This is a genomic window from Shewanella sp. 5_MG-2023, from assembly GCF_030547465.1.
Taxonomy (GTDB): domain Bacteria; phylum Pseudomonadota; class Gammaproteobacteria; order Enterobacterales; family Shewanellaceae; genus Shewanella.
The window spans coordinates 173,015-222,554 of record NZ_JAUORC010000002.1; the positions used below are offsets into that span (position 1 = coordinate 173,015).

Genomic DNA, 49,540 nt, shown 5'->3' on the forward strand with positions numbered 1-49,540 from the left:
GAGCCGTGGCAACGGTTTGAAAAAGTGGTGCTGGTGTACGGTGTACGGATGATTGCAGACTTGGCTTATTTACCCCAATTACAAGCGCTGCAGCAACAATATCCCGAAAAATTTGAACTGATACCTATTGTCACTCGTGAAGAATATAAAGACGGCTTATCTTGTCGTATCCCTGATGGGTTAAGTAGCGGTCTCATTGAACAAGCGGCTGGAGTTACCTTGTCGCAAGATAACTCACAAGTACTTATTTGTGGTAATCCAGGAATGATTTCTGATGCGCAAACGGTACTAATAGAAAAGGGGTTAGTGAAGAATCTACGTCGAGCACCAGGGCAAATTACCGTCGAAAAATATTGGTAGCCTGCTTTTAAATAGACTTTCGTTAGCGAGTAACTAGCGAGCTGTAGCTTGTTAGTATTTCGGCAGTAACATTGCTGTAACTCGCATTATCAATGGCTAAACTGTTTATTCGCTTGCTGCGAAAAGCGCAGAAGCTGTAATTAATGCAGTACATTTAAAAAATATATTTTAATCTTAGTTAGCTTATATCCTTAAACAATACTTGCTCCTTAGATAGTGATCTATTACTCTTATCGCAATTGATAACTGTTATCATTTCTATAAGCAGTTACTCGTTAGTATTATGAAAGTCCCTCTGTACGGGGCCATTATGCTGATAAAAAGTAACGCAACGCCAAGGAGAATTTGGAATGAAGTCGTTTAAGCGTCTGGCACTGTTAGGATTAGCAGCAGTATCGTCACTAAGTTCAATTTCAGCAACCGCTGCTGAAGATCTTACTATCTATTCTTATCGTCAAGCTTTTCTAGTAGAACCCATTTTAGCGCAATTTACCGAACAGACTGGCATCAAGGTGAATGTGGTTTTTGCCAAAGATGGCATCGCTGAGCGTATTGCTCGTGAAGGGCGCTTATCTCCTGCAGATCTAGTGTTAACCTCTGACTTTTCTCGTTTAATGGAACTCGTTGATAAAAAATTAGTTGTTGATGTGAATAGCGAGACTTTAAATCACAATATCCCGGCCCAATACCGCTCACCGAGTAACGATTGGTACGCATTAACCATGCGGGTACGTAATGTTTATTCTTCAAAAGAGCGTTTAGGTAAGCTAGATATTAATTATGAAGATTTAGCCTCTGAGCAATATAAAGGCAAAATCTGTACTCGTAGTTTCAAGCACCCTTATAACATTGCCCTGGTTGCTTCAATGATTGCCCATCACGGTGAAGCTGAAACCAAAACGTGGTTAGAAGGGCTTAAAGCCAATTTAGCTCGTAAACCACAAGGCAATGATCGCGCGCAAGTTAAAGCGGTAAACGAAGGTTTATGTGATATCGCCTTAGGTAACAGTTATTACTTTGGTAAGATGATTAAGGACCCTAAGCAAAAAAGCTGGGCTGAATCAGTGGAAATCAACTTCCCTAACCAAGATAACCGCGGTGCCCATATAAATGTTTCAGGTATGGCACTAGCTAAGTTTGCCCCAAACAAAGATAATGCTATAAAATTGATGGAATTTTTATCATCTAATGTAGCTCAAAGTCTTTACGCAGAAGTCAACATGGAATATCCGGTAAAAGCCGATGTTGCCCCTTCTGACATGGTAGCCTCTTGGGGGGACTTCAATGCAGATAGTCTTCCAATCTTTAAGCTAGCAGAAAACCATCAAGCGGCAGTGAAGCTAATTGATGAAGTAAAATTTGATCTGTAAGGATGCTTTATTTCGCCGCGTTAACCGATAACGCGGCATAGACTGGAAAGTATTTATGATCTTAGGCTTAACCAGAGGCTGGTCGTTCGCTGGTTATGCAATTGCGGTAATATTAATTTTGCCGCTTTTTGCACTTTTAGTACAAGCTACACTCCCTGATGAAGCTGTTTTTAGTCACTTAATTGACACCGTTTTACCGACCTATATTAGTAACAGCCTATTGCTGATGCTGAAGGTCTGTGTCGGTTCCTTAGTGATTGCAGTGCCAGCCGCTTGGTTGGTAGCTCGTTGTCATTTCCCTGCTAGACGTTACTTTCAATGGGCGCTGCTATTGCCACTGGCAATGCCTGCTTATATTGTCGCGTATGTGTATACCGACATGCTTGATTACGCCGGTCCTGTACAAAAGTTGCTAAGGCAAGTGTTTGGCTGGACGTCCCCGCAAGATTATTATTTCCCTGATATTCGCAGCCTAACCGGCGCAGCAATTATGCTGTCATTGGTGTTATTTCCTTATATCTATTTATTAGCCAGAACGGCTTTTATGGAGCAATCTTCCAGCCTATTGCACGCCTCTAGAATTATGGGCTGTAGCCCGTGGAAAAGCTTTTGGCGTTTAGGCCTGCCAATGGCAAGGCCGGCACTTGCAGTAGGGATGGCATTAGTGGCAATGGAAACCGCTGCCGATTTTGCTACAGTGAGTTACTTTGCGGTGCCAACCTTAACCACTGCGGTATACGACACTTGGCTGGGTTATGGCAGCTTATCGGCAGCAGCAAAATTATCAGCCATTATGTTGCTGGTGATTTTTGCCATGGTGGGTTTTGAGCGATTTGCCAGACGCAAACAAGAGTTATATCAAAAGCAGTCTAGGTTAACTGAATCAGACAGATACCAGCTAAAAGGTGTTAAAGCTTGGCTCGCCTTTGGCTATTGTAGCCTGCTGATTGGTCTCGCGTTTTTATTACCTTTTATTGTATTAAGCGGCTACGCCATCGACTACTTTGACCAGAGCTGGAACAGCCAGTTTTGGCAATACAGTTTCAACAGTTTGTATATTGCCCTCGTCGTGAGTTTTATATGTGTGCTACTGGCATTAGTGTTGATGTTTGTTAGGCGCGTAAGCCCCCGTCGGGCAGACCTATTACCTTCACGATTAAGTAGCACAGGCTATGCCATACCAGGCACAGTGCTGGCTATTGGCGTGTTGGTGCCATTAACGTATTTAGATTTTGCTATAAATGATGTCTATGACTATTTTGGTGCGCGCGGCCCAGGATTGTTATTTACCGGTAGCGTTATCGCGCTAATTTTTGCTTTTTGCGTTCGCTTTGTGGCTATATCTATTGGCAGCATTGAAAACAGCTATAAACGTATTTCGCCTTCCTTGGATATGGCCAGTATTACCATGGGGCAAAAGCCGACTAAGTTATTATGGCGAGTGCATTTACCGCTGCTACGCAAAGGCATTTTTGCAGGGGCATTATTAGTGTTTATTGAAAGCATGAAAGAGCTACCCGCAGCGCTATTGTTAAGACCCATTGGTTTTGAAAACCTCGCCACCTATGTATTCCAGTTTGTCTCCGATGAACAACTCGAACATGGCGCTTTGGCTGCTATCGTGATTGTGTTAGTTGGGTTAGTGCCATTGATTTATCTAAACCGTTCATTGGAGCAAGAGAGCTAATATGTCCACATTGACCATTCAAAATGTAAAAAGTGACTACCAAGGACAGGTGATTCTTAAAGGGCTCGATCTCACTTTAGAACAAGGTGAAATCGTTGCACTGCTTGGCCCAAGTGGTTGCGGAAAAACCACCTTATTACGTGCTATTGCAGGTTTACAGGCCATCAGCCAGGGCTGTATTTCAATTAATGGTGAGTGTTTAAGTGGTGACAACACGTTTGTTGCCAGTGAACATCGCGGCATTGGAATGATTTTCCAAGACTATGCCTTATTTCCGCACTTAACTGTCAGTGAGAATGTGTTATTTGGGGTCAATGGGCTGGATAATAGTCAACGTAAAGCCCGGCTTGAAGAGATGCTACAACTGGTCAAGCTTGAAGGGCTAGAGTCGCGTTACCCCCATGAGTTATCAGGTGGACAACAGCAACGGGTATCTATTGCTCGTGCATTAGCCTATGAGCCTGAATTATTATTACTTGATGAACCGTTTTCTAACATTGATGCCCAAGTACGAAATGAAATGATGTTAGAGATCAGGCAAATATTAAAACAGCGTAATGTCAGTGCGGTGTTTGTGACCCACAGTAAAGATGAGGCCTTTGTGTTTGCTGATAAGCTGGCATTGTTTAAAGATGGCGCCATTGTACAACACGGTTTAGCTGAAACCCTCTATGCTCACCCTAAAGAGCGTTATGTGGCTGATTTTCTTGGTGCGGGTAATTATTTATCTGTGATGGTGAAAAATCAGCAGCAAGTGTCATCTATTCTGGGATTAATTGAAAGTACCTCTGAGTTATCTCAAGCTGCTAACTATCAAGGCCAGTTGCTACTTAGACCGCAACAGATTGATCTACAACCTGCTTCTCAAGGCCATGGTGAAATTATTGAGCGTCGTTTTCTAGGTACAATTTGTCATTATTGGGTTAAGGTAGGACAACAAACGCTCGAAGTTAGAAGCCAATTAACTGAACTGACCTTAGGTCTGAAAGTCAATTTATCAATCTCGCCACATTCACTGGTTATTTTTTAGTGATGCGTATCAAAGTTGTTAAAAAATTGAGCTTGAGCACAAGGAATTAATTGCTCAATTACCTTACAATTATGCTCTCTTATATTTGATAAAGGTGATTGATTCCAAAATGGAAAATCAGAATATGCCTCGCGAACAGTTAGGGGTTTGTGCCGAAGGTAATTTGCATAGCGTCTATTTGATGTTTAATGCAAATGACGCTGTTGAAGCTCAATTACGCCCTTGTTTAGCCAATGTTGCTCAATACATCTATGAGCTCACAGATCAATATGCAGATAGTGCCTTTAATGGCTTTGTAGCTATTGGCGCTAACTATTGGGATTCACTTTATAGTGAACAACGTCCTAAACATTTGCGTCCATTCCCAGCGATGCAAGCTGAAAATCGTGATGCGCCTGCCATTGAATATGATTTATTTGTGCATATTCGTTGCGATCGTTACGACATCCTTCATCTAGTGGCCAATGAAATCAACCAAATGTTTGAAGGCTTGGTTGAGCTGATTGAAGAAGAGCGTGGCTTCCGCTTTATGGATAGCCGTGACTTAACTGGTTTTGTTGATGGCACCGAAAACCCGAAAGGCCGTAATCGTCAGCAAGTGGCTTTAGTTGATGATGAGGATGCCAGCTTTAAAGGTGGCAGTTATATTCATGTGCAAAAGTATGCCCACAACTTAAGTAAATGGAATCGTTTACCGAATAAAAAACAAGAAGATATCATTGGTCGTACCAAGCAAGATGATATTGAATACGCCTCTGAAGATAAGCCGTTAACCAGCCATATTAAGCGAGTTAATTTAAAAGATGCCCAAGGTAACTCAATGGAGATATTGCGTCAGAGCATGCCATTTGGGTCGCTTAAAGAACAAGGGTTAATGTTTATTTCAACCTGTCGCACGCCGACCAACTTTGAAGAAATGCTTCGCAGTATGGTGCATGGTGACGGCCATGGTAATCATGATCATTTGATGCAGTTTACCAAGGCATTAACCGGCTCATCATTCTTCGCGCCTTCGCTAGATTTTTTAGCCCGTTTTGCCAATGATTAAACGCAAATAACAAATTAGCCGACTGTTGCAGGTTAATTATCGATAAAAAAAGCAATGCCTCAGCATTGCTTTTTTTGGTCTGTTATCTGTTAGAGCGCGGTGCGTTTGTAACGGCGATATTCAGGTTCCCAGAAATTACTTTCAATTTGTTGTTGCAGTAATTCATCTGGACAAGGTAGGGCTAATTCTTGCTCGATAGCTTTTTTAGCCACTGCAAAAGCAATATATTTGCTCACTTGCTGAATGTCTTCCAGTCTTGGCAGTAGTTAGAACGCGGTGCGTTTGTAACGGCGATATTCAGGTTCCCAGAAATTACTTTCAATTTGTTGTTGCAGTAATTCATCTGGACAAGGTAGGGCTAATTCTTGCTCGATAGCTTTTTTAGCCACTGCAAAAGCAATATATTTGCTCACTTGCTGAATGTCTTCCAGTCTTGGCAGTAATGAGCCGGTACCATTTTGACCAAGGGGTGAACACTCTGCCAGCGCACGACTTGATGCCATCAGCATTTCATCTGATACCCGAGTTGCGCCACTTGCTAATACGCCTAAGCCAATACCGGGGAAGATAAAGCTATTGTTGCATTGAGCAATTTCAAAGGTTTCTTCTTCAATTACAACTGGTTCGAACGGGCTACCGGTAGCCACAAGTGCTTGGCCATTGGTCCAATGCAGCACATCTTTAGGCGTTGCTTCAACGCGGCTGGTTGGATTAGATAGCGGGAATACAATCGGGCGCTTGCAATGGCTATGCATGGCTTTGATTATTTCTTCGGTAAATAAACCTGGCGCACCAGATACGCCAATAAGCACAGTTGGCTTGGCATTATTAACCACATTAAGTAATGAAATGTGATCGCTAAATCCGTCCCAGTTTTCAATATTAGCGGTTTTTTGTGCCAGTTTTTGCTGGAAGCCTAACAGGGTTGGCATGTTATCAAGTAACAGTCCCCAGCGGTCGACCATAAACACTTGTGAGCGTGCTTGCTCGTCGCTAATACCTTCAGCAACCATTTGCGCCACAATGGCTTCAGCAATACCACAGCCGGCACTACCAGCGCCTAAAAAGGCGACTCTTTGCTTACATAATTGCGTGTTTGCAGCTTTACAGGCTGCTAGTAATGAACCTACAGTCACTGCTGCAGTACCTTGAATATCATCATTAAAGGTACAGAATCTATCTTTGTAGCGCTCAAGTAATGGCATGGCATTTTTCTGAGCAAAATCTTCGAATTGGATTAATGCTTCAGGCCAGCGACGACTAACCGCTTGCATAAACTCTTCAACAAACTCAGCGTATTCTTCACCGCCAATACGCTGGTGGCGCCAGCCCATATACATAGGGTCTTCTAGTAAATGAGGGTTGTCAGTGCCGACATCTAAGGTGATCGCCAAGCAGTACGCCGGACTGATCCCGCCACAACTGGTGTATAAAGATAATTTACCAATGGGGATCCCCATGCCACCAATACCTTGATCGCCTAAGCCTAAAATGCGCTCGCCATCGGTTACCACAATGACTTTTACTTTATGACGGGTCGAGTTATTGAGGATGTCATCAATACGGTCTTTATTGGAATACGAGATAAACAGACCACGGTTACGGCGATAGTTTTTAGAAAAACGCTCACACGCTAAGCCTACCGTAGGGGTATAGATGATTGGCATCATTTCACTGATGTGATTACGCACTAAACGATAAAAAAGCGTTTCGTTGGTATCTTGAATATTACGCAGGTAAATATGCTTATCGAGATCGTTAGTAAAGTTTTTATATTGATCATAAGCACGCGATGCTTGCTCATCGATAGTTTCAACCACCCAAGGGATAAGCCCTTCAAGGTTAAAGTAAATGCGTTCTTCTTCGCTAAAAGCAGTGCCTTTATTGAGCATAGGAGATTCAAGAATCGCTGGACCTGCGAAAGGAAGATAGAGAGGGCGTTTATTCTCGTCCATTGGAAACCTTATTGTCAGTGACGTATTGCAGTTATTTTTATCTACAGTTAGTTAATTTTTTATCTCAAAGATAGAATTTTGTTGTTAATCGTAGACGTATCTTGTTATCGGTGCAGGTTATCACATCTTGATTTTATTGTGGTCTGTTAAGTGAGCCTAATCACAGATTTTTATTGATGTTTTTTTAGGCATTGGCTATTTACCTTTATGGTAAAGGCTTAAAAGTCATGTGGATGTATTTACTGAGGTTTTAGATAATCCACACAATCAGCTGTGATTTTGACAAAGTTGGTTACATTTTTAGCGGCGTAATTTTATACGGTTCTGCCATGATGATTTTAGGGTGTTTTTTACATTGGGGGTGATATGGCTCTTCCTTTAATCTTGCTAGGCAGTGCAGCCATCAGTGCTATTTGGGTGGCCGACGAGCATCAAAAGCGTCAATTGCTCCATAGACAACGCTATTTAGGTCGTGCGCCAGCGGTGCCTGATGACAACAATTTCAGCCCATTACAGCCAAGTATATTGCATCATAATAAGGTCAAGGTAAGCCCAGAGCCTGGGGCCATCGTGTGCTGTTTTGTATTTGGGGTCATTGAACATACAGGCGTGTGGCTTGGGGATAATAGCTTGGTGGAGTTACATGGCAGTGGCTTAATTAGGCCTATTTCGTCGGCGCGCTTTTTAAAAAGCCGCAGTGGCAGCCGGATTTTTCAAGCTTGTAATCATCTTCATCAACCCCTTGTAGCTCCTGAGGCGCTAGAAAGGGCGCAGCAATCATTATTTCAATATCGTGAGTATGAGCTATTCAATAATAACTGTCATCGGTTTGTGTGGTCTTGCATTAGCGGTCAAGAGGTGGCGATTTCAAATTTTGACAAACTTAATCAACGCTTAGCCCAGCATTTTAAACAAGCCATTTATTGGGATGAGCTGGCATCGCCAGATAGGCCTTATTGATACAAATAAAAATGCACAGCCTAAGCTGTGCATTAAATAAGGAAGCTTAAACGCTAAGGAAAATATTACATTCCGCGATGTTTAAGTGATAAACCTTTAAGGAAGTTACGTAAAATCTGATCGCCACAGGTTTTGTAGTTTTTATGGCTAGGATTACGGAATAACGCGCCTAATTCAGACTTACCAATAGCCAAGTCAGCAGAACCAATCAGCTCAATAATGTCATCTTCACGAAGTTCTAATGCGATACGTAATTTCTTGAAGATTAAGTTGTTGGTCATATCTTTAAGCGGTGCAGGTACTTCACTACCTTCACGTAAACCACGTTTTTCGATGATAAAGCCATCTAAAAACTGACACATTAATTTGTCATTACAAGCTTTATAACCTTCTTCCTCTTCTTTCTTTAATAAGCTAATGATTTCGTCATTGCTGACTTCAACATTTGCTTGAGCGAAGATTTTAGTCATTTTGGCATTTGAGTAATCAAATACAAAACGAAGGCGGCGAAGGATGTCATTGTTAATCATAAAGGTCTCTGGGCGCGGCTGCGCTGGTAAAGTAAGTGCTTATGTTTAAAGTTACCTGAACGATATTACTATCACATCGCTTTAGGCTTAAAACACATTGAACAGTGATTATACCTGAGTTGAGGGCATTAGGTCAGATTATCTACCCACAGATCCGCTCTCTCATAATTATGATGCGGATATGCCAGTTCATGCTATGGCTTATTGTGACTGACTTATTGACATTGTAACTGGTTAAATTTGCTTTTAAAAAGCGATTATAGAATTAATTTCCAGTAAATAAATACAGCTGAGAAACCGACTAAATAGGTTAAACCAAACCAAGATAATATTTTCATTTTCAAACCATATCGATGTTCTTCAGGTAATGAATTACTGGTCATCAAGCGATAATTAAGCCAAGCAAAAATAACCGTGGTCATAAATGCTAGGGTCATAACAAACTCAAGCAGTGGTAATAGGGCGCCTTTAAAGAACCAAATTAAAGCCATTGCGAAGGCGGAAACCAGCAACATAACTCGGGTTAATCGTGCCGAGCAGTCTGGTTTATGGGTTAAAAGCTGCCAGCCAATATCTAAGGTTCTACTGTAACCATCAATCACGGTTACTGTGGTACTGAAAATACATAAAAAAGCGACAAGGGCAATCAAATAACGACTTTCTTGGCCCATAACATCGCTGTATAAATCGATCAGCTGGCTGGCAAATTTAGCCCCAGAGCTGGCAAATTGCTCACCACTACCATGCATAACCAGTGCCCCTAGGGCGAGAAACACAATCGCTAAAATAGCGGTGACAATAAAGCCTAAGTTAAAGTCAAAGATGGCTTGCTTACTGGTGACGGTTTGTGTTTTTTGCTTTTCCAATAGCCATAAAGAGTTCCAGGCACTGACTTCAATTGGCGCTGGCATCCAGCCCATCATTGCCACTAAGAAACCCACATAAGCCCATTGCCAAGGTGATTCACTGGGCACAGTTGCAACCGTTCCTGCTGAGTGATTAAAAGCTAATGTCACAGCGATTAGCGTGGTTAATGTCAGGGCTAGCATGATGACTTTAGTCAGTTTATCGAGTAACTGATAATGACCGAGGATCAATAATGCCAGCGAGCTGACTAAGACCAAAAAAGCCAGTATATCAATGGGCAGCGGCACAAACTGGGTTAGCATGGCTGCGGTTAACATACACACACCGGCAGTGCTGGCAATGGCAGCAATGGTATTTAAACAGGTAAACATCAGCAGGTAGCCACGACCTTGCTTTAAATAGCCATGGAGTAAGCTTTCGTTGGTGGCAGCGGTATAGCGAGCACCCGCAGCAAAGAAAGGGTACTTAAGAATATTGACTGCGAGAACAACCCAAGCTAATTGCCAACCAAACTCGGCGCCAGCACGGGTTGATGCCACCAAATGAGAGGCGCCAATGGCCGCTGCAGCCATTAAAATCCCCGGCCCTAGGCTGGCAAAGAGGGTGGCAAATCGGCTAGAGCGGCTTGTTGCTGGCTGAGCTGTTGTCATTATTTGTCTCGTTATTCTTCACGTCATGGGGCTGACATAAAATAGCTGCTTATTACACTATCTTATTGTTTAAATTGATAATGACTATGTCACACTTTATCAATAGTTGAATATAGCAAATTAATGGCTTACTGGTACGATTTGTTACATTTGCCTAAAAATCAATCGTTGACATCCTGTGGAAATTACTTAGGTTAGTGTATTGCGAAGTACTAATATACTGCGCGTTATTAGAAACTCAATCGAAAGAGTTCAGCTAAACCAGACTTAAAAATGATGTTGAGTCTAAACAAGTTAATATTTTAAATTAGGGATAATTATGTCACGACCTCAATTCTGGCGGAGCGCTTGCGCTACTGCCGTATCACTTATGCTCACCCCAACGTTTTTAACGCAGACCGCTTTTGCTGCCGAACCCGAAGTCGAACGCATTGAAGTTACTGGTACTCATATTAAACGGACCGATCTCGAAGGGGCTTCACCAATGACGGTGTTAAGCGCTGAAGATATTGCCCGTTCTGGCGCTCAAGATATTTCACAACTGCTCAGTAAACTCCCGGTATCGGGTAGTGGTACTTTTTCTACCCAAGGTAACAACTCAGATGACACTGCTAATGGTGGCGCAGCTGTGTCACTTCGTGGTCTTGGCGCTGATGCCACCTTGGTGTTATTAAACGGTCGCCGTATTGCGGTATCGTCGTTTGCAAAATCAATTGATACTGCCTTTGTTGATATAAATTCAATTCCGATTTCTGCAGTTAAGCGAATTGATATTGTTAAAGACGGCGCTTCTGCAACCTATGGTTCAGATGCGATTGCTGGTGTGATAAACATCATTATGAAAAAAGATTTCGAAGGCTTTGAGGTTAACGGCAAGATTGCTGAAACCGTTGAAGATGGCGGTGGTCAGCAAGCTGGCTCTATTTTGTGGGGCACGGAAGCGGCGAATGGAAAGTCTCATACCACAGTAATTTTTGATTATTTTAAAGAGCGTGAAACCTTATTTGCCGATCGTGATTATTCACGTTCAGCAGATCAAACTGCAAATGGCGGTAGCGACTTTAGATCGTCTGCGGGTAACCCTGGTTCATACATTCCTGCAACCATTGGTATGGATGGCTCAATTACCCCTAAATCAGACTTGTTTGGCTGGAGCCCTGATGTAAATTGTCCCGCTGATAGTGTTAAAGGCAGTTACTGCCGCTATGATTACGCGCCAGAAATGACCTCAGTGCCAGAGTCGAGCCGCATGGGCTTATCAGTATTTCAAAACTATGAATTTAATGATGATTTAAGTCTATTTGCTGAGCTTATGTATCAGCATAATGAAAGTGTGATTAAAGGCGCTGCCAGCCCATCTTTTGGTGAGTTTTACATGCTCAACGATAACCCACTGTTTACCAGTGGCGCAGCTATTAATCCGTTTCCTGGTGAAGACTTGACCATGCGTCGGCGTTTAACTGAAACTGGGCCGCGACAAAAATCATCAGAATCAGATAGCGCCCGTGTGGTGTTAGGCTTAAATGGTATGTTGTCTGACTGGGAATGGGAATTAGCTTACACCTATTCTTATAACCGTAACCTTGAATTTGGTGAGCAAGGCTTTGTGTGGACGCCACGTTTACAAGAGGCCATAAACTCAGGCGCGTTTAACCCGTTAGCGACGACCCAGCAAGGCACTGTGATTGACGATATCAGTGTTAATACCACCCGAAGTGGTAAATCAACCACCAATGCTTTCGACGGTAAAATCAGTGGCGACTTAATGGATATGCCTGCGGGCAGTTTAGCCATGGCGGTCGGTTTTGAGTACCGTGAAGAGTCATTGTCAGATAATCCTGATGAGCTGTTTAAGCGTGGTGAAATTTTTGGTACTGAAGCCACAGAAGCTGCAGGTGAACGCGATCAAACTTCATTATTTATTGAGTTAGCGGTACCGATTTTTGAGCGTTTAGAAGCGCAATTAGCGCTGCGTTATGAAGATTACAGCGACTTTGGTGATACCACTAACCCTAAAATAGCACTGCGTTATACCCCGCTTGATAACCTCACATTGCGCGCCAGTTGGGGCGAAGCGTTTAGAGCGCCATCACTGGTGCAATTAGGTTTAGGTCCTTCTCAGGAGTCACCTGGTTTAGTGGATACCACACGTTGTCCATTAACGGGCTTAGAAGAAGATTGTACTGCCCAAGAGCGTACGGTGATATTTTCTGGTAACCCTAATTTACAACCTGAAGAGTCGACCTCATATAACGTGGGCGGTGTTTGGGAAATCACTGATGGTTTAAGTGTCGGGGTGGATTACTGGAATTACGATCAAGATGGTTTGATCACCTCTGATACCCAATACTTAGTCGATACCCAAGGTGATAATGCCAATGTGGTTAAGCGTGAACCTTCATCGACTAATGTTCCCGGGCGCATTATTGAAATTTATGACCAATTTGGCAACTTAGGTAGTCAATCTACAGACGGTGTCGATTTTGATGTCAAATATGTATTGAATACCGTCTCTGCTGGTGAGTTTGGCTTTAGCTATAACCTGACTTGGGTCAATAGCTTTGATCAAGTACGTGAAGACGGTTCAACGCGTGAGTTAGCTGGCGAGTACCAACATCCCGAATATCGCTGGATTGGTGGTATGGATTGGGGTTATACCGACTGGCAAACCAGCGCACGCTTAAACTACATTGGTGAATACACTGATAATGTTGATGCAGGCGCCACAGGTCAAATTGATTCAATGCTTACTTTGGATTTAAATGTCACTTATATTGGCTTTGACCATTGGTCACTGACTGTGGGTGCTAATAACGTGTTTAATGAAGAACCACCATTTAGTGCTGCTGACTTCATGGGTTACGATCAAGCAACTCATTCAGCCATCGGCGCCTTATGGTACGGTAAAGTTAGCTACCAGTTTTAATTAAACTAGGCTAATGTTTACAGCATGAATACCAAGCGGCGCAAGCCGCTTTTTTATGGCAGTTATTAGCTTACTTTATTAAACAGGGACAGATTATGATTACTTTGTATGGCACGCCTCAAAGTCGTGCATTACGCGTGTCTTGGCTATTAGAAGAGCTAGGCATTGAGTGGCAGTTTTCCTTTGTGAATTTTTCAAAAGGAGATAACCGCGCTGAAGCCTATTTGGCCTTAAATCCCAGTGGTAAAATGCCCGTGATTACGGATGGTGAGCTGGTGTTAACTGAGTCAGCCGCTATTTTACAATATTTGGCTGAAAAGTACGGTAATGGCCGATTTTTACCTATGCCTGGCAGCGCAGCGTCAGCAAAACATCATCAATGGGTCAGTTTTATTATTTGTGAATTAGAGCAGCCTTTATGGAGTATGGGTAAGCACCGCTTTGCTTTACCAGATGAGCAGCGTTTAGATGCCATGTTGCCAGTGGCAAAGTTTGAGTTTAATCGTGCTGCGGCTATTGCTGAATTATGGGTACCAGAATCAGGCTATCTTTGTGGCAGCGAGTTAACCATTGCTGATATTTTATTGGCGCAAACGTTATTGTGGGCCACTATGTTTGAGCAAACCATTCCGCCTAAACTCACCGCTTATCGTGACCGTTTACAACAAAGCCCGAGCTTAGCGGCAGCACTTAAAAAGTCAGCAGCGGCCAAAGTGGCGGCCCAAAGTGAGTAACACTTGATCGCATTGATTGAGTGAGTGTGATGTCACTATCGCTACACCGATAAAACTGACACTAAAAGTCAGCAATAAAAAGGGAAGCCAGAGGCTTCCCATTTTAATGTCATAAAGTGCTCGCTTAAGGGCTTACAGCTGAGCTGCAGCCCATTTTGCGCGGCTCTCACGGCTTTCACTCATGCCCTTGTCAGCACGAAATGATTTGTAGCTTTCCACTTCTAAGGCCACTAAGCTGACTTCAACATCAAGTACGATTTGGCATTCTTTTTTGATGCGCCACGCCGCAGTATTATAAAGCTCAGTGTAAGGCAGTGAGCTTAAAAACTCAGGATTGTACTGAGTGTAAATAGCTTGAGTTGGGTAAACCACAAAGGCTAAACGGCGCTTAGGTTCAGTTTTAAATAACGCTTCGATACCGTCAGTGGTGTTAAGCACTTGCATCTCAATGGTGTCTTCAATTTCAAGCAATTTCTTTTGTGCAACCACAGGCGCTTCAGTTTCACCTGCTTCCCAAGCAATCACCGCTTCAGGAGTGGTTTTAGTTAACTCAGCAATTTGCTCAACCGTTAACCCTAAAGATAACCGTAAACACTGCATTTCAATTGCGTTTAAGTTGTTTGATTTAGCCATGATGTTTCCTAATTTTCTAATACTGTAACGGTATGGGTTTACTGTGTACGTTGATGATGTTAGCTGGTCAAACTTAGGCTATTTTCGTTTCAGCCAAATGTCTTGGATCCAGTCCCACAATGATTCCCACATAATGTCGACCATGCGACCTTTATAGAAGTGACGCACATTGCCTTCTTGGTCGATACAATAAAAGTTATCGCCTTGCTGGCAGATAGCAATATATTCTCTTGGCATGCCGATAGACCAGGCATAGCTGGTCACTTCAGGTAAATAAGTGTGTGAATACGGATCTGATGCCGTGACCATTTCAATGGAGCCATAAATGACATCACTGGCAAATAATAAGTATTCTTTTAAATCATTTGGCAGTGAAATTAAAATTTGTTCTTCCACTTCTACCAGTTGCTCGAATGTCGGTAATTCGAGTGGTACTGGTACCGTTTCACTCAAGTCTTGTAGCATTTCAATGATGTCATTCATCAGTGTATCCAGTCATCGGGCAATAATGGCGGGAGTATAGCCTGAATGGCGCTTTTAACCAATTCAGATTTTATTTTAGGCAAAAAAAAGCACCTTTTAAAAAGGTGCCAAGGGGAGGTAAATAACAAGGGGTACAGGGGCGAACGTTAAACGAGTTAGTGCTTTATTTGAGAGTTTATGCCGCTTGCAGTTCTGCCAAACTCTGACGTTTATAGCTTAACCACGCTTTGTGATACAGCTTGTGTGAAGTTTGACGCAGTTTCACAATTTGCATTAATTCAAGCTCACTGACGGGTCTATGTTGGCGTTGAGCTTGTAATTCGATGTGTTGAATTTGCTCGTAGACATGGTGCTCTGGGCCGCTTTTAATTTCAGCAATCTTATTAAGGTGTAATTGCACTTCAGCAACCATTTGGCTTTGAGGCAGTTTAACCAGCAGGTTTAAATCACGGTAACCAGATGCTTTAGGAGTGGCAAAGCGGTTCTTAACTTGTACGACTTCAGCGTGTGCGACAATGGCTTTATAAGCGCTCATCAAGCTGGCAACATCATTAGTAACAATGGTTGCTCTGGCAATATCGGTGAGGTAGCTGGCATCACCGTCAAATTTAAGGGCGATTTTTTGCTGGGCTCTTTGGTAGCTTTTTATTTTAGGAATAATCGTGTAAGCCTGATTTTGCTGGCTAATTTTAGTCACTAAATTGCTTAGCTCCGATTGTGCCTCAGGGGCACGCTCAAACAAGGCATCTAAATCATGGCTAAATTGCTGCGGCGCCGCCCCGAGAGTATTTTGTAACGCTAATAGGCTGTCGAGATCGTTACTCACAATTTGCCTAAAGTCGTAAGTGGGCTTTACGGGTTTGGTGTCCACCGTTACGGCAATGGCATTGCGGCTTGTCAGCAACAATAAAAAGATAATAAAGGTTCTAAAAATTCGACTCATTGAGTATTCACCTTAGTTCAATATCTGCGTGAAATTGATGGGGCTAGATTAGCTTTAATTAGCTGAATAACACCTGAATACCATGTCGGTTTATGGTGTGGTTAAAAGCAATGTCTTAACGCTGCGCTCAAGAGGCAATGGATTAGGAATAGGTAGATTTTGCGGGCTAATGCTTTTAAGGCGCACAGTTGTACTTTATGTCGCCAAATAATAAGGGCATCAAATGATGCCCTTATTGATTTTTTACTCAAGCTAATGACTTTAAGTTAATGATTACCAGATTTTTACTCGCTCATCAGCGGCGATAAACATCTTGTCACCTTCTTTTACGCCATAAGTCTGGTAAAACTCAGGCATATTAGACAGTGCGCCTAATGCACGGAAGTGACCTGGTGAATGCGGATCAGTAGCAACGCGGTTACGCAATGCTTCTTCTTTCATTTTTACTCGCCAAATTTGGCTAAAGCCCATAAAGAAGCGCTCATCACCCGTTAAGCCGTCAATGACCGGTGCTTCTTCACCGTTCAATGACATTTTGTAGGCTTTATAAGCGATGGTTACACCAGATAAGTCACCGATGTTCTCACCTAAAGTTAGCTCACCATTAACGTGTAAATCATCAAATACTTGATAACCATTGTACTGAGTTATTAATGCTTTACCCTTAGCGGTAAAGGCTTTTAAATCAGCTTCAGTCCACCAATCACGCATGTTACCTTCGCCATCAAATTTAGCGCCTTGATCATCAAACCCGTGGCCCATTTCGTGGCCAATGACTGCACCAATGCCGCCGTAGTTTACCGCGTCATCAGCTTCAAGGTTGAAAAATGGTGGCTGTAAAATAGCTGCAGGGAAGACAATCTCGTTCATGGTTGGATTGTAATAAGCATTAACGGTTTGCGGCGTCATGTGCCACTCGCCTTTATCAATTGGCTGACCAAGTTTTGCGATATCTTTGTTATGAGAAACAACCGCAGAACGTTTAATGTTGCCGTGTAAATTATCGGCTGCAATAGTGAGTTTGCTGTAGTCTTCCCACTTATCAGGGTAACCAATTTTAGGATTGAATTTAGCCAGCTTATCTTTAGCTGCAACTTTAGTGTCTTCGCTCATCCAATCCAATGATTCGATGCTAGTGCCGTAAGCGCCACGTAAATTTTCAACCAATTGGCTCATACGGGTTTTTGCTTCTGGTACAAAGTGACGTTTTACATACACTTTACCGACAACTTCACCCAAGGTGCCACTGACTGTGCTTACGCCGCGCTTCCAGCGAGGTTGTTGCTCTTCTTGGCCATTAAGTGTTTTTGAGAAAAACTCGAAGTTTTCATTATCAAGCGCTTCAGATAAGTGACTCGCATTATGAGTGAGTGCCATCCAGGTCATGTAGGTTTTCCAAGTATTAAGATCATTGTCTTTAATTACTTGGTTCATGCCTTCAATAAAGCTTGGTTGGTTAATGATGATGTCAGACTGCTTATCACCACCAAGGGCTGCTAAATAGCCATCCCAGTTAATGTCTGGTGCTAAGGTCGCTAAATCTTTAACTTGATAAAGATTATAAGTTTTAGTGCTGTCGCGGGTTTCAACTACATCCCAATGTTGCTCAGCGATAGCGGTTTCTAATGCTAAAACCGTTTGCGCTGCTTGCTTGCCATTTTCAAGGCCGGCAAGGTCAAACATCTTCTCGATATGCTCAAGGTATTTGCTACGAATATTAACGAAGCGCTCTTCTTCATTGAAGTAGTAATCTTTTTCAGGAAGGCTAAGACCATATTGCCAAATATGGGTGGCGTAACGGCTTGAATCTTTAGCATCAACATTGACATAAAACGCTAATGGTGTGCCGCCACCATTAACTTGGCTTTCGCCAAAATAGGCGGTTAATTCATTTTTATCTTTTAGCGCGGCAATTTGGGCAAATTCAGCTTGGATTGGGCTAATACCTAATTTATTTAAGGTTTCAACATCCATAAATGAACGGTAAAGATCGGCCACTTTTTGCTCATCAGTACCCATTTTAAGATCTGGGTTTGCACTGACATCTTCGATGATGGCTTTAACGTCGTCACGGGCATTTTCGCGCAAGTCGTAAAAGGCGCCGATATTGGTGCGGTCACCAGGGATTTCCGCGGTGTTTAACCAGCCGCCATTTACGTAGAGGTAAAAATCATCTTGTGGGCGAACTGACTTGTCCATATTGTCAAAGCTAATACCTGAGGTAAGGGCTTTTTCAACGGCAACTGCGGTTTCTGTTTTAGCGACTTCTGGTGCTGCGGATTCAGTGACTGCTTTATCTGAATTGCAGGCACTAAGGCCTGCGATAAGTGAGGCGCAAAGCCCACCGATAACTAGCTTTTTCATGTTGTTTCCCTATGCATTGAAGAGTGAAGCCTTTTTATCGGCCTTAATTTTGAGCTGTTTTTATTGTTCACTGCCTTAAGACAGTTTTATGTGACCAACATGTTAAGTCTTAACAGGGGCACTTAACAAGGGCTAAGGCTAGGCTTTTAGTGATAAATTGAGCATTTATTGACTGTGTTGTGTAACTAAAAATTACCAGAATGTTACAGTGGCCATTTATCGTTTTCTATTTGCTAGCCAACAGCTCATAATAGCGACCAATTAGTTTTCACTTGGTTTTATATATGCGTTTAGACAAATTTATCTGCGAGAGCACCGAGCTGACTCGTTCATTAGCAAAAAGAGTTATCAAGTCAGGTGAAGTGACCTGTAATGGTGACGTGGTTAAAGACGCGAGCTTTAAAGTGAAAGATGATACTGAAGTGTGTATCGAAGGTCGTCAAATTAAGATCGTGGGCGAGCGCTACATCATGATGCACAAGCCTGTTGATACCATTTGCTCAACCATTGATGAAGAATATCAATCGGTGTTGGGATTAATGGATATTGAAAAAGTCGATACCCTGCATATTGCTGGGCGTTTAGATGTGGACACCACAGGTTTGGTGCTGATCACCAGCGATGGCCAGTGGTCACATAAAATCACCTCACCTAAAAAAGATTGCGGTAAACGTTACCTTATCGAAGCTGCTGCATCACTTGATCCTGCATTGGTGGAAACCTTTGCCGAAGGGATCCAATTAAAAAGTGAAGACGGCTTAACTAAACCGGCGCTGCTAGAGATCATTGATGAATACCATGCCAGATTAACTATCAGCGAAGGTAAGTACCATCAAGTGAAGCGTATGTTTGCTGCTGTGGGGAATCGGGTGGTCAATTTACATCGTGAAGCTGTGGGTGAAATTGAACTTGATGCTGATTTAGAAGAAGGCGAATGGCGTTTTCTCACCGATGCTGAAATCGCCTCAATTTAACACTTACGCACTGTTAAAACCAAAAAAGCAGCCTAAGGCTGCTTTTTTAATGGCTCAATAAATCGTGAAGGTGTTATTTGCTAAGAGGGCTATTCACTATAGCCAAACAGTGATTTTACCGTTTCTAAGGTATCATCAATGGTTTTGATACTTGAAGGACAAATAAAGATAGTGTCATCACCAGCAATAGTCCCCAAAATCCCTTCAGGCTTACCTATCGAGTCTAATAATCGGGCAATAAGCTGCGCTGCGCCGGGGCTGGTTCTGACTACGATCATCGCTTGGTTATGATCCACATCCAATACCAAGTTTTTAACAGGGCTGCCTGCTGTTGGTACACCTAACTCAGCGGGTAAACAATATACCATTTCTTGCTTAGCATTACGGGTACGTACTGCACCAAACTTACTTAGCATACGGGAAACTTTTGACTGGTTAATATTGCCAAAACCTTCTGCTTGCAGTGCGATTACGATTTCACTTTGGCTACCAAAGCGCTCTTCCTTTAATATCGACTTAAACGTCTTTACGAGTTCATCCTGATTCTTAGTCGCTGGCATATTTTTTTCGTCTTATAGTAATTTTTAAAAAGAATAGATTTTATTCAAAAAAGTAGCTCATTCTGAATAGATAAACGCATCAAGTCAAGAAATAAGCTAAATTGGTGAATAAAAATTCATTTTCGCTATTACTGGCTAAATTAGTCATTATTTATATACATATCATAGAATAAGGAAATTAGTGTGATCTACTAAGGGATAATTGAAATCCTCGCTGTGATCCAGTAATGTGACGCCACAAGAAAACATGATCTGTGTCACAGACCAGACTGAAGTCAATCACTAGAACGTAATTGGAGATCATCATGAAAGTAGCTGTACTTGGTGCTGCTGGCGGTATCGGCCAGGCCTTAGCTTTACTATTAAAAACTCAACTTCCTGCAGGTTCAGAGTTGTCTTTATATGACATCGCTCCTGTTACTCCAGGTGTTGCAGTTGACTTAAGCCACATCCCTACAGATGTAAAAGTGGCTGGTTTTGCTGGTGAAGACCCAACTCCTGCGCTAGTTGGCGCTGATGTTGTTCTTATCTCTGCAGGTGTTGCGCGTAAGCCTGGTATGGATCGCTCAGATCTATTTAATATCAATGCGGGTATCGTAAGAAACCTTATTGAAAAAGTGGCGGCAACTTGCCCTAAAGCATTAATTGGCGTTATCACTAACCCAGTAAATACTACTGTTGCTATTGCGGCTGAAGTACTTAAAAAAGCAGGTGTTTACGATAAGAACCGTTTATTCGGTGTGACGACACTTGATGTTATCCGCTCTGAAACCTTCATCGCTGACCTTAAAGGGCTAAACGTTGCTGATGTAAACATCAACGTTATTGGTGGCCACAGTGGTGTGACTATTCTGCCACTTCTTTCACAAGTTGAAGGCGTAAGCTTTACTGATGAAGAAGTTGCAGCGCTAACAACACGTATCCAGAATGCGGGTACTGAAGTTGTTGAAGCTAAAGCGGGTGGCGGTAGTGCGACTCTGTCTATGGGTCAAGCGGCATGTCGCTTTGGCCTATCATTAGTTCGCGGCCTACAAGGCGAAGCTAACGTGGTTGAATGTGCTTATGTTGATGGCGGCAGTGAACATGCTGACTTCTTCGCACAACCTGTATTACTTGGTAAAAACGGCGTAGAAAAAGTATTACCATACGGCGATGTTAGCGCATTTGAAGCTAATGCCCGTGATGCAATGCTTGATACATTAAACGGCGACATCAAACTTGGTGTTGAGTTCGTTAAGTAAATTTAAGCTTATCAATTATTGATAACTTGATTTACCGATAAAAATGCGAAGCCTTTGGCTTCGCATTTTTGTTGCTGACAGGCTAAAGTTGCTGCAAGGGAAAAAGACCTAAGCCCTTTACCAACTAATCAGTTTTCCTTGCCAATCAATAAAGCTGGCTTGTCCATCGTAGTAAATTCGGTCAATTTCAGCGTTGTCATCTTCACTACTTTCGCTTCCAGCTTCCTTAATTGCGTTATTGATATTCAGTAATTGCGACGCGACAAATTCAGCAGTAAATAATTTTTCAGCGGGCACTTTGGCCTGAAAAGGTTTGGATAATGGGGTGTCTGTGGTGCCGGGATGAAAAGCAATGAGCTTTACGTTTTTGGCACGCCGAGCATATTCAATCGCCGCGGTTTTAATTAGCATGTTTAGCGCAGCTTTTGAAGCGCGATAGCTATACCATCCTCCCAAGCGATTATCACTAATACTGCCTACTCGGGCGCTGAGCACATTAATAATACAGCCCTGTTTACCTGCAACCAGTTTGACTAAATGCTGTAGCCACAGCATAGGGGTAATGGTGTTTGACTCAAACAAAGCCTGCATTGCCTCAGGGTTAACATCTTCTAAGCGCTTTTCAGGGGCTATTGTTTTAAAGGGGAGAGTTTTAGAAACTGTGTTTTCTGAGGCGCTCCCTGTTGCTGCGCCAGTCATTTGATACTGATTGTGCAATCTGCCATTACAAATAAATACCCGAGTAATTTTACCTTTAAACGGCTGCAATTGCTGGCACAGTGTGCCAATGGCGTCTGCTGAATAATCGCAGCTAATATGTTGCTGAGTTATGGGGTTAGTACTTTCATTAGCCAATTTCGTCTCAGCAGTTGCAGATTGGCTGATACTGATGAGGTGCTTTATGTCAGTTGCCGCATCTTGCTTAATCAGTGCTGCAATAATGGCCTTTGCAATCCCAGAAGATGCACCAATGATTAACGCAACTGAGCCTGAATTTGCAGTGAATGATTGGCTCAAGTAAATCTCCTTGGGTTGATGGCTGATTGTAGCTATGGCTTTAAGCAGTTAACTCACTATTTGATGCTACAGCTACCATCTTCACAGCGCTGCTTACCGGTTAACAGGTAGGATAATTTGTAGCGGTGTCTTGCAAAACCAAGATAAGCCACATCGGCTAATGGTTTGATGCAAGGTAAGCGCAATAACTGTACCCATTGATGTTTTCCTGTAAGTGCCCAAGCTTTTGCCGTCACATCCAGTCCCAGTAATATTTCGCCATGGTTGGTTTCTGCATGCAAAATTTTGTTGGCTTTTTCTAAGTCGATATGGGGATACTTTTCGGCAAAACCGTCTTGGTTTAAATCAGCCAGCTCAATTTTGTGCAAGCGGTCATGTTGCTTTAATTGTTGCATTTCATTGCTGCATAAGGGGCAGGCACTGTCGTAAAAAATCCGTAATTCCATCTCGATACCTCTATGGTTAATTACTAAGTTCTAAATTAACTCAATAAGTTACTACAATGAATAATACGTCAAATGTGCTTGTTTAGATCTTTATTGCTGGCTTATAGTCGCTATTATTGTAAGTTTTTGAATGTTATTATCTAGTTAACTAAAATGTTTCGGAGCAAAAAATGAAGAAGCCCTGTAAACTTTCTTCTTTACTCGTGTTCTCCTTGGTGGCTTTAACCAGTCCCTTTCTCGCGTATTCTACTGCTGCTGAGCAGACTACAACAGCTGCATCATTTGACCCCAGGCCCGTTAAAGTCCTGCAAATTGATGTGGGCAGTGATTTTCGAGAACGATTTTTACCTGGTGAAGTAAAAGCCTCAGAAAAAGCCGCTTTATCTTTTAGGGTTGCTGGTGAAATTGCTGACATTTTTGTGCGCCCCGGCGATGCCGTGGAGCCCGGCCAAGTGCTTGCGCAACTTGATGGCGCTATTTATATACAGCAATTGGCTGTCGCTCAGGCGCAATTTGAATTAGCTAAAGTTCTGTTCGAGCGTAATGCATCTTTGGTTGAGCAAGGGGTGGTTTCGCGTAATGATTACGATCAAACCAAAAGCGATTACACCATTGCCCAAGCCGCATTAGACAAAGCCAAAGCAGATGTGACTTACACCAAATTATTGGCTCCTTACAAAGGCATCATTTCTAAACGCAGCAAGCGTGCTTTTGAATATGTTCAAGCCCAAGAAGAAGTGATGGGAATTCGGATCGAATCAGCCATTGATATTAGTTTTCAGTTACCTGAGCAGTTTATTGGTGCGATTCAAAAAGCCGGTTCAAGCTTTGATAAGATGCAAAACCTTGAGGTGAAGTTTGACAGTCGCGATCGTTGGTATGCTGCCAGTTTAAAAGAGCTCAATACCATTGCCGACTCAACCACAGGTAGTTACACCATCATTTTAACCCTGCCAATGCCTGAGCAACTTAATGTGCTACCGGGGATGTCGGCCCAAGTAAAAGTCAAACTGCCTGCCAGAACCGCTGATGCTCATCCTAAAATTCCTGCTGGTGCTGTGATTACTGAAAATGAAACTGACTTTGTTTTTATCTGGTCTCCAAAGGCGTTAACCCTTGAAAAAGTACCCGTAAAATTAAAAGGCAATCGCTTAATATCTGGCCTTGAAGATGGTGACTGGTTAGTCGTTGCTGGAGCATCTGAGCTTAAAGATGGCCAAGCTGCGGTGCAATGGATTAAAGAGCGAGGCTTATAAATATGAACAGTAATTTTATCTATAGCATGCTTAAAAGTGTTGGCCTGCTGCTGGCGGTTATGACTCTGAGTGGCTGTGACAAAAGCCCCGATATTGAGCCCAATGTTACTAGAGTTACGACTTACGCTTTACCGGTTGTAGATAACTCGGTGATCCGTGAGTTTAATGGTGTTGCTAGAGCGCAAGACTTAACTAACCTTTCTTTTCGTGTTGGCGGCCGTATCGCGCAAATTCCAGCGAGCAAAGGCAAAAAAGTCGAAAAGGGAGATTTACTGGCGATATTAGAAAAAACTGACTTTGAGATTGCTTTAAGCGATCGAAGGGCACGTATGGAGGTTAATTTTAAACAATCTGAACGTGGTAAACAGTTGGTGGCTAAGCAGTTAATGGCGCAATCTGATTATGATCAAATGAATGCCCAGTACTTAGTAGCAAAAGCCGAGGCAAGGCAAGCAGAGCTTAATCTGCAATACACTGAGCTAAGAGCGCCCTTCTCAGGGGTGATCAGTGATGTATTTTTAGAGTCTTTTGAAAACGTGCAGCCGGGCGTGCCAGTGGTAAGTATTCAAAAGATTGAGCGCATCGAAGTGGATGTACAAATTCCTGATATGTTGATTGCGGTGTCAAAGAAGGCTAAGGACAGAAGCGTAGGCGCATTGCTAGAGGTCAGTTTTGAAGCCTTTCCTAATGCCACATTTGATGGCCATTTACTGGAAGTTAACACCGAAAAAGATCCCGCAACTTCAACCTATATAGCCACGATAGCAGTAGATTTAGACCCTAAATATAAAGTGCTTGAAGGTATGCCTGCCAAGGTGAAAGTTGACTTAAGCCACCTTACTTACACCTACAACCGACAGTTCTTGGTGCCTATCGAAGCGGTGATTATGCAAGATGGCAGTGACATTGAAATACAAGACAGTGGTGTTTGGCTGTTTGATAAATCTGATCAATCTATCCAGTATCAGCACGTGACTTTAGGTGTGATCGTCGGCGACAGAATTGAAGTTATCGATGGGCTAAAAGATGGCCAAGTGATTATTCAAACGGGCGCTTCACGTTTAGTGGCTGGTCAAAAAGTACAAGTAGTAGGGGGAGTGTAGGCTGATGATTGTATTGTTAATAAACCCATTACTCACAATCGTTCCAGCTAACACAAAGGAAAGTGTCATATGAATATTGCAGGCTACTTTGTCAAAAACACCGTCATTAGCTGGATGTTTACCCTGATCTTATTGATCGGCGGCTTAATGTCATTTACCGGCCTTGGCCAATTAGAAGACCCACCATTTACCATTAAAGATGCGGTAGTTGTCACCCTGTACCCAGGGGCGACCTCAACGGAAGTTGAGGAAGAAGTGACCTACCCAATCGAAAAGGCCATTCAAGAATTGCCTTATATCGATACTCTCAAGTCATTAAGCACATCGGGAATGTCACAAATTACTGTGACCATGAAAAATAACTACGGCCCTGATGAGCTTCCACAAATTTGGGATGAGCTGCGCCGCAAAGTGAATGATATGTCGTCCAGCTTACCGCCAGGTGTTCAGGCCCCGATGGTCAATGATGACTTTGGTGATGTTTACGGGGTGATGCTAATGGTCAGCGGTAGCGACTACAGTTACCGCGATATTTTAGATTACGTCGATTACGTTAAACGTGAATTAGAGCTAGTGCCAGGTGTGGGTAAAGTGTCATTGGCAGGCAATCAACAAGAGCAAGTTTTCGTTGAAATGTCGCTCAACAAAGCTGCCAGTTCTAATATCGATCCATCTTTAGTGAGCAACCTGCTTAATTCGCAAAATATGGTGTCTGATGCTGGTAACATTCAGGTTGCCGGTGACAACTTAAAAATCCGTACCAGTGGTGGCTTTAAGTCTGTTAGCGAGTTAGAAGGGCTGATTATTCCAGGCACCCAAGGCGATAAGCTTATTTACTTAAAAGATGTCGCCACAGTATCGCGGGGCTTTCAAAATATTCCCACCAATCTACTGACCTTTAATCAGCACAATGCGATCAACATTGGCATCGCATTTTCAACCGGGGTGAATGTGGTTGAAGTGGGTAAAGCCATTGACGCCAAGCTTGCCAGTATTGAAAGTGTCCGCCCAGCGGGCATGATGATTGAAACCATGTATAACCAGCCTAATGAAGTAGATGCTTCAGTGGGCAGCTTTGTATGGAACTTAATTGCCGCAGTAGTGATCGTAATCGGCGTGCTACTGGTCTTTATGGGCATTAAGTCAGGTATTTTAATTGGGTTAATTTTGTTCTTAACCTGTTTAGGCACCTTCATGTTGATGCTGCAAGCAGAGATTGAGCTGCAGCGAATATCCTTAGGGGCGTTAATTATTGCCTTAGGGATGCTGGTGGATAATGCCATTGTTATTGTTGAAGGCATATTAATCGGCAGGCAGCGGGGCCAAACGACTTTAGAAGCTGCTCAAAGCATTGTAAAACAAACCATGTGGCCATTACTTGGTGCGACAGTGATTGCTATTACTGCCTTTGCGCCAATCGGTTTATCACCTGATGCTACCGGTGAATTTGCGGGCTCTTTATTCTGGGTATTACTGTTTTCACTGTTTTTATCTTGGATTACTGCCATTACCATCACACCATTTTTTGCGCAGTTATTTTTTGGAAAAGATGCTGAAAAAGTGGAAGGTGAGCTTAAAGATCCCTACGGTGGTGCCTTTTTTGTGTTTTACAAAGTATTACTCGATTGGTGTATGAAGCATCGCTGGGTGAGTGTTATCGCCGTGGTGATGGCATTTTGTATTTCGATTTATGGCTTTGCTTACGTTAAGCAATCGTTTTTCCCGCCTTCTACCACGCCGATTTTCTTAGTGGATGCCTGGATGCCAGAAGGCACAGATATTCGTGAAACTCAGGGCATTGTCGAGGGCATGGAGTCCATCGCCATGGGGCTTGATAATGTTGAGTTTGTTGGCTCGAGCATAGGTAAAGGCTTTCCGCGTTTTCTACTGACTTACTCGCCAGAGAAAAACTACGCATCTTATGCGCAAATGGCTATTCGCACCGAAGATTTTGAGTCTCTTAGTGAGGTAATGACTGAATTTAGAAGGGCAGTCGAAGCTAAATACCCGCAGACGCAGTTTAAGTTTAAGCGCTTAGAAATCGGCCCTTCAACAGACGCTAAAATTGAAGCGCGTATTAGCGGCGCAGACCCTGATGTATTGAGAAGCATTGCAGCGCAAGTGATGGAGATATTCCAGGCCACACCGGCAACCGTTAACGTGCGTCATGACTGGCGTGAACGGGTGAAATACATTGCGCCTCGCTTTAATGAAACCCAAGCAAGACGTTTAGGTATCGTAAAAAGTGAAGTAGATGAAGCGATTAAGTTTTCGTTTACAGGGTTACAAATAGGGGTATACCGCGAAGGGACGACCTTATTGCCAATCATTGGCCGTTTACCAGAAGATGAGCGTATTGATATCGACTCACTTGAAAGTGTTCGTATTTGGAGCCCTGCACTGTCTGCCTTTGTACCGCTGCAGCAAGTGGTTGATGGGTTTGAGGTTAAGTTTGAAGATCCCATTATTCAACGCCGGGATCGCAAACGTACCTTAACGGTATTTGCCGATACGGATTTTGAGTATGATATTTTACCGGCGCAATTGTTTGCCCAAATTAAGCCACAAATTGAAGCGCTAGAATTACCTGTGGGTTATGAGCTGCAGTGGGGCGGTGAGTTTGAATCATCCAATGATGCACAAGAGTCATTATTTGCCACCTTGCCACTGGGCTTTTTATTCATGTTCTTAATCACGGTATTCTTGTTTAACTCAGTGAGAAAACCATTAGTGATTTGGGCGTGTGTGCCGCTGGCCATTATTGGTATTACCTCAGGCTTATTGATTTTAGATAAACCCTTTAGCTTTATGGCGCTGCTGGGAATGTTAAGTTTATCGGGTATGCTACTTAAAAACGGTATTGTCTTGCTGGATCAAATTAACACTGAGATTAATGACGGCGTCGAAACCTTTGAAGCGGTATTTAACTCAACCGTTAGCCGTGTTAGACCCGTTTGTATGGCTGCTATCACCACCATTTTAGGGGTGCTACCGCTATTGACCGATGCCTTCTTTGAGTCATTAGCGGCGGTAGTGATGTTTGGTCTTGGGGTTGCAACCATATTGACATTAATCATAGTGCCGGTGTTTTACCTTATTTTCTTCAAGGTAAGTTATAGAAATTATAAAGAGTTTTAGTAAGCCAACTAGCTTGAAGTTAATCCTGTGGTAGTTGATTTTCTTTAAGCTGACTAATTAAGGTAAGTTAACTAAGCTATCAAGCACGTAAACTCGCATAATGGTTTGTTTATCGCTATAAATAGGAGAGTCAGCAGAGTTTACGTTGGCTCTTTTTTTATTTGATCTTTACTAGATGTATTCACGTATTGCGCATTGGTATACAAAAACAGTATCCAAAAACGCGTATTCAAAATGAGGCTTTCTATGTCAATTAGCCAAGCAATTATTAAAGTTACTAATTTACGTTTACGTACTTTCATCGGCTTTAACCCTGATGAACGAGAAAAGCAGCAAGATGTTGTTATTAATATTGAAATTCAGTACCCAGCCGATAAGTCTTTTCAAACTGATGATGTCGCTGATGCGCTGAACTACAAGATAATCACCAAGAAAGTGATCCAACATGTTGAAGAAGGTCGATTTTTATTACTGGAAAAATTAGTTGCCGATGTGCTGGCAATTTGCAGTGAGCATCCTTCCATTACCATGTCGCGGGTGACAATCGACAAACCACACGCATTACGTTTTGCCGACTCTGTTTCATTATCATTAGAGCAGCGAAAATAAAGTGAGTTTTAATTTGGCACGAGTTGCCATAAGGAAAACACATGATTTCTGAAGAAGCACGTAAAGTACAGCAAGTACTGATTGAGCGAGGTCTTGAAACCCCAGTCGTTGAAAATGACATGACTAACGAGCAAAAAGTGGCTCGCATTCAAGGATTGATGACAGAAGTTATCTCTACCCTTGGACTTGATTTAACCGATGACAGCTTATGTGAAACCCCTCATCGAATCGCCAAAATGTATGTTAATGAAATCTTCTCTGGGCTTGATTACAACCACTTCCCTAAAGTCACCCAAATTGACAATAAAATGGGCGTAGATGAAATGGTTAAAGTCAGTGATATTAGCGTGGTTAGTACCTGTGAACATCACTTTATTACCATCGATGGTGTTGCCAATGTTGCTTATGTGCCGGGGCGCAAAATTATTGGTTTATCTAAAATTAACCGCATAGTGAAATTTTTTGCCCAGCGACCTCAAGTACAAGAGCGACTCACCCAGCAAGTGCTGGTGGCACTGCAAACCTTGCTTGAAACCGACGATGTTGCCATTAGTATCAATGCCACCCATTACTGCGTTAAATCCCGAGGCATTATGGATACTCAATCCTATACCAAAACCTCCGCACTAGGCGGCTGCTTTAAAGCTAACCCTGCCTCAAGAGCTGAATTCTTTGCTAACAGCTAATCGGCTTTAGCTTGAATCATACTTTAAAGGTCATTAATTTCGAGTCAATGAGGCTATTATTAATTGCTTATGATTAATTGCAATGATAAACGACTGCATTAATGACCTTTTCTAACACTTCTTATTTTCAATAAAAATCATTATAAGAGAACTGCAATGAAGCAAACTATTTTCATTACTGGCGTCGGCAAACGTATTGGTTACGCCTTAGCAAAGGACTTTCTCGCTAAAGGCATGAAGGTCATCGGCACCTTTAGAACCCATTACCCCTCTATTGATGAATTAGCTGAATTAGGTGCCGACCTTTATCAATGTGATTTGTGCATTCCTGCTGAAATAGAAGATATGTTAGCGCGCATTAATGACACCCATGACGAGCTTCATTGCATCATTCATAATGCATCTGACTGGCATAACGATAAAACCAAGCCGGGCATGACCTCAGCCGATATCATGAACCGAATGATGAATATTCACGTCAGTGCGCCTTATCAAATAAACTTGGCTCTGGCCGACAAATTAATCGCTTCAGCAAGTGGCAATATTGGCAGTGCTAATATTATTCATATTACCGATTACGTGGCAGAAAAAGGCAGTAAAAAGCATATTGCCTATGCGGCCAGTAAAGCGGCAATGCACAATTTAACCCTGTCATTTGCGAGTAAACTTGCGCCTATGGTGAAAGTCAATTCCATTGCCCCTGCGATGATTTTGTTTAATGAAGGCGACGATGAGGCCTACAAAGCAAAAGCGCTAGCCAAAGCCATACTGCCTAAAGAGGCGGGTAACCCTGAGATCATTGAATTAGTTGATTACCTGACAAGCAGTCAATACGTCACTGGTCGCAGTTTTGCGGTGGATGGTGGCCGTCACTTAGCCTAACTGTGTTTGCTATTGAGTTTATATAGGGGAGCTACGGCTCCCTTTTTAATGGCTGAATATTTTAAATAGACATCTAGACGTCTTATTGTTAGTGTGGAGTACCACTGGTTTTTGGTTGTTTTTTATCCGGCTATTAATTCGAAAGTTTATCCGGCAAACAACTTTTTGGTAGATGGCCCAATTTGAATATCTTAAGGTAAAGGAAGGCATTATGACGGCAGAAAACATGAAACTGGAATCACTGGCATTACATTATGGCTACGAGTCGGAAGCGACCACCAAGGCCGCAGCAGTGCCGATTTACCAAACCACGTCTTACACCTTTGATGATACCCAGCATGGCGCAGATCTATTCGATTTAAAAGTGGCTGGTAACATCTATACCCGCATCATGAACCCAACCACTAACGTGCTTGAGCAGCGCTTAGCCGCCATCGAAGGCGGCATTGGTGCCTTAGCGGTGGCATCAGGTATGGCGGCCATCACCTATGCGATACAGGCGCTCACCCAAGTAGGCGACAATATTGTTAGCACTAGCCAGTTATATGGCGGTACTTATAACTTATTCGCCCATACATTGCCGCGCCAAGGGGTTGATGTACGCATGGCGGCCTATGATGACTTTGACGGCTTAGATGCGCTAATTGATGATAAAACCAAAGCGTTGTTTTGTGAGTCCATCGGCAATCCAGCGGGTAACGTGGTCGATTTACAACGCTTGGCCGACATTGCCCATAAGCATGGGGTGCCGTTAATTGTCGATAATACTGTGGCAACGCCAGTGTTATGCCGAGCTTTTGATCATGGCGCAGATATTGTGATCCACTCACTGACCAAATACATTGGCGGCCATGGCACCACTATTGGCGGGGTGATCATTGATTCAGGTAAATTTGATTGGGTCGCCAATAAAGACCGCTTTGCGATTTTAAATCAACCCGATCCGTCTTATCACGGCGTGGTGTACACCGAAGCCTTTGGCCCCGCTGCCTATATTGGCCGCTGCCGGGTCGTGCCCCTAAGAAACACCGGCGCAGCTTTATCACCCCAAAGTGCGTTCTTATTACTCCAAGGGCTTGAAACTTTAAGTCTGCGCATGGAACGCCATTGCAGTAATGCCCTAGCGTTAGCCGAGTATTTACAGCAACACCCTAATGTAAGCTGGGTAAACTACGCTGCGTTAGCTGATAGCCCATTTAACGCGACATGTAAAAAAATCACCGGCGGTAAAGCCTCAGGCATTATCAGTTTTGGTATAAAAGCAGCCGATGCACAGGCGGGTAAAGTGGCTGGTGGTAAATTTATTGATGCGCTGCAAATGGTGCTGCGATTAGTGAATATTGGCGATGCAAAGTCACTGGCTTGTCACCCTGCTAGTACCACACATCGTCAGTTAGACAGCGTAGAATTAGCTAAAGCTGGGGTATCAGAAGATTTAGTACGTATTTCGGTGGGCATTGAGCACATCGATGACATTATTGCCGATATCAGCCAAGCGTTAGATAAAGCGGTGAGTTAACGCCAGTGTTTTAATGAGTTCTCAGCCTAATATTAAGCCCATCATGATATTGTCGTGATGGGCTTTTTTTGCATGTTAATTGCTGACATATTAATGGTTTATATATAGGATATGCGCCTTGTAGGGGTGATAATTATTGGTAGCGGCACATCCCAATATTCTACTGGGAGTTGGCTCACTTGCTGGCAGTCGTGGGCAAAGCCCACTGCTAATGGTTTCCCATCAATCACTTGGCACAAAGTGCGATCGTAATAGCCACCGCCCATGCCCATGCGATTGCCCTTGTCATCAAACGCAACCAGTGGAGTGACAATCATATCCAGTTTGTTTACTGGGATAATATCTTGCACCGACAACGCAGGCTCAGCGATACCATATTGATTGAATACCATTTTTGATTCGGCATGGTAATGCAAAAACAACAAGTTACCTTTGCTAAATGGGTGAATGCGAGGTAAGTAGGTTTTTACCCCGATGTGCCAAAGGGCTTCTATTAATTTTTGTGTTGCCAGTTCTCCGTCATGGCTGATGTACAGAGCCACTGTTTGGGCATTTTTTTGCTGTATTTCTGCCAGCATATGGCGGCAGGCAATTAACGAAAGCTGGTGCTGTTCTGCTTGGGTATAACTTTTACGTTCTTGACGAATATGCCGGCGAATAAAGTCACGGTTCATGCCTTGGCTATCAAATAAGGCGTAACGTTCTTGATCGCTCAATTCAAAACCTTGGTCTTGATGGCTCAGGTTATCAATATCAAGATGTTGATTATCATCTGCCACAATACTCAGGGTTTGATGCGCACCAATATGGTGTTTATTGCTTTGCGTTATGGTATTTGCAGACTTATTGATAGAAGAGAAATAAGTAATATTGATAGTTGGAGTGCGAGCTGGTGAAGGTTCGACCGAAATGGCATTGGTCATTAAGCGGGTCATACTCATTATTGGCGGTACTCCATACTTGCCATGTCTATTAAGGTTAGAGTACTGCGTTCGAGGGTATTTTAAAAGGGCGACTGGCTAAAATATCCCCCAGCCAGTCGCTTTATGGATAGTTATTTGTCCAGCTTTAAAGATTTAAGCAATACGGCGCAGTCGTATTCAGATACTGCGGTTTTGGCCTTTATCCAGAATCGTCTGCGGGTGGTGATAATCCCTGTTGCAACCGCTAATACTGCTATCTCAATATAAATAAACGGCATATATTGAATAGCCGGATCCAGTGCAGCGCCTAAGTATCGCGAGTAATTCGAATAGTGCTCTGGTATAAATTGCACTCGAGAGCTTACGGTTTCTAAGCCGAATTGGAGCGCTGCGACGCCAGCTACAGCAGCCAAACCTGCCAGTATTTTGAAGTACCACTTTTTAGGCCCAAAAAAGCCCGCAAAAACCAAATATAAACTCAGCAGTAACCCGCCACCCACTAACATGTTGGTGGGGAGCAAAGGGTAATGGCTAAGGGTGAACAGGATAGCAACAAGGTTCAGTAAAAAGTACGATACTACATAGCCAGAAAGTACAGTTAACCCTAGCCGTTTGGGCTGACTAATTTGCTTCCAATACAGTTTAGGAATAGCGACATATAATCCCCAAAACCATGCAAGGACGATAGGGTAGTTTGACCAAGTGGGGAGTCCATAAAGGCCGAATCTCGCTAACAGTAGATCAATAAAAAATTGATAATGACTTAGCAGCCCCGAGCGATACTCAGCATCATAAATCATTTCAGGTGCTAGCATGGCAAAACACATAGCTACCATAGCTAAAATTAGTCCCCAATTGACAACGCCTTTGACCAACTGCCATGCAAAACCCTGATTGTTATCTTTTTTAAGTTGAGATACCAAGCTTTGGTAGTTGCTGATGACCGCCTCTTTGATATCTTTTGATACCCAGTTTTCAGTCAGTAAGGCAATTTTTGTTTTGGTTTCATGGGCTTCAATAATATTTTTAATGGCCGGAATCGCTAAGGCTTTCTTATCATCGTCTTTGTCTCCGGCGGCTAACTTTTTGGCATTTTTCCACACTGCTGGGTCATATACGCCACCGGCATTGTGAGTCACATTGTTGGTACCTGCAAAGCACAGGGTGGTATCGGTGTTATCTATGGTCGCGGTATATTGTAGGGTCGGTAGGTTGGCAGTAAAACCATAGATGAACGTACAGCCATTTAGGGCTTCAGTAACGTCAATTTCATTCACGTCACTGATGTTGTTAATAATATTAAAGCCCGCATTGGTAACGTAATCTGTTATCCACTGGTGATAATCGGGGCTGTTGATAAACCATTTAGTTGATCGTTTTGCATCGCCATCAATGGTGTAGCTGTAATATAAATATCCGCCGCCATCACAAGTTTTACAGGTGACTTGACCTGAGCCATTACAGGTGTAACAGGTTTTTGTCCCGCTGCCATAACATGATGAACACGACTCTGTGGTGTAAACGGTGCGGTTATTGTGATCTTGCCTAGTCACATGATGACGGCCGCTGCCGCTACAAGATGTACATGATGTTGAGCCATTGCCATTACACGATGAGCATGAACATTTGCCGCGGCCATTACAGATATGGCAAATATCTTCACCCACATAACTATCAGGTGCTGAACCTAGATTGGTATCTTTAATGATAAAGTTTTTGGCGACATCAGCGGTTAAGATTTTTTTAAAGGTCTCATTAAAAAATCCATTTTGACCACTGACATACTCTTTGGCTTTATTGTGGGCACAATCACACGCTTGCGATGAGCTTCCTGACTGTATGCCTGATGGACAATAGCCACCGTGTTCGTGTTTGGTTACCCCAATTTCAATTGTCCAACCAAAATGAAATTTAACATTGGTGGTTTTGGCGCTTTCATCACTTAATACCACAGGGACATTTACCCCCGTTAGCTCTTTACCGTTTGAGCGGATAAAATCTTGAAATTGTTCTAATTTACTCACGTAATATGTCCTGTTAATCAATGCGTGAAAGACTAAAAATTATGTTATCAGTTAACCTTAACTATGCTGTTAAAGCTTAATGTTGAAAGTGGTCTCATCATTTTTGAGGTAGACCCACTGCCGCACCGAGTTATGGCCTGGAGCGCTGACTTTAATGTCGTAACCACCGGCAGGCAGTTTCATTCCCGCTTGGTATTTGGGCTTTATATTCATCACTGCCACCTTGGCATTGTTAACATTGGTTTTAATGGTTAAAGGTAAAAGCGGCGCATGTGCTTGCGCTGACTGCGATGTTTTTTTTGTGACAGTTAATGGCGACATAATCGCTTGATCAAAGCGGTGAATTGGCTCACTGATGGCATCAAATCCCTGGGTGATAAACAGGCTTTGATCAATGGCTGTGCCAATTGGTTGCACCATAGGCTGAGTGACCAATAGCCACTTAAGCGCATAAGAAATGCTGGCAGAGTCATTTTTTTTCATTTGCTCAAAAAAGTAGTGCAGCGCTGAGCCATTAGCGGTGTAATGATTACCGCCTAGCGACAGTGGCACCACAAAAATAGCCACTAATATCCCCGCTGAAATAGCCGGTTTTACATAGGGCTTTGTTGGGCGGGCCTCGGCGTTTGAGGTGCGCTTTGCTTGTACTAACTCAAATGCTTTCATGGGTAGCTTTAACACGGTTAGCAACACCAACGCCAAGCTAATTGACATGGAAATAGGCGGAATAATCGTTGCTCTTAGGGCTGACTTACCGCTTGATTCAAATGCGCCGCCGTCAGCAAACTCAGCTTGCTGAGCTTCAAGTACATTAAGATACTCGGTGGTTTTGCGCTGAATATTAGGCTCAATGATGCGCTGCTTAAACTCACGATTATTCCAATCAGCAAGGGTTGGGTTCACATACAGCTCTGCCATTTTAGCTGCTATGCGGCGCTGAATATCGCCCTGTTGCTGAAACTGCTGCCAGCTTAAATTAGGCGGCATATCATTGCCTTGCTTCTTCATGGCTGCACGCCATTTGGCATCCGCTTGTTGGCGCACTTTTTTACTGACAGCATTATCAAAACTCACTCTGTCAGCCATAACCCAAGTGCTTGGTAACATTAGGCCTTTTTGTTTTAATCTGGCGTTGACTTTAGCACTGGTTATTTCATGGTGCCTGAACTCATGTATGCTTGATATCCCTAATGGATAACCGCCAGATTCTTTGACAAAATCTGGCTCCATTTTTACCATCAGCACGCTTTTGTAATGATTTACATCGTTAGTGAATATCATTCTATGATCTTTAAAACCGGCATCGCCGCCCATAGCAGCATCAACGGCTTGCATTGCGGTAAATAGGCCTAAGGTCATTACCCCGCTAATAATTGAATTACCGACATTTTCCGAGGTCGAAATCTCTTCTCGCTTTAGCCAATCATCAGGGGGAATATAGCCAATACCGTATTTGGCGATTTCTTGGTCATAACCGGTTTGTAAACGCTCGAAACAGCGATCGCGACTGCTGCCTTTTTTCATGTCGGCGCATTTATTACGACGCTCAAAATAGTCATACACCTTTGGGGCTATTTGTTGGGCACGGGACTCCACGCGGGCTTCGTAAGCATCAGTCCCTTTTTGGTATTTTTCCCAACCTTGTTTAACTTGGTTTTGGGTGTCTAGCCAATATTCATTGGAACGCTCTGGCGAGCTGGCCAGTGCTTGGTTGTAATCATTAGAACCTTGAGCGTACTCTTTATAGCTATCTTGTAGGCGCAGGCGAAAACTATCGTAGTCACTATAGTGCAGATCGAAATTCGACATGGCGCGGTCACGGACAAATTTTTCCATGATGGCCCGTTTTTGCTGCTCTAAATCATCGACCAGCTTATCATCGGCATACACAAGGCCACCAAATACAGACAGAAAGGTTTTTTCGGTGGCGTTATGTTCACTATCGGGATCGTAATGGATCCCTTCAAATTGAATAGACTTTTCAATAAGCGCGCTGCGTAGAACCTGTGATAAGTAAGCTTGTTGGCGCTCCTGTGGGCTTGATGTATCAATAATAAAATGATCCACTAACCACTTTTGACCAAAGAAAACTGTTGGCCACACTATCAGTGCAATCAGTGCAAAATACCCCAATGCCCGCGACACTTTGGCAACGCGGCGGCCCTTTAGTAATAAGTCTGCTAGCAGCAGCGTCACCCCTATACCACTGATGGTGCGACCAAATAACTCAATGGCGTGCAATTCATCTTCGCTGGCATTACGGCCACCGGCGACATCGGTTAAGGCGGCATTAAAAACGGCTTCAGGAAATAAATACACCACTGAGCAAATGAACATCAGTAGCATCCACCAAAAGGGTTTGCCCATTTGGGTTATTTGCGCTTCACGTTGCTGCTGATGCTTGGCTTTAGCCTGCGCTGAATGCTGCTTTGATTTAACCTTATTTAACGCTTGCTCAGCCGCTTGCATTTTTTGTTGTGTCGGGGCGCTATTGAGTAGATCGGTAGCAAAGGGGCTATGATTGTTATTGGTCATTGTTATTAATCATTGTTGTTATCGGTCTAGTTCTAGTTCTAGTTCTAGTTCTCGTTTCAGTTATTTAGCATTGCTGCTTGGCAAGGTTAAGATGATGCTGTCACCTGTATGGGTATCAATTTTTTCATCGGTGATAGTGGGAAAACCATGCTCCAATAACGGCGTAGGCGTGCTGGCTGGCACCACTTTAGCTTTCGCGCTATAGATGGATTTAAGGCCGGAGGTTAATGATAAATAGTAACCTTCATGCTGGTAGCCGAGCATTTCTTTAAAGCGATCAAAGTCAGCATCTACTGGCAGTGAGACAATGTATTGACCTAAATCTGTCACTGCTTGATAGCGCTGCGCTGGCACGGCGGCATTAAACAACTGCTGACAGATCTTGTAAGGCGTGGCATCGACAATGACACCATCAGGCAGATTATTTTTACTCAGTTTGAGCAACTGTGACTGATGATAATCCGTGCCATTAAGTGAATAGCTATACACTTTCATTCCTAGTCGCTGAGCGCGTTGTTTTACCCCAGAGTTTTGCATGTAGCTGCGAATATCAAGGTGGATCCCTGAGTTGTAACCCAGTTTTGCTCTTAGCTTTTTGAGTGCATCAGTGCTGGTGTGATCTTGATAACGGGAGCGATATCGTTTGGTACCATAATTGCTAGCGCGCTCAATATTAGTGTGATTTTCTAGATAGTAAGCATCGTTACTTGCGCCTTTGCGTAAGTCGCTGCGCAAGATATCAATGCTGGTAGGGTGACCACCTTGGACAAAGCCCAAGTAAACAATAGGGTTTATGCCTCGCAATTTCACTAAGGTATCTTGCTCAGACGATGAGAAGTAATAGCCTTCGTGGCCGACGTACTTTCTGAGCATATTATCTAGCTCAAGCAATTTTTGGCCATTGGCTTTTGACTTTATTTCTACATTTAATTTTTGATTTGGCAGTCGCTGGGCGGCGAATATTTTAAAGGACTCTTTAGCGGTGATCGGCCGCTCATTGAGTAGATTGTTATTATGCTTGTCCCGCAGTTTTAGCCGTTTAAACTCTTTAAGGTTCATGCGCTCCAGTTTGAAACGCTCACCGGTGTAATGCACAGTGGCGCGGCCAGTTTGGCTGTCATGGTGATTTACCCAAGTGCCATCGCCCAGCAACATGACATCAATTTCAACACTGTTGAAGTTATCGTTAAGTGCGGCAGAAATTGCATTGTAACTGCTTTCAGGCTGGCGAAAATCACCACGATGGGCTGAAATATCAATTTGGCATTGCGCTTTTGATAGCATCTTAATATTGCCGTTACTGGCAAGATATAAATTACGATCGCCTAAGGCCAATTGAGTATCGACAATATCTTTGCCGTGAGTTGCAGCATCATAGGGCAAGTGGCTCAGTTTTTTAGGGGTGACATGCACAGTTTTCACTGGCTCTGGAGTCGATTTACAAGCTGAAAGAATGAAAAATGAGCTAAAAAGAATAGAATAAAGTAGTAGGGTACTTAACTGGCGGCTTGGCATAACTCATTATATAAATTGGCTAATTTTGCTATTTTATACCGTAATCTAAAGGTTAAGACAATAATAACCATAACTTTAACAAGTGTGTCAGCCCCAAAGAAGTTTTTGATTCACTTTACTGAGGCTTTAGTTGGTTTTGATACATTTTTTGTAGGACCGTTAGGGCCTGTTTGGCGAATGATTGACAACCCATTATAAGTTTTAGCCATAAAAAACACCGTGAAGATGTTGTTTAACAATGAGTGACTTTGCCAAAATATCGAGCTTGTGATTGAGAAGGGCTTGGATGGTTAAGGTCTTGGACGATTAAGGGCTTGGATGGTTAAGGGCTTGGACGATTAAGGGCTTGGATGGTTAAGGGCTTGGACGATTAAGGTCTTGGATGGCTAAGGTCTTGGATGGTTAAGGTCTTGGATGGTTAAGGTCTTGGATGGTTAAGGGCTTGGACGATTAAGGGCTTGGATGGTTAAGGGCTTGGACGATTAAGGGCTTGGATGGCTAAGGTCTTGGATGGTTAAGGGCTTGGACGATTAAGGTCTTGGATGGTTAAGGGCTTGGATGGTTAAGGGCTTGGATGGTTAAGGGCTTGGACGATTAAGGGCTTGGATGGTTAAGGGCTTGGACGATTAAGGGCTTGGATGGTTAATTGCTTGGATGATTAAGGGCTTGGCGGGTGAGTAGCTAAGCGCTAATTTTGGCCATAAAAAAACCACCATTGAGGTGGTTTGTTTTAAATTAAATTGCTCCCCAGAATACCGACCGTCGGTGCAGCCCTTGAACCGTAGGTTCAAGGCGGGAAAATGTTCATATCCTAAGGTTTCTCGATACGAGCCGAGCATACGCAATGTCAATGAAAGCATTCACCCTGGGTTTGTAAATATCGGCACAGGGACATAACCTACAAGCGAATATCCCAGGGAGCAAAACAGGGTTGAACCAGGTACCGTTAGCCATTACTAGCGGCAGTACATAATTCTAAAATTGTTAACCTTTCTTGGTGGTTCGTTCAAGCAACGAGTTTTCTAACGTTGATTGTAATAACGAGATACGCTCATCCATTTGCGCCATATACTGCTGATTTTTTTGCTGCTCTTCATACAACTCATGACCAATATTTAACGCGGCCATAATGGCTAATTCTTCGCGACTCAAATTGTTGGTACGTGTTTTTAATGTAGAAAGCTGCTGCTCGACACCCTTGGCAATCGCACGCAAAGCATCCTCTTGTCCCTTAGGACAATTAATCGAGTAGGTGCGCCCTAACAGGGAGATATCAATAGCACTATTACTCATGCTTCGCTGAAGATCCTTATTTGTCGAAAAATAAAAATTGTAGCAGGTTAACGACTTACCTCGCGATAACGCCTTAGCATTACGCTTTTACCACAGTTGATAACGGTATTAGTCTATTTGCGGACTATATAGCGCTACTATTAAAAGTGCAAGGTAACTCGCCGCCTTTACGATTATTTGCTTGTTGTCTGAGCATAATTAATCTTAAAGCATAATTATGGCTAAACTCTCTACACGTTCCCTACACGTCAGGCAGGATAACTCGTTAAGCGCCTAGCTCAAGGCTAATACAAGCCGTCATTGCAATAGGCGTTACAATCGTCATTTCTATTTTTACAAATTAATGGCATCGAACAGTTTACCGTTTAAGAATACTCGCTTTGGTGCAAAACGCTTAGTTGATTGCGTTATAGACAAGACAGTTAATATCAGCTTTAGCTTTATAGCGGCGGGGTTAGTGAAGCTTTGGTCAATTTGCTATTATACTTAGCAAATCGCAATGAACAATTTGGTGGCAGTTATTAACTCTGCTAGCATTGCATCTGATCGAATATAACTGGAACAATATCATGGCAACCCCTCCTTCTTTATGTATTGAAAAACTAAAACAAGCGTTAGATTCAGCTGAAATTGGTCAGCATCCTGTTGAGGTGCATGGCGCATTAGTTGGTTTAATTTGTGGTGGGGTAGATCAAGCAAAATTAGCTTGGCAAAAGCCATTACTTGAATTGATGAATGACGGTCAAGCAGTCAGCACTGAACTGCAACAACTTATTAACGAATTATTCCAAGACACAGCAACTCGCTTAAGCGATGCTGAATTTGGTTTTACGCCGTTATTACCAGAAGAAGAAGAGCTACTCAGCTTGCGCTTAGAGTGCTTAGCCCTATGGGTACAAAGCTACTTAACCGCTATTGCGCTTATTCAGCCAAAGCTTAACGGCGCATCAACTGATGTGCGCGAAATTATCCAAGATTTAGGCGCTATTGCTCAAGTGGAATTTGATGTCAGCGATGATGATGAATCAGAAGCTGCATTTATCGAGTTGCACGAGTTTGTCAGAATGGCGGCTATTTTATGTTACTCAGAGTTTGGCCCTGAAATGCCATTAGATGAAGAATCCCCATTAGCGCCGCTGCACTAATTAGAATGTAGCTTTCGCCTTGGGCCGTGTTGGCTCGGGGTGAAAAGTCCTCTGGCATCACAGATACTTGAGCTCAGCCAGAACACGAACCAGAGCTGAACTAGCTACATGGCCAATAGCAATACCATCATAACAATATTCAATTCATATCATAATTAACAAAAACAATAAGAACAGGCTTTATGACTGAGTTAAACGCGAAGACAGATAGCAAACAGGCAAGTGCCCAATTACCACAGCCACCACAACAGGTGGATATCACTATTGTTGGCGGCGCTATGGCTGGTGCCAGTTTAGCGCTGGGTTTAGCAAAATTATCAGAAAAATTATCCGCTAAACATGCAGGTCTTTTAAACCGTCCTTTATCTATCGCCTTAATTGAAGCGCAAAAAACTGATGATAATCACCCAGGGTTTGACTCGCGTTCAATCGCCATTGCCCATGGCTCAGTATTTGAGTTAACTCAGTTAGGGATCTGGCCAAGTATCGCCAGCCTTGGCAGCGATATTGAAAATATTCATATCTCAGATCGCGGTCACTTTGGCATGACCGAGCTTAACGCTGAGCAATTTGGCCTGCCATCAATGGGGCAAGTGGTTGAGCTAGCGAAAGTCGGTAAAGTCTTGTTTGATCAACTTCAACAAGCGGATATTAAATTGCACTGCCCAGCAAGCCTAACTCAGCTTGAAACCGATATGGATGGTCACACGATAACCCTTGATAACGGCCAGCAAATTCGCAGCAAGTTGTTAGTGGCTGCAGATGGTGCTCACTCCAAAGTGCGCCAAGCGTTAAAACAAGATGTGACTCAAGTTGAATTTGAACAAGTGGCGCTGGTGGCCAATGTCCAAACTGATAAACCTCACAATAGTTGGGCCTATGAGCGTTTCACTGACACTGGCCCATTAGCCTTATTACCCATGGCGCCAATAAATGGTAAAACTCGGCTGTCATTAGTGTGGGCGCTAGATGCTGAGCAAGCCCAGCAGTTTAAACACTGTGACAAAGCCGACTTTTTAGCCGCGTTGCAACAGGCTTTTGGCAATCGCGCCGGGCGCTTTACTGATGTCGGCTTACGGGTCAGTTATCCATTAACCTTATCTTACATGCCAAGACCGATTTATCATCGCACTGTGTTTATTGGCAATGCGGCGCAAACTTTACATCCCATTGCAGGTCAAGGCTTTAACCTAGGTCTACGTGATGTGGTTGGATTAATCGATGCTGTTAAAACAAGCATTGAAACCAGCACTAAAACAAGTATTGAAGCAGGCATTGAAAGTTTAGATCTTGGCCACAACTCGCTTATTCATCATTATTTTGCATCAAGACAGCAAGATAGAATGGCCACCATCAACAATGTTGAGTTTTTAGTGCGTGGCTTCTCAAATCAGTATTGGCCGCTAGTGGCTGGGCGCAGTTTAGGGTTAAGATTATTGTCATGGTGTCCGCCGCTTAAAGCGCCGATTGCCCATAAAGCCATGGGCTGGAAAAGCGTCTAAAGATTGCAAGTGCAGTAATAAAGCATCTCAGTAAACCGATTGAAGATTAAGGATTAACATGTTTCAAACTCAGACCTATGATGTAGCCATAGTTGGCGGTGGTATGGTTGGCTTGGCAACGGCAATCGGTTTAGCCGAGGCAAACTTAAACGTGGTGGTGATTGATGCGGGCCAAACAGAGGCTGTGTCAGGTGAGCCACGCCTTCGAGTGAGTGCCATTAACAAAGCCAGTGAGCGACTACTTACCAACTTAGGTGCTTGGCAGTACATTGATAGCGCCCGCGCTACCCCATATTCAAAAATGGCGGTGTGGGACAAAGACGGTTTAGGTAAAATTGCCTTTGATGCCGCCAGCATTAGCGAGCCATCCCTTGGGGCGATTATCGAAAACCAAGCCATCAGCTTTGCCTTAGCAAAACGCGCCGCTGAACTCTCGAACATCACCCACCTAGAAGGTCAGCGACTAGAACGCATCGCCTTTGGTGAGCGTGAATCATGGCTTACCCTAGATAACGGTGACAACTTAAGCGCCGCCCTAGTGATTGCCGCTGACGGCGCCAATTCTTGGGTGCGTAGCCAATGCCAAATCCCATTAACCTTTTGGGATTATGGTCATCACGCCATTGTCGCCACTATTCGCACCAGTGAGCCCCACGATGCTACCGCCCGCCAAGTGTTTTTAGCCGATGGCCCATTAGCTTTATTGCCATTGTATGAAGACAATTTATGCTCAATCGTGTGGTCAGTATCGCCCCAGCAAGCAGAAGAATTATTAGCGCTATCAAGTGATGAGTTCTCAAAAGCCTTAACCGCAGCATCAGATGGTCGTTTAGGCATTTGTGAACTGGTCAGCTCGCGCCAATCGCACCCATTACGGATGCGTTATGCCCGTCATTTTGCCCGTCATCGTTTGATTTTAGCCGGTGACGCCGCCCATACAATCCATCCGTTAGCAGGTCAGGGGGTTAACTTAGGCTTTTTAGATGCGGCCAGTATTATCGAAACCGTTAGCGAGTTACATGAAGCGGGTAAAGATCTCGGTGATTACGCCAACCTTCGCGCCCTTGAGCGCTGGCGAAAAGCTGATGCCATTGAAATGATTAGCGCAATGGAAGGGTTTAAAAGACTATTTTCCGGTAGCAATCCAGTTAAAAAAGCCTTTAGAGATCTGGGTTTAAACCTAGTTGATAATGTCGCAGGACTAAAAACAGTGTTCATCAAACAGGCTATAGGCAATAAAGTGAAACTTCCTAAGCTTTGTCGAGATTAAATTTTTTAGCTAATTCGGCCTAAAAATCCTTATATATCAGGGGATGGGCCGAGTTGGCGTAAATAAAGATATTAAAACGCCTATAGTCGCATTAGCTAAACTAATGACAAAGTCTCAGATTAGAAAATTTCCTACTATACAAAATTAACCCTGTGGGTATAATTTTGGCGCATTTATAAAATACCTTCATTAGTTTTACCCTCAGAAGGTTCATAAAAAAGAGATAATAATGGCTAATAAAACTGTACTCTTTAACAAGCACTTAGAATCAAATGGCAAGATGGTAGACTTCCACGGTTGGGACATGCCACTTAACTACGGTTCACAAATCGAAGAACATAACGCTGTGCGTCAAAACGCAGGTATGTTCGATGTATCACACATGACAGTGGTTGATGTGACGGGTACCGATGCTTGTGCATTTCTACGCAAATTATTAGCAAATGATATTGCTAAGCTTAAAGTTGCTGGCAAGGCGCTATACAGCGGCATGTTAGATGACAATGCTGGCGTAATTGACGACCTTATCACTTATTATCTTACCGATACCCATTACCGCGTTGTGGTTAACTCAGCAACTCGGGTAAAAGATTTAGCATGGATGGAAAAACAATCTGCAGGCTTTGAGGTGACGATTACTGAGCGCCCTGAACTTGCGATGATTGCCGTTCAAGGCCCTAACGCTAAAGCCAAAGCCGCCACTGTATTCAGCGCTGAGCAAAACGCCGCCGTTGAAGGCATGAAGCCATTCTTTGGCGTGCAAGCAGGTTCACTGTTTATTGCTACCACGGGTTACACCGGTGAAGTTGGCTACGAAATTATCGTACCTGAAGCAGAGGCTGAAAACTTATGGCAAGCACTACTCGAAGCAGGCGTACAGCCTTGTGGACTAGGCGCACGTGACACCCTGCGTTTAGAAGCAGGCATGAACCTTTATGGTTTAGATATGGATGAAACCGTTAACCCATTAGCCGCTAACATGGGCTGGACTATCGCATGGGAACCAAGCGAGCGCGACTTTATTGGCCGCGAAGCATTAACGGCTATTAAAGCCGCTGGACCTGACAAATTAGTTGGCCTAGTCATGGAACAAAAAGGCGTACTGCGTCACGGCATGCCAGTATTCTTTACTGATGCAGACGGCCTAGAGCACCAAGGCTCAATTACTAGCGGCACATTCTCGCCAACCTTAGGCTACTCAATTGCCATGGCAAGAGTACCCCAAGGCATTAGCGATACCGCTGAAGTGGAAATGCGTAAAAAGCGCGTAGCTGTTAAAGTAATAGCGCCAAGCTTTGTCAGAAATGGTAAACAGGCATTCTAACCAAAGTGTTATAAATGCTTGTATTGAAGTCACTGAATAATAAAAGTGTTGCTAATGAGGTTGTTAGCCAGCACTTAAATAACACTAACGATTACGCTTTAAATTTATAGATATAGGAATTACGACAATGAGCAACATTCCAGCTGAACTTAAATATGCATCATCTCATGAGTGGATCCGCAAAGAAGAAGACGGCACTTACACTGTCGGTATCACTGAGCATGCACAAGAGCTATTAGGTGACATGGTATTCGTTGAATTACCAGAAGTTGGCGACACAGTGACAGCCGGTGAAGATTGCGCCGTAGCTGAATCAGTAAAAGCTGCATCAGACATCTATGCACCGATTTCAGGTGAAGTAATTGCCGTAAACGAAGCATTAGAAGACTCACCAGAGCTAGTAAACAGCGAAGCATTTGGCGAAGGTTGGTTCTTCCGCGTTCAGCCTTCAGACGAAGCTGAAGTGGCTAACTTGTTAGACGCTGACGGTTACCAAGAAGTGATTGACGAAGAATAATCGTCGACGCTACTAGAAGCTCCCTTGGGAGCTTCTTTTGTTTTACCTTTAAATATTTAAAGGCATTAGCGATCCTTACGTCCCGCGTATAAGTATTGCATTACAACATTTTTTTCCTAGACCAGCTATTGATGCCCTACCGCAAAATACTGGCAGATTTGGAACACGATTTCTCATGACAAAGCAGACCCTAACTCAATTAGAGCAACACGAATTGTTTTTAAGCCGTCATATCGGCCCAAGCCAAACTCAACAGCAAGAAATGTTGAATTTTGTTGGCGCAGAATCGCTCGAAGACTTAACCGCACAAACAGTGCCTGGTTCAATTCGTTTACCGCAAGAATTGACCATTGGTGATTCATGTGGCGAAGCAGAAGGCACCGCTTACATCCGCGGCATAGCTGACAAAAACAAAGTCTTTAAAAGCTATATCGGTATGGGCTATTACGGTACAGAAGTACCCAATGTCATTTTACGAAACGTGTTTGAAAATCCGGGTTGGTATACAGCGTACACCCCGTACCAGCCAGAAATCGCCCAAGGCCGTTTAGAAGCCATTCTTAACTTCCAACAAGTGTCTATGGACTTAACTGGACTTGATCTCGCCTCAGCATCATTACTTGATGAAGCAACCGCCGCCGCTGAAGCAATGGCCATGGCCAAGCGCGTATCAAAAGCCAAAAAAGCCAACATCTTTTTCGTGGCAGACGACGTATTCCCACAAACATTAGACGTAGTGCAAACTCGCGCAGAATGCTTTGGTTTTGAAGTTATCGTTGGCCCAGCAAGCGAAGCCGCAAACTACGAGCTATTCGGCGCATTATTCCAGTACACTAACCGTTTTGGTGAAATCACCGACAACACTGAACTGTTCGCTAAGCTTGCTGAAAAGAAAGCGATTGTGACTGTTGCTGCTGACATCATGTCACTGGTACTGCTTAAGTCACCGGGTTCAATGGGCGCAGATATCGTATTTGGTAGCGCTCAGCGTTTTGGCGTACCAATGGGCTACGGCGGACCACATGCGGCATTCTTCGTTGCACGTGATGCACACAAACGTTCAATGCCAGGTCGTATTATTGGCGTATCAAAAGATACCCGCGGTAATAAAGCCCTGCGTATGGCGATGCAAACTCGTGAGCAACATATCCGCCGCGAAAAAGCCAACTCAAACATTTGTACTGCGCAAATCTTATTAGCCAATATGGCGTCGTTTTACGCGGTATTCCACGGCGCCGTTGGCCTTAAAAATATCGCCAGCCGTATTAACCGTTTAACAGACATCTTAGCCGTCGGCCTAAAAGCCAAAGGCGTTGAGTTAGTTAACAGCACTTGGTTTGACACCCTTTCATTATCAGGCCTTGATGTTGATGCGGTTAACGCACGTGCATTATCTGCTGAAATGAACCTACGTATCGACCACGACGGTATCGTCGGCATCAGCCTTGACGAAACCACCACCCGTGACGATATCGCTCAGTTATTTGATGTCATCTTAGGTGCTGACCACGGTCTAGATGTAGCAACACTCGATGCTGAAATCATTGGCGGCGCTGCTTTTGGCGAAGGCGAGGGATCAATTCCTGCTCATCTCATCCGTCACGACAAGATATTGTCTCACCCAACATTTAGTAGCTACCAAAGCGAAACTGAAATGATGCGTTACATCAAGCGTCTTGAGAATAAAGATTTAGCCTTAAATCACTCAATGATTTCGCTGGGTTCTTGCACCATGAAGTTAAACGCCGCCGTTGAAATGCTACCAGTAAGCTGGCCTGAATTTGCCAACATGCACCCATTCTGCCCGCTTGAACAAGCCCAAGGTTACACTCAGTTAATTAACGAATTGTCAGATTTTCTCGTTAACATTACGGGCTACGACGAAGTGTGTATTCAGCCAAACTCTGGCGCGCAGGGCGAGTACGCTGGCCTGTTAGCGATTAAGAAATATCACGAGTCACGCAGCGAAGGGCACAGAGACATCTGTTTAATCCCCCAATCTGCCCACGGTACTAACCCCGCTTCTGCCCAGCTTGCTGGCATGAAAGTAGTCGTTACAGCCTGTGATAAAGACGGTAACGTTGATTTAGAAGACTTAAAAGCGAAAGCGGCAGAGCTTGCTGATAACTTATCGTGCATTATGATCACCTACCCATCGACCCACGGTGTGTATGAAGAATCAATCAGCGAAATCTGTGAAATCGTTCATCAACATGGCGGTCAAGTTTACCTTGATGGCGCTAACATGAACGCACAAGTAGGTCTTACATCACCAGGCTTTATCGGCGCTGATGTATCACACCTTAACCTACACAAAACCTTTGCTATTCCACATGGCGGCGGCGGACCAGGAATGGGCCCAATCGGCATTAAAAAGCATTTAGCGCCGTTTGTTGCAGGCCATAAAGTTGTCAAACCAGGCCGCGAAAGCGACCATAATGGCGCAGTATCAGCCGCGCCATACGGCAGTGCTAGCATCCTACCTATTAGCTGGATGTACATTAAGCTGTTAGGCACAAAAGGGGTTAAGCAATCAACCCAAATGGCGCTACTTAACGCTAACTATGTGATGAAGAAGCTGTCGGCCCATTACCCAGTATTATTTACTGGCCGTAATGACCGCGTAGCCCACGAGTGCATTATCGATTTACGTCCACTTAAAGAAGCATCTGGCGTCACTGAGATGGACATTGCTAAGCGTCTAAATGACTACGGCTTCCACGCCCCAACCATGAGCTTCCCTGTAGCAGGTACGTTAATGATTGAGCCAACAGAGTCAGAGTCAAAAGTAGAGCTAGACCGCTTTATCGAAGCGATGATCGCTATTCGTGGCGAGATTGCCAAAGTCGAAGCAGGCCAGTGGCCAAGCGATAACAACCCACTGCACAATGCACCACATACCATGGCTGACATTATGGATCCTGAGTTTGACTCACGTCCATACAGCCGCGAAGTGGCCGTATTCCCATCAGCAGCGGTTAAAGCGAATAAGTTCTGGCCAACGGTTAACCGTATTGATGATGTTTATGGGGATCGTAATCTAATGTGTTCTTGCGTGCCTTTATCTGATTACGAGTAAAGATAATGGCTACTTGGCCTCGATAATACGGCTTCAGTTTAAGCTTTTCGCTGCTCATTGACACCAGTCAACTCCGCGGCGAAAAGCAGCGGCTTTTTTGTCTTACTTTCGGCAGTAACCCTATTTGATATGGGCGGGTTTGATGTAGGAGTGAGTGCTCATTGGCACCAGTCAACTCCGCGCGAAAGCTTTCAATTCGCCTTGCATTAGTATCGCCAGAGACGCCATTATCGAGGTAGCAGGCTTCATTTAAGTTTGGTTACTGGTAAAGAGAAAAAGCGAACCGATTGGTTCGCTTTTTTTTGGTAGAGTTCAAGTTTACTCTGAGCTGAATTTGAGCCGTATTCGCTTCAAGCTTTCTTATCGAGGGTGTAACAGATTCTGTGTAACTGCAATTTAGTTAATATGCTTCACAATTCTGTCTTCGAACTCAATAATAAAT

The 49,540-nt window shown here is 43.5% G+C and carries 38 protein-coding genes, 1 other RNA gene and 1 pseudogene (1 of these 40 only partly in view); 23 read left to right on the forward strand and 17 right to left on the reverse strand.

Going from position 1 to position 49,540, the window contains the following annotated elements; genetic code table 11:
* The 5 genes from Q4557_RS01675 to Q4557_RS01695 form a co-directional block, all read left to right on the forward strand.
* A protein-coding gene (locus tag Q4557_RS01675) for a ferredoxin--NADP reductase (protein ID WP_102438527.1) crosses the window boundary here: on the forward strand, positions 1-360 show its final stretch. Its footprint begins 390 nt before the window's first position; the window shows 360 of its 750 coding nt (coding positions 391-750); its start codon lies beyond the left edge, outside the window; it ends in the stop codon at positions 358-360.
* 350 nt (positions 361-710) lie between these two features.
* On the forward strand, positions 711-1,730 hold the full coding sequence (locus Q4557_RS01680) for a Fe(3+) ABC transporter substrate-binding protein (RefSeq protein WP_102438525.1): 1,020 nt from the start codon (positions 711-713) through the stop codon (positions 1,728-1,730).
* A gap of 55 nt (positions 1,731-1,785) precedes the next feature.
* Positions 1,786-3,417, forward strand: a complete 1,632-nt coding sequence (locus tag Q4557_RS01685) for an iron ABC transporter permease (RefSeq protein WP_102438523.1) — start codon at positions 1,786-1,788, stop codon at positions 3,415-3,417.
* Position 3,418: 1 nt separating this feature from the next.
* Complete coding sequence (locus Q4557_RS01690) at positions 3,419-4,447, forward strand: ABC transporter ATP-binding protein (RefSeq protein WP_102438521.1); 1,029 nt, start codon at positions 3,419-3,421, stop codon at positions 4,445-4,447.
* A gap of 109 nt (positions 4,448-4,556) precedes the next feature.
* Positions 4,557-5,495, forward strand: coding sequence for a Dyp-type peroxidase (locus Q4557_RS01695; RefSeq protein ID WP_102438520.1), 939 nt, complete (start codon positions 4,557-4,559; stop codon positions 5,493-5,495).
* Between the two features lie 89 nt (positions 5,496-5,584).
* Here Q4557_RS01695 and Q4557_RS01700 read toward each other — a convergent pair.
* Both Q4557_RS01700 and Q4557_RS01705 read right to left on the reverse strand, forming a co-directional pair.
* Positions 5,585-5,761: pseudogene (locus tag Q4557_RS01700) on the reverse strand (NAD-dependent malic enzyme); the annotation flags it as partial.
* On the reverse strand, positions 5,762-7,450 hold the full coding sequence (locus Q4557_RS01705) for an NAD-dependent malic enzyme (RefSeq protein ID WP_102475319.1): 1,689 nt from the start codon (positions 7,448-7,450) through the stop codon (positions 5,762-5,764). It abuts the pseudogene before it with no gap.
* A 366-nt stretch (positions 7,451-7,816) separates the two neighbouring features.
* On the opposite strand from Q4557_RS01705, the gene Q4557_RS01710 reads away from it, so the two are divergent.
* Positions 7,817-8,410, forward strand: a complete 594-nt coding sequence (locus Q4557_RS01710; protein ID WP_303410314.1) for a hypothetical protein — start codon at positions 7,817-7,819, stop codon at positions 8,408-8,410.
* 65 nt (positions 8,411-8,475) lie between these two features.
* Here the strand turns inward: Q4557_RS01710 and Q4557_RS01715 are convergent, their stop codons facing one another.
* Together Q4557_RS01715 and Q4557_RS01720 are read right to left on the reverse strand one after the other, a co-directional pair.
* The gene (locus Q4557_RS01715) at positions 8,476-8,940 is read right to left on the reverse strand and encodes a DUF1456 family protein (RefSeq protein ID WP_303410317.1); all 465 of its coding nucleotides are present in this window, start codon (positions 8,938-8,940) and stop codon (positions 8,476-8,478) included.
* 257 nt (positions 8,941-9,197) lie between these two features.
* Complete coding sequence (locus Q4557_RS01720; RefSeq protein WP_102475318.1) at positions 9,198-10,457, reverse strand: NRAMP family divalent metal transporter; 1,260 nt, start codon at positions 10,455-10,457, stop codon at positions 9,198-9,200.
* Positions 10,458-10,776: 319 nt separating this feature from the next.
* Between Q4557_RS01720 and Q4557_RS01725 the strand changes: the two genes are divergently transcribed.
* The gene (locus Q4557_RS01725; RefSeq protein WP_303410320.1) at positions 10,777-13,383 is read left to right on the forward strand and encodes a TonB-dependent siderophore receptor; all 2,607 of its coding nucleotides are present in this window, start codon (positions 10,777-10,779) and stop codon (positions 13,381-13,383) included.
* A gap of 95 nt (positions 13,384-13,478) precedes the next feature.
* The gene (locus tag Q4557_RS01730; RefSeq protein WP_303410322.1) at positions 13,479-14,117 is read left to right on the forward strand and encodes a glutathione S-transferase family protein; all 639 of its coding nucleotides are present in this window, start codon (positions 13,479-13,481) and stop codon (positions 14,115-14,117) included.
* Positions 14,118-14,249: 132 nt separating this feature from the next.
* Here Q4557_RS01730 and Q4557_RS01735 read toward each other — a convergent pair whose 3' ends face one another.
* The 4 genes from Q4557_RS01735 to Q4557_RS01750 all read right to left on the reverse strand — a co-directional run bounded on the left by Q4557_RS01735 (position 14,250) and on the right by Q4557_RS01750 (position 18,540).
* Positions 14,250-14,750 (reverse strand): DUF4447 family protein, encoded by a 501-nt coding sequence (locus Q4557_RS01735; RefSeq protein WP_102438504.1) that lies wholly within the window; start codon positions 14,748-14,750, stop codon positions 14,250-14,252.
* Between the two features lie 78 nt (positions 14,751-14,828).
* Positions 14,829-15,233, reverse strand: coding sequence for an SMI1/KNR4 family protein (locus Q4557_RS01740; protein WP_076539686.1), 405 nt, complete (start codon positions 15,231-15,233; stop codon positions 14,829-14,831).
* A gap of 175 nt (positions 15,234-15,408) precedes the next feature.
* Complete coding sequence (locus Q4557_RS01745; protein WP_102519400.1) at positions 15,409-16,176, reverse strand: RelA/SpoT domain-containing protein; 768 nt, start codon at positions 16,174-16,176, stop codon at positions 15,409-15,411.
* 273 nt (positions 16,177-16,449) lie between these two features.
* On the reverse strand, positions 16,450-18,540 hold the full coding sequence (locus Q4557_RS01750; RefSeq protein WP_303410326.1) for a M13 family metallopeptidase: 2,091 nt from the start codon (positions 18,538-18,540) through the stop codon (positions 16,450-16,452).
* Between the two features lie 284 nt (positions 18,541-18,824).
* On the opposite strand from Q4557_RS01750, the gene rsuA reads away from it, so the two are divergent.
* The gene (gene rsuA / locus Q4557_RS01755) at positions 18,825-19,514 is read left to right on the forward strand and encodes a 16S rRNA pseudouridine(516) synthase RsuA (RefSeq protein ID WP_102438498.1); all 690 of its coding nucleotides are present in this window, start codon (positions 18,825-18,827) and stop codon (positions 19,512-19,514) included.
* 89 nt (positions 19,515-19,603) lie between these two features.
* On the opposite strand, the gene argR is transcribed toward rsuA, so the two are convergent.
* Positions 19,604-20,074, reverse strand: coding sequence for a transcriptional regulator ArgR (argR, locus tag Q4557_RS01760; protein WP_076539676.1), 471 nt, complete (start codon positions 20,072-20,074; stop codon positions 19,604-19,606).
* Between the two features lie 305 nt (positions 20,075-20,379).
* On the opposite strand from argR, the gene mdh reads away from it, so the two are divergent.
* Positions 20,380-21,315, forward strand: a complete 936-nt coding sequence (mdh, locus tag Q4557_RS01765) for a malate dehydrogenase (RefSeq protein ID WP_102438496.1) — start codon at positions 20,380-20,382, stop codon at positions 21,313-21,315.
* Positions 21,316-21,432: 117 nt separating this feature from the next.
* On the opposite strand, the gene Q4557_RS01770 is transcribed toward mdh, so the two are convergent.
* Positions 21,433-22,332 carry an SDR family NAD(P)-dependent oxidoreductase gene (locus tag Q4557_RS01770; protein WP_303410330.1) on the reverse strand — a complete coding sequence of 300 codons (900 nt, stop codon included), beginning with the start codon at positions 22,330-22,332 and terminating at the stop codon, positions 21,433-21,435.
* Between the two features lie 56 nt (positions 22,333-22,388).
* The gene (locus Q4557_RS01775; RefSeq protein WP_303410332.1) at positions 22,389-22,778 is read right to left on the reverse strand and encodes a thiol-disulfide oxidoreductase DCC family protein; all 390 of its coding nucleotides are present in this window, start codon (positions 22,776-22,778) and stop codon (positions 22,389-22,391) included.
* 170 nt (positions 22,779-22,948) lie between these two features.
* Here Q4557_RS01775 and Q4557_RS01780 point away from each other — a divergent pair, with 170 nt between their 5' ends.
* From Q4557_RS01780 to Q4557_RS01810, 7 genes are all read left to right on the forward strand, one after another.
* Positions 22,949-24,034, forward strand: coding sequence for an efflux RND transporter periplasmic adaptor subunit (locus tag Q4557_RS01780; RefSeq protein WP_303410334.1), 1,086 nt, complete (start codon positions 22,949-22,951; stop codon positions 24,032-24,034).
* Positions 24,035-24,036: 2 nt separating this feature from the next.
* On the forward strand, positions 24,037-25,137 hold the full coding sequence (locus tag Q4557_RS01785; protein WP_241900969.1) for an efflux RND transporter periplasmic adaptor subunit: 1,101 nt from the start codon (positions 24,037-24,039) through the stop codon (positions 25,135-25,137).
* A gap of 69 nt (positions 25,138-25,206) precedes the next feature.
* Complete coding sequence (locus tag Q4557_RS01790) at positions 25,207-28,275, forward strand: efflux RND transporter permease subunit (protein WP_102438488.1); 3,069 nt, start codon at positions 25,207-25,209, stop codon at positions 28,273-28,275.
* 252 nt (positions 28,276-28,527) lie between these two features.
* On the forward strand, positions 28,528-28,884 hold the full coding sequence (folX, locus tag Q4557_RS01795) for a dihydroneopterin triphosphate 2'-epimerase (RefSeq protein WP_076539769.1): 357 nt from the start codon (positions 28,528-28,530) through the stop codon (positions 28,882-28,884).
* Positions 28,885-28,925: 41 nt separating this feature from the next.
* Positions 28,926-29,570 carry a GTP cyclohydrolase I FolE gene (gene folE, locus Q4557_RS01800; RefSeq protein WP_102438485.1) on the forward strand — a complete coding sequence of 215 codons (645 nt, stop codon included), beginning with the start codon at positions 28,926-28,928 and terminating at the stop codon, positions 29,568-29,570.
* A 156-nt stretch (positions 29,571-29,726) separates the two neighbouring features.
* Entirely contained in the window at positions 29,727-30,452 is a 726-nt protein-coding gene (folM, locus tag Q4557_RS01805; protein WP_303410335.1) for a dihydromonapterin reductase, read from the forward strand.
* A 226-nt stretch (positions 30,453-30,678) separates the two neighbouring features.
* Complete coding sequence (locus Q4557_RS01810; RefSeq protein ID WP_303410355.1) at positions 30,679-31,971, forward strand: O-acetylhomoserine aminocarboxypropyltransferase/cysteine synthase family protein; 1,293 nt, start codon at positions 30,679-30,681, stop codon at positions 31,969-31,971.
* Between the two features lie 98 nt (positions 31,972-32,069).
* Here Q4557_RS01810 and Q4557_RS01815 read toward each other — a convergent pair whose 3' ends face one another.
* The 6 genes from Q4557_RS01815 to zapA all read right to left on the reverse strand — a co-directional run bounded on the left by Q4557_RS01815 (position 32,070) and on the right by zapA (position 40,261).
* The gene (locus Q4557_RS01815; RefSeq protein WP_241904091.1) at positions 32,070-32,912 is read right to left on the reverse strand and encodes a 5-formyltetrahydrofolate cyclo-ligase; all 843 of its coding nucleotides are present in this window, start codon (positions 32,910-32,912) and stop codon (positions 32,070-32,072) included.
* Between the two features lie 113 nt (positions 32,913-33,025).
* Complete coding sequence (locus Q4557_RS01820; protein ID WP_303410338.1) at positions 33,026-34,918, reverse strand: hypothetical protein; 1,893 nt, start codon at positions 34,916-34,918, stop codon at positions 33,026-33,028.
* Positions 34,919-34,987: 69 nt separating this feature from the next.
* Entirely contained in the window at positions 34,988-37,453 is a 2,466-nt protein-coding gene (locus Q4557_RS01825; protein ID WP_303410340.1) for a hypothetical protein, read from the reverse strand.
* Between the two features lie 60 nt (positions 37,454-37,513).
* Positions 37,514-38,968: a glycerophosphodiester phosphodiesterase family protein gene (locus Q4557_RS01830; RefSeq protein WP_102438477.1), complete on the reverse strand. Its 1,455-nt coding sequence runs from the start codon at positions 38,966-38,968 to the stop codon at positions 37,514-37,516.
* Between the two features lie 740 nt (positions 38,969-39,708).
* Positions 39,709-39,891: non-coding RNA, 6S RNA (ssrS, locus tag Q4557_RS01835), on the reverse strand.
* 61 nt (positions 39,892-39,952) lie between these two features.
* The gene (zapA, locus tag Q4557_RS01840; protein ID WP_076539654.1) at positions 39,953-40,261 is read right to left on the reverse strand and encodes a cell division protein ZapA; all 309 of its coding nucleotides are present in this window, start codon (positions 40,259-40,261) and stop codon (positions 39,953-39,955) included.
* Positions 40,262-40,830: 569 nt separating this feature from the next.
* On the opposite strand from zapA, the gene Q4557_RS01845 reads away from it, so the two are divergent.
* The 6 genes from Q4557_RS01845 to gcvP all read left to right on the forward strand — a co-directional run bounded on the left by Q4557_RS01845 (position 40,831) and on the right by gcvP (position 49,098).
* On the forward strand, positions 40,831-41,406 hold the full coding sequence (locus tag Q4557_RS01845; RefSeq protein WP_102435706.1) for a UPF0149 family protein: 576 nt from the start codon (positions 40,831-40,833) through the stop codon (positions 41,404-41,406).
* Positions 41,407-41,588: 182 nt separating this feature from the next.
* Positions 41,589-42,908, forward strand: coding sequence for a 2-octaprenyl-6-methoxyphenyl hydroxylase (ubiH, locus tag Q4557_RS01850; protein ID WP_303410346.1), 1,320 nt, complete (start codon positions 41,589-41,591; stop codon positions 42,906-42,908).
* A 58-nt stretch (positions 42,909-42,966) separates the two neighbouring features.
* A complete protein-coding gene (locus Q4557_RS01855; protein ID WP_102435702.1) occupies positions 42,967-44,178 on the forward strand; it encodes an FAD-dependent oxidoreductase in 1,212 nt (403 codons plus the stop codon).
* Between the two features lie 229 nt (positions 44,179-44,407).
* Positions 44,408-45,502 (forward strand): glycine cleavage system aminomethyltransferase GcvT, encoded by a 1,095-nt coding sequence (gcvT, locus tag Q4557_RS01860; protein WP_303410347.1) that lies wholly within the window; start codon positions 44,408-44,410, stop codon positions 45,500-45,502.
* Between the two features lie 127 nt (positions 45,503-45,629).
* A complete protein-coding gene (gcvH, locus tag Q4557_RS01865; RefSeq protein WP_076539644.1) occupies positions 45,630-46,019 on the forward strand; it encodes a glycine cleavage system protein GcvH in 390 nt (129 codons plus the stop codon).
* Positions 46,020-46,194: 175 nt separating this feature from the next.
* Positions 46,195-49,098, forward strand: a complete 2,904-nt coding sequence (gene gcvP / locus Q4557_RS01870) for an aminomethyl-transferring glycine dehydrogenase (RefSeq protein ID WP_303410348.1) — start codon at positions 46,195-46,197, stop codon at positions 49,096-49,098.
* Positions 49,099-49,540 lie beyond the last annotated feature (442 nt).

Excerpts from the sequence above, each read along its gene's own strand:
- gcvT (WP_303410347.1), top strand. The coding sequence starts at position 44,408 with ATGGCTAATAAAACTGTACTCTTTAACAAGCACTTAGAATCAAATGGC.
- Q4557_RS01790 (WP_102438488.1), top strand. The coding sequence starts at position 25,207 with ATGAATATTGCAGGCTACTTTGTCAAAAACACCGTCATTAGCTGGATG.
- rsuA (WP_102438498.1), top strand. The coding sequence starts at position 18,825 with ATGCGTTTAGACAAATTTATCTGCGAGAGCACCGAGCTGACTCGTTCA.
- zapA (WP_076539654.1), bottom strand. The coding sequence starts at position 40,261 with ATGAGTAATAGTGCTATTGATATCTCCCTGTTAGGGCGCACCTACTCG.
- gcvP (WP_303410348.1), top strand. The coding sequence starts at position 46,195 with ATGACAAAGCAGACCCTAACTCAATTAGAGCAACACGAATTGTTTTTA.
- folM (WP_303410335.1), top strand. The coding sequence starts at position 29,727 with ATGAAGCAAACTATTTTCATTACTGGCGTCGGCAAACGTATTGGTTAC.
- Q4557_RS01825 (WP_303410340.1), bottom strand. The coding sequence starts at position 37,453 with ATGACCAATAACAATCATAGCCCCTTTGCTACCGATCTACTCAATAGC.
- Q4557_RS01685 (WP_102438523.1), top strand. The coding sequence starts at position 1,786 with ATGATCTTAGGCTTAACCAGAGGCTGGTCGTTCGCTGGTTATGCAATT.
- Q4557_RS01775 (WP_303410332.1), bottom strand. The coding sequence starts at position 22,778 with ATGGAATTACGGATTTTTTACGACAGTGCCTGCCCCTTATGCAGCAAT.
- Q4557_RS01785 (WP_241900969.1), top strand. The coding sequence starts at position 24,037 with ATGAACAGTAATTTTATCTATAGCATGCTTAAAAGTGTTGGCCTGCTG.
- Q4557_RS01715 (WP_303410317.1), bottom strand. The coding sequence starts at position 8,940 with ATGATTAACAATGACATCCTTCGCCGCCTTCGTTTTGTATTTGATTAC.
- Q4557_RS01780 (WP_303410334.1), top strand. The coding sequence starts at position 22,949 with ATGAAGAAGCCCTGTAAACTTTCTTCTTTACTCGTGTTCTCCTTGGTG.
- Q4557_RS01855 (WP_102435702.1), top strand. The coding sequence starts at position 42,967 with ATGTTTCAAACTCAGACCTATGATGTAGCCATAGTTGGCGGTGGTATG.
- gcvH (WP_076539644.1), top strand. The coding sequence starts at position 45,630 with ATGAGCAACATTCCAGCTGAACTTAAATATGCATCATCTCATGAGTGG.
- Q4557_RS01710 (WP_303410314.1), top strand. The coding sequence starts at position 7,817 with ATGGCTCTTCCTTTAATCTTGCTAGGCAGTGCAGCCATCAGTGCTATT.
- Q4557_RS01705 (WP_102475319.1), bottom strand. The coding sequence starts at position 7,450 with ATGGACGAGAATAAACGCCCTCTCTATCTTCCTTTCGCAGGTCCAGCG.
- Q4557_RS01690 (WP_102438521.1), top strand. The coding sequence starts at position 3,419 with ATGTCCACATTGACCATTCAAAATGTAAAAAGTGACTACCAAGGACAG.
- Q4557_RS01740 (WP_076539686.1), bottom strand. The coding sequence starts at position 15,233 with ATGAATGACATCATTGAAATGCTACAAGACTTGAGTGAAACGGTACCA.
- Q4557_RS01845 (WP_102435706.1), top strand. The coding sequence starts at position 40,831 with ATGGCAACCCCTCCTTCTTTATGTATTGAAAAACTAAAACAAGCGTTA.
- ubiH (WP_303410346.1), top strand. The coding sequence starts at position 41,589 with ATGACTGAGTTAAACGCGAAGACAGATAGCAAACAGGCAAGTGCCCAA.
- Q4557_RS01725 (WP_303410320.1), top strand. The coding sequence starts at position 10,777 with ATGTCACGACCTCAATTCTGGCGGAGCGCTTGCGCTACTGCCGTATCA.
- argR (WP_076539676.1), bottom strand. The coding sequence starts at position 20,074 with ATGCCAGCGACTAAGAATCAGGATGAACTCGTAAAGACGTTTAAGTCG.
- Q4557_RS01745 (WP_102519400.1), bottom strand. The coding sequence starts at position 16,176 with ATGAGTCGAATTTTTAGAACCTTTATTATCTTTTTATTGTTGCTGACA.
- Q4557_RS01730 (WP_303410322.1), top strand. The coding sequence starts at position 13,479 with ATGATTACTTTGTATGGCACGCCTCAAAGTCGTGCATTACGCGTGTCT.
- Q4557_RS01680 (WP_102438525.1), top strand. The coding sequence starts at position 711 with ATGAAGTCGTTTAAGCGTCTGGCACTGTTAGGATTAGCAGCAGTATCG.
- Q4557_RS01810 (WP_303410355.1), top strand. The coding sequence starts at position 30,679 with ATGAAACTGGAATCACTGGCATTACATTATGGCTACGAGTCGGAAGCG.
- mdh (WP_102438496.1), top strand. The coding sequence starts at position 20,380 with ATGAAAGTAGCTGTACTTGGTGCTGCTGGCGGTATCGGCCAGGCCTTA.
- folE (WP_102438485.1), top strand. The coding sequence starts at position 28,926 with ATGATTTCTGAAGAAGCACGTAAAGTACAGCAAGTACTGATTGAGCGA.
- Q4557_RS01750 (WP_303410326.1), bottom strand. The coding sequence starts at position 18,540 with ATGAAAAAGCTAGTTATCGGTGGGCTTTGCGCCTCACTTATCGCAGGC.
- Q4557_RS01695 (WP_102438520.1), top strand. The coding sequence starts at position 4,557 with ATGGAAAATCAGAATATGCCTCGCGAACAGTTAGGGGTTTGTGCCGAA.
- Q4557_RS01735 (WP_102438504.1), bottom strand. The coding sequence starts at position 14,750 with ATGGCTAAATCAAACAACTTAAACGCAATTGAAATGCAGTGTTTACGG.
- Q4557_RS01815 (WP_241904091.1), bottom strand. The coding sequence starts at position 32,912 with ATGAGTATGACCCGCTTAATGACCAATGCCATTTCGGTCGAACCTTCA.
- Q4557_RS01720 (WP_102475318.1), bottom strand. The coding sequence starts at position 10,457 with ATGACAACAGCTCAGCCAGCAACAAGCCGCTCTAGCCGATTTGCCACC.
- Q4557_RS01830 (WP_102438477.1), bottom strand. The coding sequence starts at position 38,968 with ATGCCAAGCCGCCAGTTAAGTACCCTACTACTTTATTCTATTCTTTTT.